This is a genomic window from Bradyrhizobium sp. MOS003, from assembly GCF_003020125.1.
Lineage (GTDB): Bacteria > Pseudomonadota > Alphaproteobacteria > Rhizobiales > Xanthobacteraceae > Bradyrhizobium.
The window spans coordinates 561,481-619,151 of the sequence record NZ_PYFW01000001.1; the positions used below are offsets into that span (position 1 = coordinate 561,481).

General features: G+C 63.8%; 44 protein-coding genes and 1 pseudogene (2 of these 45 only partly in view). 27 read left to right on the top strand and 18 right to left on the bottom strand.

Going from position 1 to position 57,671, the window contains the following annotated elements; genetic code table 11:
- Window positions 1–225, bottom strand: the 5' end (the start) of a protein-coding gene (locus C7G42_RS02700; protein ID WP_094976240.1) for an acyl-CoA dehydrogenase family protein. 993 nt of this gene lie to the left of the window's left edge; the window shows 225 of its 1,218 coding nt (coding positions 1–225); its start codon is at window positions 223–225; its stop codon lies off the left edge, out of view.
- A gap of 357 nt (window positions 226–582) precedes the next feature.
- Here C7G42_RS02700 and C7G42_RS02705 point away from each other — a divergent pair, with 357 nt between their 5' ends.
- From C7G42_RS02705 to mtnA, 3 genes are all read left to right on the top strand, one after another.
- Entirely contained in the window at window positions 583–855 is a 273-nt protein-coding gene (locus C7G42_RS02705; protein WP_106947536.1) for a phosphopantetheine-binding protein, read from the top strand.
- Between the two features lie 157 nt (window positions 856–1,012).
- On the top strand, window positions 1,013–1,891 hold the full coding sequence (locus tag C7G42_RS02710; RefSeq protein WP_106947537.1) for an S-methyl-5'-thioadenosine phosphorylase: 879 nt from the start codon (window positions 1,013–1,015) through the stop codon (window positions 1,889–1,891).
- Window positions 1,892–1,904: 13 nt separating this feature from the next.
- The gene (mtnA, locus tag C7G42_RS02715; RefSeq protein ID WP_106947538.1) at window positions 1,905–3,011 is read left to right on the top strand and encodes an S-methyl-5-thioribose-1-phosphate isomerase; all 1,107 of its coding nucleotides are present in this window, start codon (window positions 1,905–1,907) and stop codon (window positions 3,009–3,011) included.
- 148 nt (window positions 3,012–3,159) lie between these two features.
- Here the strand turns inward: mtnA and C7G42_RS02725 are convergent, their stop codons facing one another.
- The gene (locus C7G42_RS02725; RefSeq protein WP_199580611.1) at window positions 3,160–3,795 is read right to left on the bottom strand and encodes an HAD-IA family hydrolase; all 636 of its coding nucleotides are present in this window, start codon (window positions 3,793–3,795) and stop codon (window positions 3,160–3,162) included.
- Window positions 3,796–3,895: 100 nt separating this feature from the next.
- Between C7G42_RS02725 and C7G42_RS02730 the strand changes: the two genes are divergently transcribed.
- Window positions 3,896–4,642 (top strand): S1 family peptidase, encoded by a 747-nt coding sequence (locus C7G42_RS02730; RefSeq protein WP_106947540.1) that lies wholly within the window; start codon window positions 3,896–3,898, stop codon window positions 4,640–4,642.
- Window positions 4,643–4,766: 124 nt separating this feature from the next.
- A complete protein-coding gene (locus tag C7G42_RS02735; protein ID WP_106947541.1) occupies window positions 4,767–6,269 on the top strand; it encodes a flavin-containing monooxygenase in 1,503 nt (500 codons plus the stop codon).
- A 95-nt stretch (window positions 6,270–6,364) separates the two neighbouring features.
- On the opposite strand, the gene C7G42_RS02740 is transcribed toward C7G42_RS02735, so the two are convergent.
- Together C7G42_RS02740 and C7G42_RS02745 are read right to left on the bottom strand one after the other, a co-directional pair.
- Window positions 6,365–7,291, bottom strand: coding sequence for a response regulator (locus C7G42_RS02740; protein WP_199580612.1), 927 nt, complete (start codon window positions 7,289–7,291; stop codon window positions 6,365–6,367).
- Window positions 7,275–10,646 carry a hybrid sensor histidine kinase/response regulator gene (locus C7G42_RS02745; RefSeq protein ID WP_106947542.1) on the bottom strand — a complete coding sequence of 1,124 codons (3,372 nt, stop codon included), beginning with the start codon at window positions 10,644–10,646 and terminating at the stop codon, window positions 7,275–7,277. Before C7G42_RS02745 ends, C7G42_RS02740 begins: the two co-directional genes overlap by 17 nt.
- 169 nt (window positions 10,647–10,815) lie before the next feature.
- Between C7G42_RS02745 and urtA the strand changes: the two genes are divergently transcribed.
- From urtA to C7G42_RS02790, 9 genes are all read left to right on the top strand, one after another.
- Complete coding sequence (gene urtA / locus C7G42_RS02750) at window positions 10,816–12,075, top strand: urea ABC transporter substrate-binding protein (RefSeq protein WP_106947543.1); 1,260 nt, start codon at window positions 10,816–10,818, stop codon at window positions 12,073–12,075.
- Window positions 12,076–12,256: 181 nt separating this feature from the next.
- Complete coding sequence (gene urtB, locus C7G42_RS02755; protein ID WP_106947544.1) at window positions 12,257–13,183, top strand: urea ABC transporter permease subunit UrtB; 927 nt, start codon at window positions 12,257–12,259, stop codon at window positions 13,181–13,183.
- Between the two features lie 17 nt (window positions 13,184–13,200).
- The gene (gene urtC / locus C7G42_RS02760; RefSeq protein WP_106947545.1) at window positions 13,201–14,340 is read left to right on the top strand and encodes an urea ABC transporter permease subunit UrtC; all 1,140 of its coding nucleotides are present in this window, start codon (window positions 13,201–13,203) and stop codon (window positions 14,338–14,340) included.
- A 10-nt stretch (window positions 14,341–14,350) separates the two neighbouring features.
- A complete protein-coding gene (gene urtD / locus C7G42_RS02765) occupies window positions 14,351–15,106 on the top strand; it encodes an urea ABC transporter ATP-binding protein UrtD (RefSeq protein WP_106947546.1) in 756 nt (251 codons plus the stop codon).
- A 10-nt stretch (window positions 15,107–15,116) separates the two neighbouring features.
- The gene (gene urtE, locus C7G42_RS02770; RefSeq protein WP_106947547.1) at window positions 15,117–15,806 is read left to right on the top strand and encodes an urea ABC transporter ATP-binding subunit UrtE; all 690 of its coding nucleotides are present in this window, start codon (window positions 15,117–15,119) and stop codon (window positions 15,804–15,806) included.
- A gap of 27 nt (window positions 15,807–15,833) precedes the next feature.
- Window positions 15,834–17,063 (top strand): formamidase, encoded by a 1,230-nt coding sequence (gene fmdA / locus C7G42_RS02775; RefSeq protein ID WP_106947548.1) that lies wholly within the window; start codon window positions 15,834–15,836, stop codon window positions 17,061–17,063.
- A gap of 90 nt (window positions 17,064–17,153) precedes the next feature.
- A complete protein-coding gene (locus C7G42_RS02780) occupies window positions 17,154–17,531 on the top strand; it encodes an FmdB family zinc ribbon protein (RefSeq protein WP_106947549.1) in 378 nt (125 codons plus the stop codon).
- Window positions 17,532–17,575: 44 nt separating this feature from the next.
- A complete protein-coding gene (locus tag C7G42_RS02785) occupies window positions 17,576–18,616 on the top strand; it encodes an aliphatic amidase (protein WP_106947550.1) in 1,041 nt (346 codons plus the stop codon).
- 335 nt (window positions 18,617–18,951) lie between these two features.
- Complete coding sequence (locus C7G42_RS02790) at window positions 18,952–22,002, top strand: autotransporter outer membrane beta-barrel domain-containing protein (protein WP_106947551.1); 3,051 nt, start codon at window positions 18,952–18,954, stop codon at window positions 22,000–22,002.
- Window positions 22,003–22,033: 31 nt separating this feature from the next.
- On the opposite strand, the gene C7G42_RS02795 is transcribed toward C7G42_RS02790, so the two are convergent.
- The gene (locus tag C7G42_RS02795) at window positions 22,034–22,864 is read right to left on the bottom strand and encodes an MlaD family protein (RefSeq protein WP_106947552.1); all 831 of its coding nucleotides are present in this window, start codon (window positions 22,862–22,864) and stop codon (window positions 22,034–22,036) included.
- A 197-nt stretch (window positions 22,865–23,061) separates the two neighbouring features.
- A complete protein-coding gene (locus C7G42_RS02800; protein ID WP_106947553.1) occupies window positions 23,062–25,281 on the bottom strand; it encodes an acetate--CoA ligase family protein in 2,220 nt (739 codons plus the stop codon).
- A gap of 199 nt (window positions 25,282–25,480) precedes the next feature.
- Between C7G42_RS02800 and C7G42_RS02805 the strand changes: the two genes are divergently transcribed.
- Window positions 25,481–27,127, top strand: coding sequence for a glycosyltransferase family 2 protein (locus tag C7G42_RS02805; protein WP_245427498.1), 1,647 nt, complete (start codon window positions 25,481–25,483; stop codon window positions 27,125–27,127).
- A gap of 11 nt (window positions 27,128–27,138) precedes the next feature.
- Here C7G42_RS02805 and C7G42_RS02810 read toward each other — a convergent pair.
- The 3 genes and pseudogenes from C7G42_RS02810 to C7G42_RS02820 all read right to left on the bottom strand — a co-directional run bounded on the left by C7G42_RS02810 (window position 27,139) and on the right by C7G42_RS02820 (window position 31,234).
- Window positions 27,139–28,131: pseudogene (locus C7G42_RS02810) on the bottom strand (glycosyltransferase family 2 protein).
- A 162-nt stretch (window positions 28,132–28,293) separates the two neighbouring features.
- Window positions 28,294–28,863, bottom strand: a complete 570-nt coding sequence (locus C7G42_RS02815; RefSeq protein ID WP_106947555.1) for a class GN sortase — start codon at window positions 28,861–28,863, stop codon at window positions 28,294–28,296.
- Window positions 28,864–28,972: 109 nt separating this feature from the next.
- Entirely contained in the window at window positions 28,973–31,234 is a 2,262-nt protein-coding gene (locus C7G42_RS02820; RefSeq protein ID WP_106947556.1) for a marine proteobacterial sortase target protein, read from the bottom strand.
- 186 nt (window positions 31,235–31,420) lie between these two features.
- Here C7G42_RS02820 and C7G42_RS02825 point away from each other — a divergent pair, with 186 nt between their 5' ends.
- The gene (locus C7G42_RS02825) at window positions 31,421–32,191 is read left to right on the top strand and encodes a helix-turn-helix domain-containing protein (RefSeq protein ID WP_106947557.1); all 771 of its coding nucleotides are present in this window, start codon (window positions 31,421–31,423) and stop codon (window positions 32,189–32,191) included.
- A gap of 48 nt (window positions 32,192–32,239) precedes the next feature.
- Entirely contained in the window at window positions 32,240–33,724 is a 1,485-nt protein-coding gene (locus C7G42_RS02830) for a glycosyltransferase family 2 protein (RefSeq protein ID WP_106947558.1), read from the top strand.
- Window positions 33,725–33,850: 126 nt separating this feature from the next.
- Here the strand turns inward: C7G42_RS02830 and C7G42_RS02835 are convergent, their stop codons facing one another.
- Window positions 33,851–35,074 (bottom strand): ABC transporter substrate-binding protein, encoded by a 1,224-nt coding sequence (locus C7G42_RS02835; RefSeq protein WP_106947559.1) that lies wholly within the window; start codon window positions 35,072–35,074, stop codon window positions 33,851–33,853.
- A gap of 76 nt (window positions 35,075–35,150) precedes the next feature.
- Window positions 35,151–36,701 carry an acyl-CoA synthetase gene (locus tag C7G42_RS02840; RefSeq protein ID WP_106947560.1) on the bottom strand — a complete coding sequence of 517 codons (1,551 nt, stop codon included), beginning with the start codon at window positions 36,699–36,701 and terminating at the stop codon, window positions 35,151–35,153.
- A gap of 264 nt (window positions 36,702–36,965) precedes the next feature.
- On the opposite strand from C7G42_RS02840, the gene C7G42_RS02845 reads away from it, so the two are divergent.
- The 8 genes from C7G42_RS02845 to C7G42_RS02880 all read left to right on the top strand — a co-directional run bounded on the left by C7G42_RS02845 (window position 36,966) and on the right by C7G42_RS02880 (window position 46,847).
- On the top strand, window positions 36,966–38,102 hold the full coding sequence (locus C7G42_RS02845; protein WP_106947561.1) for an acyl-CoA dehydrogenase family protein: 1,137 nt from the start codon (window positions 36,966–36,968) through the stop codon (window positions 38,100–38,102).
- A gap of 156 nt (window positions 38,103–38,258) precedes the next feature.
- Window positions 38,259–39,425, top strand: a complete 1,167-nt coding sequence (locus C7G42_RS02850) for an acyl-CoA dehydrogenase family protein (protein WP_106947562.1) — start codon at window positions 38,259–38,261, stop codon at window positions 39,423–39,425.
- Window positions 39,422–40,078 carry a glutathione S-transferase family protein gene (locus tag C7G42_RS02855; RefSeq protein ID WP_106947563.1) on the top strand — a complete coding sequence of 219 codons (657 nt, stop codon included), beginning with the start codon at window positions 39,422–39,424 and terminating at the stop codon, window positions 40,076–40,078. Before C7G42_RS02850 ends, C7G42_RS02855 begins: the two co-directional genes overlap by 4 nt.
- 176 nt (window positions 40,079–40,254) lie before the next feature.
- Window positions 40,255–41,055, top strand: a complete 801-nt coding sequence (locus C7G42_RS02860; protein ID WP_106947564.1) for a helix-turn-helix domain-containing protein — start codon at window positions 40,255–40,257, stop codon at window positions 41,053–41,055.
- A 199-nt stretch (window positions 41,056–41,254) separates the two neighbouring features.
- Window positions 41,255–42,121 (top strand): beta-keto acid cleavage family enzyme, encoded by an 867-nt coding sequence (locus C7G42_RS02865; RefSeq protein ID WP_106947565.1) that lies wholly within the window; start codon window positions 41,255–41,257, stop codon window positions 42,119–42,121.
- Between the two features lie 121 nt (window positions 42,122–42,242).
- Window positions 42,243–43,859 carry an acyl-CoA carboxylase subunit beta gene (locus C7G42_RS02870; protein WP_106947566.1) on the top strand — a complete coding sequence of 539 codons (1,617 nt, stop codon included), beginning with the start codon at window positions 42,243–42,245 and terminating at the stop codon, window positions 43,857–43,859.
- Window positions 43,856–45,829 carry an acetyl-CoA carboxylase biotin carboxylase subunit gene (locus C7G42_RS02875; RefSeq protein ID WP_106947567.1) on the top strand — a complete coding sequence of 658 codons (1,974 nt, stop codon included), beginning with the start codon at window positions 43,856–43,858 and terminating at the stop codon, window positions 45,827–45,829. Before C7G42_RS02870 ends, C7G42_RS02875 begins: the two co-directional genes overlap by 4 nt.
- A 205-nt stretch (window positions 45,830–46,034) precedes the next feature.
- Window positions 46,035–46,847, top strand: coding sequence for a hypothetical protein (locus C7G42_RS02880; protein ID WP_106948824.1), 813 nt, complete (start codon window positions 46,035–46,037; stop codon window positions 46,845–46,847).
- Here C7G42_RS02880 and C7G42_RS02885 read toward each other — a convergent pair.
- The 7 genes from C7G42_RS02885 to C7G42_RS02915 all read right to left on the bottom strand — a co-directional run bounded on the left by C7G42_RS02885 (window position 46,804) and on the right by C7G42_RS02915 (window position 55,207).
- Window positions 46,804–47,805 carry an ABC transporter ATP-binding protein gene (locus C7G42_RS02885; RefSeq protein WP_106947568.1) on the bottom strand — a complete coding sequence of 334 codons (1,002 nt, stop codon included), beginning with the start codon at window positions 47,803–47,805 and terminating at the stop codon, window positions 46,804–46,806. The two genes, C7G42_RS02880 and C7G42_RS02885, sit on opposite strands and share 44 nt — an antisense overlap.
- Window positions 47,802–48,809: an ABC transporter ATP-binding protein gene (locus C7G42_RS02890; RefSeq protein WP_106947569.1), complete on the bottom strand. Its 1,008-nt coding sequence runs from the start codon at window positions 48,807–48,809 to the stop codon at window positions 47,802–47,804. The genes C7G42_RS02885 and C7G42_RS02890 overlap by 4 nt, the downstream gene beginning before the upstream one ends.
- Window positions 48,809–49,702, bottom strand: a complete 894-nt coding sequence (locus C7G42_RS02895; protein ID WP_106947570.1) for an ABC transporter permease — start codon at window positions 49,700–49,702, stop codon at window positions 48,809–48,811. The genes C7G42_RS02890 and C7G42_RS02895 overlap by 1 nt, the downstream gene beginning before the upstream one ends.
- Window positions 49,703–49,711: 9 nt before the next feature.
- The gene (locus C7G42_RS02900) at window positions 49,712–50,659 is read right to left on the bottom strand and encodes an ABC transporter permease (protein WP_106947571.1); all 948 of its coding nucleotides are present in this window, start codon (window positions 50,657–50,659) and stop codon (window positions 49,712–49,714) included.
- Window positions 50,660–50,688: 29 nt separating this feature from the next.
- The gene (locus C7G42_RS02905) at window positions 50,689–52,287 is read right to left on the bottom strand and encodes an ABC transporter substrate-binding protein (protein WP_106947572.1); all 1,599 of its coding nucleotides are present in this window, start codon (window positions 52,285–52,287) and stop codon (window positions 50,689–50,691) included.
- A 196-nt stretch (window positions 52,288–52,483) separates the two neighbouring features.
- Window positions 52,484–54,034, bottom strand: a complete 1,551-nt coding sequence (locus C7G42_RS02910) for an AMP-binding protein (RefSeq protein ID WP_106947573.1) — start codon at window positions 54,032–54,034, stop codon at window positions 52,484–52,486.
- 18 nt (window positions 54,035–54,052) lie between these two features.
- On the bottom strand, window positions 54,053–55,207 hold the full coding sequence (locus C7G42_RS02915; RefSeq protein WP_199580613.1) for an iron-containing alcohol dehydrogenase: 1,155 nt from the start codon (window positions 55,205–55,207) through the stop codon (window positions 54,053–54,055).
- A gap of 327 nt (window positions 55,208–55,534) precedes the next feature.
- On the opposite strand from C7G42_RS02915, the gene C7G42_RS02920 reads away from it, so the two are divergent.
- Both C7G42_RS02920 and C7G42_RS02925 read left to right on the top strand, forming a co-directional pair.
- Window positions 55,535–56,740 carry an efflux RND transporter periplasmic adaptor subunit gene (locus C7G42_RS02920; protein ID WP_199580614.1) on the top strand — a complete coding sequence of 402 codons (1,206 nt, stop codon included), beginning with the start codon at window positions 55,535–55,537 and terminating at the stop codon, window positions 56,738–56,740.
- Window positions 56,737–57,671: the beginning of an efflux RND transporter permease subunit gene (locus C7G42_RS02925; RefSeq protein WP_106947576.1), read on the top strand. It continues 2,233 nt past the right edge of the window; only the first 935 of its 3,168 coding nucleotides appear in the window; its start codon is at window positions 56,737–56,739; the stop codon falls past the right edge of the window. Before C7G42_RS02920 ends, C7G42_RS02925 begins: the two co-directional genes overlap by 4 nt.

A 57,671-nucleotide genomic window follows, 5' to 3' on the forward strand; every position in this document is an offset into this window, starting at 1 on the left:
GGCACCGAAGCCGCCGAACTCGACCGGGATCATGACGCCGAGCAGCTTCTGCTCGCGAGCGACCTCGAAAGCCTTGTGCGGGAAGCGGGCATCGCGATCGACCCCGTCTGCGTCGGCCGCGGCCGCTGCGGCGGTCCGGGCGGCGCGCTCGATCAGAGAGGGACCCTGCTCGAGGAAGCTTGTTTCCGCTTCGTCGACAGTGAGGACTGCTTCACGCACGTTCATACTCGTCCGCCTCCGGTTTGCCGTTCGAGATCGCCGGCATCATTCGCGATGCCGCCGGCGATCTTCCGGTCATCTTTGCTTGTGAGATGAGGCTACGGATTTAATTCAAATTCGTCGATGAAATAGAGGGTAAACAAAGCCCAATTCCGAATGAACAGTTAAGGTCCGGTTGTTTGCATCCGCCGTTTTTCCGGCATCGCGTTAGGAATCTGCAAGAGGGTCGAATTCCGGACAATCTGAGTCATCGTTTACTAAGAAACCTGAAGTATTGGTGTCGCCCATTGCGGGACCGGCAGGCCGTGCCCATCGTAAGCGGCAAGCCGGTGCGACCTTTGACAGACAGACGGGAATTTGCCGATGCAAGCCTTTGATACCGAATTGCGCAATCGCATCATCAAGCTGGTGAAGGGTATCCTCGAACAGAATTCTCTCACCGCTGACGTCACGCCGTCCGCCAAGCTCGTCGATGCCGGCCTGACTTCGATGGATATGGTCAATCTGATGCTCGGCGTCGAAGCCGAGTTCGACTTCACCATTCCACAAGCCGAGATCACGCCGGAGAATTTCCAGTCCGTCGAGACGCTCGAGCGGATGGTTGCGACGCAGTTGCAGCTGGCGAACGCTGCATAACTCTCTGCTGTTGTCCCTGCGTGCGCAGGGACGATACTGAGTGTGGGGCCTGCGCGCCCCTCACACCACCGGCATCGCCCCACAACCCCCGTTCCAAAACCGCCGCAAAACTGGCATAGCTTAACCATGTCGCAAGTTGCGAACAGGTGGAGCAGGTATGACGCAGGCGGTATTGGGCATCATCGGCGGCTCGGGCATTTACGACTTGCCAGGCCTCGAGGGTGCGCGCGAAGAGGTGATCGAGAGCCCGTGGGGCGAACCGTCGGCTCCCTTGAGGCGCGGCACGATCGCTGGTTTGCCGATCGTGTTCCTGCCGCGGCACGACAAGGGCCACCGTCTCTCGCCCTCTGACATCAACTATCGCGCCAATATCGACGTGTTGAAGAGGGCCGGCGTCACTGACCTGATCTCGCTGTCGGCCTGCGGTTCCTTCAGGGAGGAACTGCCGCCGGGCACCTTCGTTCTAGTCGATCAGTTCGTCGACCGCACCCACAAGCGCGAGAGCTCATTCTTCGGCCGGGGCTGCGTCGCGCATGTGTCGATGGCGCATCCGGTCTCCCCACGTTTGCGCATTCATCTGGCCGCGGCCGCCGAAGCTGAAAGCATCGCGATCGCGCGTGGCGGCACCTATGTCTGCATGGAGGGGCCGCAATTCTCCACCTATGCGGAGAGCATGACCTACAAGACGCTGGGCTATTCCGTGATCGGCATGACCAACATGCCCGAGGCGAAGCTCGCGCGCGAGGCGGAGCTCTGTTACGCCACGGTGGCGATGGTGACGGATTTCGACTGTTGGCACCCCGATCACGATGCCGTCACCGTGCAGGATATCATCCGCGTGTTGACGTCGAACGCCGACAAGGCCAAGGCCCTGGTGGCGCGGTTGGCAAAGGATTTCCCGCGCGAGCATGAGCTGTGCCCGATCGGCTCCGACCGTGCGCTCGACACCGCGCTGATCACGGCGCCCGAGGCGCGCGATCCCGAGCTTCTGAAGAAGCTCGACGCGGTGGCCGGGCGGATCCTGCGCGTGAACTGAAAGGCAGAATGCCATGAAGGTCGACGGCAAGCATTTCCGCAGCATCTGGCGCGAGCCTGACGGCTGGACGATCGGTGCGATCGACCAGCGCAGGCTGCCGCATGAGTTCGTCGTCGCGAAGCTGACTTCGTGCGAAGACGCAGCCGTCGCAATCCGCGACATGCTGGTGCGTGGCGCGCCGCTGATCGGTGCGACTGCCGCCTACGGCATGGCGCTCGCCATGCGCGAGGACGCCTCCGACGCCGGCCTGAAACGGGCCTACGAGACTCTCGTGGTGGCGCGGCCGACTGCGATCAATCTGAAATGGGCGCTGGACGAGATGCGCATGGCGCTCGCGCCGATCGATCCGCTGGAGCGGGCCGAGGCCGCGTATGCACGGGCCGACGAGATCGTCGAGCAGGATGTCGAGATCAACCGCGGCATCGCCGGCAACGGCCTGAAGCTGATCGAGGCGATCGCATCGAAGAAGCCGGGCGAGACCGTCAACGTGCTGACCCATTGCAATGCCGGCTGGCTCGCCACCGTCGATTGGGGCACGGCGACCGCACCGATCTATCTGGCGCATGAGCGCGGCATCAAGGTCCATGTCTGGGTCGACGAGACGCGCCCGCGCAACCAGGGCGCCTCGCTCACCGCCTGGGAGCTTGGCCATCACGGCGTGCCGCACACGGTGATCCCCGACAACACCGGCGGCCATCTGATGCAGCACGGCATGGTCGATCTCGCCATCGTCGGCACCGACCGCGTCGCCGCCAACGGCGACGTCTGCAACAAGATCGGCACCTATCTCAAGGCGCTCGCCGCCCACGACAACGGCGTGCCGTTCTATGTCGCGCTGCCGTCGCCGACGATCGATTTTGCCGTCCATGACGGCATCCGCGACATTCCGATCGAGCAGCGCAGCGGCGTTGAGGTCACCGACATGACCGGCCGCACCGCGGATGGAAGGCTGGAGACGGTGCGCATCGTGCCCGAGGGCTCGCCGGTCGCGAACTACGCGTTCGACGTGACGCCGGCACGGCTGGTGACCGGCCTCATCACCGAGCGCGGCGTGCTGAAGCCCGACCGCACCTCGCTCGCGGCTGCATTTCCGGAGCGGAGCGCTGCTGCTGCGGAGTAGGCTGTGCCTTCGCCGAGGTGTCGGCCATAACCGTCATTGCGAGCGCAGCGAAGCAATGCAGAGTCCCTCCACGGAGACGGTCTGGATTGCTTCGCTGCGCTCGCAATGACGAGTCTGTTGAAACGGCGCCTCCCTGTTGCGAAAAGGCTTAGCCCAGCTTCAGCCCCGTCGCCACCTCGAGCTCGGCGATGGCTTGCGCGCCACTGGCCACCTTGATCGTGGTCATGCCCATCTCGCGCGCGGGTTTCAGATTGACGCCGAGATCGTCGAGATAGACGCAATTGTTCGGATCGACCTTCAGCGTCTCGACCATCAGCCGGTAAATGCGCGGGTCGGGCTTGCGCAGGCCGATCTTGGCGGACTCGATAACATGATCGAAAAACACCATGACTTCGGCGATATAGAGGGAGCGCCCGGTCATGCTGCCGATGGCATTGGCAGGCAGATTGTTGGTGATGCAGCCGGTCTTGAATTGCGCCTTGATGCGCTTCAGCGCTTCGACCATTTCAGGGCGCAGATGGCCCTGCAGCAGCGGCAGCACGTCGCGGCCGCGTACCTCCGCGCCGAGTGCGAGCGATTCCGTGGCGAACAATTCGTCGAAGGTATCGATATCGATCTCGGCCCGCTCGAACTTGGCCCAGGCGTTTTCCAAATGATTGGCGGCGTTGGTCCGACGGATGATGTCGACGGGCAGCCCGCGCTCGGTCTCGAATCGCGCGAACGCCTCGAACGGCGAACTCGTCAGCACGCCGCCAAAATCAAAGATCACAGCTTCGATCGCCACTGTCCTGCCCTCGTCAATTCCTTTCCAAGTGGGCTAGCATGCGCTATCGGCAAGGACCAGTCCGAAGCGGTCTGCCGCCGCCAATCCGAAGCGTGTTCCCATGAAGAAGCTTGCCACGTTCATCACGACTGCGCTGCTGCTCGCCACGCCCGCTCATGCCATCGTCGGCGGCGGCACGCCGCAGGCCGATGGCGTGGCGCGCGCCGTCGTCACCATCGTCGGTTCGCGGGGAAATTCCTGCACCGGCACTCTGATCGCGCCGAAGATCGTATTGACCGGCGCTCACTGCGTGCCGCCGGGCGCGGACTACAAGATCGTCGATCGTAGCGGTGGCGAACCTCAATTGTTGAACGTTCGCACCATCGCCATCCATCCGGGCTACAAAGCACAGGTGCATCGCGCCGGCGCCGACGTGGCGCTGTTGCAGCTGGAAATTCCACTCAAGGGAAAATCGACAGTGCCGGTCGGTACGCCGAACATTCCGATCCGGGTCGGTAGCCGCTTCGTCATTGCCGGTACCGGGGTCACCGTACGCGGTGATGGCAGGAGCGGCGGGGCCACGCGCATCGCAGGCCTCGTCGTCACGGGCCAGCCCGGCACGCTTCAGATCCGCCTGGTCGATCCCGTAACCAACGGTGTTCGCGACGGAATTGGAGCTTGTACCGGCGATTCCGGTGGTCCCGTGTTCGAGGACAAGCCGAACGGCGCCGTGCTTGTCGGGGTCATCAGCTGGGCAACGGGACCGAGCGCCGGCGATGGCTGCGGCGGATTGACCGGCGTCACGCCGCTCACGCTCTATCGCGACTGGATCGTGCAGACCGCGCGGAGCTGGGGTGCGGCACTGTGATTTGACCGCGACTTGATCTATGTCATTTTGAAGCGGAAGCGCGGCGGGTGATCATGCCTGCCGCGGAGGAAACGCGCCGTCCGTCAAGGACGGCCATAAAAACAAGCAAGGCATAGAAGCAACAATGAATGTCGCTGTTCGCAGTCACGCCACGGCCAAACAGGCTTCTGAGCATTTCGACGTGCTAATCGTCGGCGCCGGCATCTCCGGCATCGGCAGCGCCTATCACATCGACAAGCAGCTTCCGGGGACGAGCTACGTGATCCTGGAAACGCAGGCGACGTTCGGGGGCACCTGGAGCACGCATCGCTATCCCGGCATTCGCTCGGACAGCGATCTCCATACGTTCGGCTACAGCTTCAAGCCCTGGGTGGGCCCGCCGATCGCGACCGCCGAAGAAATCCTCGCCTATATGAAGGAGGTGATCGACGACAACGATATCGCACGGCACATCCGCTACAAGCACAAGATCAATTCCGCCAGCTGGTCGAGCGAACAGAATCTCTGGACCATCGAGGCCGTGACCACAGACACCGGCGAGGCCAGGACCTTCACCGCGAACTTCCTCTGGATGTGCCAGGGCTATTACCGTCATTCGGAAGGCTACATGCCGGAATGGAAGGGCGCCGACCGCTTCAAGGGCCGCATCGTCCACCCGCAGACATGGCCCGACGATCTCGACCTCACGAATAAGAAGGTCGTCGTGATCGGCTCGGGCGCCACCGCGGCAACGCTGGTGCCGAACATCGCGGACAAATGCGCGCATGTCACCATGCTGCAGCGTTCGCCGACCTATTTCCGGCTCGGCCGCAACGCCATCGAGATCGCCGAGGAGTTGCGCCGGCTTCAGGTCGACGAGGCCTGGATCCACGAGATCGTTAGGCGCAAGATATTGTTCGAGCAGGATGCGTTCACGAAACTCTGCCTGTCCAAACCCGAGCAGGTGAAGAAGGAGCTGATCGGCCAGATCAGCGCGGTGCTCGGCCCAGACTACGATGTCGAGACGCATTTCACGCCGACCTACCGGCCGTGGCGGCAGCGCATCGCCTTCGTGCCGGATGCCGATCTGTTCAAGGGCATCGCCAGCGGCAAGGCCTCCGTGGTCACCGACGAGATCGAGTCCTTCGTCGAGAACGGCATTCAGCTCAAATCCGGCAAGCTGCTGGAGGCCGATGTCATCGTCACCGCGACCGGCTTCAATCTCGCAGCGCTGGGCGACATCGCCTTCGAGATCGACGGCAAGCCGCTGGCCTTCGGCGACACCGTCACCTATCGCGGCATGATGTTCACGGGCGTTCCGAACATGGTCTGGGTGTTCGGCTATTTCCGCGCCAGTTGGACGCTTCGCGTCGATCTGGTCGCAGATTTCGTCTGCCGGCTGCTCGGCCATATGAAGGCGAAGGGCAAGAAGAAGGTCGAGGTGAAACTGCGCGCCGAAGACCACAACATGCCGATCCTGCCCTGGATCGATCCGGAAAACTTCAACCCCGGCTACATGATGCGCAACATGGACCTGTTGCCCAAGCGCGGCGACAAGCCGGAATGGCAGCACAGCCAGGATTACTGGACCGAAAAGGACGAGATCCCGAAGACGGATCTGGATGACAAGGCGTTCGTTTACGGCTGAGGGCGCTCGTGGGTGAGGGGTCGTGTGGCGGGCGGCGCTCGCCACATACTCCGTCGTTTGCAGTGTTGGTGGCGTCCCAACTCACTCTCGGCGGCTCACGAATTCCTCCGCGTCGCGTTCGCCGCAATCGCTGCCGCGGCCGTGCGGTTCTCCACGCCGAGCTTGGCGTAGATCTGCTCGAGATGCTTGTCGACCGTGCGCGGGCTGAGGCCCAATATCTGCGCGATGTCGCGGTTGGTCTTGCCCTTGCTGAGCCAGGCCAGCACCTCGCCTTCGCGGGTGGTGAGGCCGAGCTCGCTGGTGAATTCGGGGGGAAGCGCGGTGCCAGACTCCCTGGATAGCCGCAGTAGAAACTCGTTCGGCGCGGTTTCGCCCATGTAATAGAGCCGGAGCTGCGGATTGTCCGGCAAGGAAGCCGCCTGGGATTTCGAGCTGCCCTTGGCCCTGGCCTGCTCCAGCCATTGCAGCAGCGATGGCGGCAGGACGAAGTCGTCGGCTTGCGCGCCGTGATGGTCGGACAGCAGCTTCTGCGCCTGCGGCGTTGCCCACAGCAAATTGCCCTGGCGATCGACCGCGAACAGGAAACGGCCGGAGACGTCGAGCGCGGCGCGCGCGCTCTGCGTCAGGCGGGCATTGCCGAGATGGACGCGGATGCGCGCCAGCATTTCCTCGATCACGATCGGCTTCGTCACGTAATCGACGCCGCCGGCCTCGAGCCCGCGAACGATATGCTCGGTATCGGCGAGCCCCGTCATGAAGATCACGGGGACATTGGCAAGGCCCGCATCGCGCTTGAGCCGGCGGCAGGTCTCGAAGCCGTCGATGCCGGGCATCACGGCATCGAGCAGAATGATGTCGGGCGTGATCTGGTCGATGATGCGTATCGCCGCCGCGCCGTCCAGTGCCACCATCACCGTCATGCCGGCGCCGTCGAGCGCGTCGGTGAGCAGCCGCAGCGTCTCGGGAGAGTCATCGACAACGAGCGCGACGTCGCGCTTCTTCGACTCAATGTTCATGCGCATGCAACGTCTTCAAGGTAGCCATGTACTGGTCCAGATCGAAGCGGTCGACCAGCGACCGCATCTGTGCGACGAAATCGGCATGTTCAGGGTGCTCGTTGCCGATCTCGTCGAGCTTCAACTGGATGCCCCTGACGTAGCCGATCTGGCCGAGGCCGATCAGGGCCTCGATATGCCGCGACGGGGGCCTTGATCCGCTTTCGGGGTGCCAGAACGATACCGGAAGCTCGTCCGAGCCATATTGCCATTCGATCTTGAGGAGCTGGCGGACCGTCTCCAGCAGCCGCGGGATGTCGATCGGCTTCATCAAATAGCCGTCGTGGAAGGGCTGCGCCAGCGGCGCCCCGTGAGCCTCGATCGCGCTGGCCGACACCATCAGGATACGGGCCTGGTGATGGCCGTTCGCCCGCAAGGCCTCGGCGACAGCCCAGCCGTCCATGGCGGGCATCGAGATGTCGAGCAGAAACAGGTCGGGCCGGCAATGCTGAGCCAGCGCGAGGCAGCCGGGGCCGTCGGGCGCGCTGAGCAGGATGAAGCCGAGCGGTGTCAGCACCTCGCGCAGCAGGTCGCGATGCACGGGATCGTCGTCGGTGATGAGGATGGTCTTGCGCGCGCCGTGATAACCGGAGATCGGCGCCTCCACCGGCGCGATGCGCCGCGGATTGGTGACCTCCGACAGCAGGATCTTGACTTTGAACGTCGAGCCGGTGCCGACGGTGCTCATGACCTTGATGTCGCCGCCCATCACTCCGGCGAGCAGTCGGCTGATGGTCAGGCCGAGTCCCGTTCCGGTTTGCGGCTGCGAAACACCGAGCGCACCGCGCTCGAACGGAGCGAAGATGCGTTCGAGATCGTCGCCCTGGATTCCGGGACCGGTGTCGGTCACCTCGAACTCCGCGACGGGGCTGCGATAATGCACGACGAACTGCACGCTGCCGGTCTGGGTGAACTTGATGGCGTTCGAGAGCAAATTGATCAGCACCTGGCGCAGCCGCTTCTCATCGGCGTAGACCACGAGCGGCAGATACGCCGGCCGCCTGAACACGAAGTCGATGCCCTTGGCGGCGGCCTGCAGGCGGAACATGCCGACCAGCTGGTCGAGGAACTCGCTGAGGCGCACTTCGTCGCGCGACAGATACAACCGCCCGGCCTCGATCTTGGAGATGTCCAGAATGCCGTCGATCAGGCCGGAGAGGTGATCGGCGCTACGACGGACGACGCGGACCTGGTCACGCGGCTTGGTGCTCAGCGTCGTGTCCTGCTCCAGCAGCTGGGCATAACCGCTGATCGCGTTCAGCGGCGAGCGCAGCTCGTGGCTCAGACCGACCACATAGCGGCTCTTGGCGAGGTTGGCGGATTCGGCGACCTCCTTGGCGCGCTGCAGCTCGGCGTCGGTGCGCTTGTGCGCGTCGATCTCCTGAATCAGCAGCGCCGTCTGCCTTCGGGTCTCCTCCTCGGCGGCGCGGCGGCTCTGCTGTGCCAGCACGAACAGCCAAGCCACCACGCCGATGATGATGCTGAGCGAGAAGAACACTTTCCAGAGCACGTTGGAGACGAGCGTGTTCTCGCCATGGACGCTTGCCGAGGTCTGCAGATAGATCAGGCCCAGCACCAGCGCGACGAGACCGGCGGAGACCACGAACACGCCGACATAGTGGCCGAGTTGCGAATTGATGCGCGCGTAGATCGGCTGCGGCATCAGCTTGCCCAGCGTCTCCGATATCTGCGCCTGGATCCGCGCATGCGGCTTGCAGAGATCGTGGCATCGGGCATCCAGTGAACAGCACAAGGAGCAAATCGGCCCGGCGTAAGCGGGGCAGGAGGCCATGTCCTCCGGCTCGAACGAGTGCTCGCAGATGCAGCACTGGATCGCCTCGAGGTTCTGCCAGCTTCGCTTCGGCTTTCGCGCGATGTAGTACTTGCCGTCCGTGGCCCAGGCGATCAACGGTGCGACGATGAAAGCAACCGCGAGCGCGATGAAGGCCGACAGCGCCTTCGCGGTAGGCCCGAACAGGCCGTAGAAGGCGCTGATCGAGACGATGGTCGCGATCGTCATCGCGCCCACGCCGACCGGATTGACGTCGTAGAGATGCGCGCGCTTGAACTCGATCTGCTGTGGCCGCAATCTAAGCGGCTTGTTGATGACGAGATCGGCGACCAGCGCCCCGACCCAGGCGATCGCGACGTTGGAATAGAGCGCCAAGGTTTGCTCGAGTGCCTTGTAGACGCCGATCTCCATCAACAGCAGCGCCACGATGACGTTGAAGACCAGCCAGACGACGCGGCCGGGGTGGCTGTGGGTCAGGCGGGAGAAGAAGTTCGACCAGGCGATCGAGCCGGCATATGCGTTGGTGACGTTGATCTTCACCTGGGACAGGATCACGAACGTGCCGGTCAGCGCCAGTGCGAGATCGGGCTGCGACAGCACGTAACGGAACGCTTCGAGATACATATGCGCCGGCTCGGCGGCCTCTTCGGGCGGCACCCCATGGCTGAGCGCGAAGAAGGCGAGGAACGAGCCCGCCAGGAGCTTCAGGGCGCCAAGCACGATCCAACCGGGGCCAGCGCTCATCATCGCTATCCACCAGGAGGCCCTGGACGCGCGGCGGTCGCGCGGAAGGAAGCGCAGGAAGTCGACCTGCTCGCCGATCTGCGCCACCAGCGAAAACACCACCGAGGCCGCGACCCCGAACAGCAGCAGGTCGAAATGCCCGTTGAGATCGCCGTGCTCGCCCGAGAACTTGCGCCACTCCGTAAAGGAGTGCGGATTGTGCCAGGCGATTGCCGCGAACGGAATGATGTGGAGCACGATCCACAGCGGCTGCGTCCACAATTGGAAACGGCTGATCAGCGTGATGCCATAGGCCACCAGCGGGATGATGACGACCGCGCTGATGAGATAGCCGACCGGCCGCGGAATCCCGAAGCACATCTCGAGCGCGGAGGCGAGGATCACCGCCTCGATCGCAAAGAAAATGAACGTGAAGGAGGCGTAGATCAGCGAGGTGACGGTCGAGCCGATGTAGCCGAAACCGGCGCCGCGCGTGAGCAGGTCGATGTCGATGCCGCATTTGGCGGCATAATAGGCGATCGGCATGCCGCAGCAGAAGATGATGAGGGAGACCACGAGGATGGCGGCAGTCGCGTTGGTGACGCCGTAGTTCAGGGTGATGGTGCCGCCGATCGCCTCCATCGCCAGGAACGAAATCGCGCCCAGCGCCGTGTTGGCGACCCGGGCGGCGGACCAGCGCCGCGCGCTCTTGGCGGTGAAGCGCAGCGCATAGTCTTCCAGCGTCTGGTTGGCGACCCATTGGTTGTACTGTCGCCTGACGCGGTCTATTCGCTGCCGCCCTGCCACGCTTTACCCCACTCCCGATACGGACCTGGATCCCTCGCAAATTCCGTACCAAAGCCTACGTCGGCATTTTGCGGTGCAGTATACGCGATCTTGCGTATGCTTCCGCCACCCGGATCCGAGCCATCCTCATGGCACCAATCGCGTGTCCTCGAACAAAAGTGGGGTGCTCATGTCAGACGAACCAAACAAGGGCCTTTTTTCGCCGCTCCGGCGCAAACTATTGATGGGAATGGCCGCCGTGCCCGCCATCACGATGCTGCCGCGGGCGTCATTTGCGCAGGCCCCGGCGACCTCGGCGGTCAACACCACCGGCCTTGCGGTCACCGACACCGAGGTGACGGTCGGCATCCTGCACTCGGCGACCGGCACCATGGCCATCTCCGAGACCGGCTCGATCGAGGCCGAAAAGCTCGCCATCGAGCAGATCAACGCCATGGGCGGCGTGCTCGGTCGCAAGATCAAGTTCATCCAGGAAGACGGCGCCAGCGACTGGCCGACTTTCGCGGAGAAGGCCAAGAAGCTGCTTGTCAACGACAAGGTCGCGGCGATCATGGGCTGCTGGACCTCGGCCTCGCGCAAGGCGGTGCTGCCGGTCATGGAGCAGTATAATGGCATGCTCTATTACCCGACCTTCTATGAAGGCCTCGAGCAGTCCAAGAACGTGATCTACACCGGCCAGGAGGCGACCCAGCAGATTCTCGCCGGCCTGAACTGGATCGCGAAGGAGAAGGGCGCGAAGAGCTTCTTCTTCATCGGCTCCGACTACATCTGGCCGCGCACCTCCAACAAGATCGCGCGCAAGCACGTCGAGAACGTGCTGAAGGGCAAGGTCGTCGGCGAGGAATACTATCCGCTCGGCAACACCCAGTTCAATTCGGTCATCAACAAGATCAAGCTGACCAAGCCCGACGTGATCTTCACCGACGTCGTCGGCGGCTCCAACGTCGCCTTCTACAAGCAGCTCAAGGCCGCCGGCATCGATCTCTCCAAGCAGGCGCTGCTGACGATCTCGGTGACCGAAGACGAAATCGACGGCATCGGCGGCGAGAACATCGCCGGCGCCTATGCCTGCATGAAGTACTTCCAGTCGCTCGACAATCCCAACAACAAGGCCTTCGTGCCCGCATTCAAGAAGATGTGGGGCGAAAAGACCGTCATCGGAGACGTCACCCAGGCTGCCTATCTCGGCCCGTGGCTGTGGAAATTGACGGTCGAGAAGGCCGGCTCCTTCGACGTCGACAAGATCGCGGCGGCTTCGCCCGGCGTCGAGTTCAAGGGCGCGCCGGAAGGCTATGTGCGCATCCACGAAAATCATCACCTCTGGTCGAAGACCCGGGTGGGACGCGCCAAGCTGGATGGCCAGTTCGAGCTGATTTACGAGACCGCCGATCTCGTCGAGCCCGATCCCTTCCCCAAGGGCTACCAGTAAGAAGGGCTACCAGTAAGAAGGGCTACCAGTAAGAAGGGCTACCAGTAAGAAGCGCTCTCAGTCGCGCTTTCTTTCAAGCACCAAGCCTCTCCCTGGCGTGGACAGCAAATCCACGCCCAAGACCCCCCGCGTCGCGAACCTGCTCGCGGCGCGGGGACCTTATCTCCGACGGAGGACATCGATGTTTGGCGACTATTCGCTTGGTGATCTCGGCTCCATCTTCGTCATGCAGGGCTTTGCAGGACTGATCCTGTTCTCGGTCTACGTGCTGATGGCGCTCGGGCTTGCCATCATCTTCGGCCAGATGGGCGTCATCAACATGGCCCATGGCGAGTTCATGATCCTCGGGGCCTACGTCACCTGGATGACCTCGAGCTTCTTCCAGTCTTATTTACCGAGCCTCTTCAGCGGCTACTTCTTTCTCGCGATGATCCTGGCCTTCATCGCCTCCGGTGCGTTGGGAATGCTGGTTGAATGGGTGCTGATACGGCACCTCTACAAGCGCCCACTCGATACGCTGCTGGCGACCTGGGGCCTCAGCCTGATCCTGCAGCAGGCCTATCGCTCCGTGTTCGGCGCGCGCGAGGTCGGCGTCGAATTGCCGCAATGGATGCTGGGATCGCTACATGTGACAGACAGCATCGAGGTGCCGATCAACGGCGTCTTCGTGATGTGCCTGACCGTGCTGATCACCATCAGTGTCGCCTATGTCATGTACAAATCGCGATGGGGCCGCCAGGTGCGCGCTGTGGTGCAGAACCGCATCATGGCCGGTGCAGTCGGCATCAACACCGAAAAGGTCGATCGTTACACTTTCGGTCTCGGCTGCGGCATCGCCGGAATCGCCGGCAGCGCCTTCACGATGATCGGCTCGACAGGCCCGACCTCCGGACAGCTCTACATCGTCGACACGTTCCTCGTGGTCGTTTTCGGCGGCGCGGCGAGCCTGGTCGGCACCATCGCCTCGGCATTCTCGATCTCGCAGACGCAATCCACCCTCGAGTTCTTCATGTCGGGCTCGATGGCCAAGGTGCTGACGCTGCTCGCCGTTGTCGGAATCCTGATGCTGCGGCCGCAGGGTCTCTTCGCCCTCAAGGTTCGCAAATAGCGGGAAGCAGGCAAGTCATGATCAACTCACGCTTCTTCAATCGATCCGAACTCATGGGCTTCATTGCTCTGGCCGCCGTGCTGTTCGTGATCCTGCCGCTGACGCTGGATGTATTCCGGCTCAATCTGGTCGCGAAATATTTGACCTACGCTTTTGTCGCGCTCGGCCTCGTGTTGTGTTGGGGCTATGGCGGCATCTTGAGCCTGGGGCAGGGCGTGTTCTTCGGCCTCGGGGGCTATTGCATGGCGATGTTCCTCAAGCTCGAGGCCTCGAGCGTCGAGAACACGAAGATCCAGTCGACGCCGGGCATCCCTGATTTCATGGACTGGAATCAGATCACGTCGCTGCCGCTGTTCTGGCAGCCATTCCACAGCCTCACCTTCACGATCCTCGCCATCATTCTGGTTCCCGGCGTCTTCGCCCTGATCATCGGCACCGCGATGTTCAAGCGCCGTGTCGGCGGCACCTATTTCGCGATCATCACCCAGGCTGTTGCCGCCATCCTCACCATCCTGATCGTCGGACAACAGGGCTATACCGGCGGCATCAACGGAATGACCGACCTGCGTACGCTCAAAGGCTGGGACATCCGGCCCGATCACGCGAAGGTCATCCTGTACTTCGTCGAGGTGGTGCTGCTGTTCGCCTGCATCGGCATCGCGCAATTCATCCGCTTGACCAAGCTTGGCCGCATCCTGGTGGCGATGCGCGAACAGGAAGACCGGGTCCGCTTCTCCGGCTATAGCGTCGCCAACTTCAAGATCTTCGCCTTCTGCATGGCCGCGGTCTTCGCCGCGATCGGCGGCGCCATGTTCGCGCTCAACGTCGGTTTCATGTCGCCGTCTTTTGTCGGCATCGTGCCGTCGATCGAGATGGTGATCTACACCGCGGTGGGCGGACGGATGTCGATCTTCGGCGCGATATGGGGTGCTCTCCTGGTGAATTTTGCCAAGACCAGCCTGTCGGAGTCCTTCCCGCAACTCTGGCTGTTCGGTCTCGGCGCGCTGTTCATCGCGGTCGTGCTCGCTTTCCCGAACGGGCTGTCCGGGCTCTGGGCTGATTACGTGCAGCCGCGCATCGATCGATTGTTTGCTTCGCGCAAGCCGAAGCGGGACTGGAAAGACAATTCGGTCGCCGACGGCGCGCCGGCAGAGTGAGGAGGCCATCATGCTCGTCGGTCAACAGCCCAAAGAATTCCTGCTCGCCGTCTCCGGACTGACCGTCTCTTTCGACGGATTCAAGGCGGTCAACGATCTCTCCTTTTACGTCGAGGAGAATGAGATCCGCGTCATCATCGGCCCTAACGGCGCCGGAAAGACCACGGTGCTCGACCTGATCTGCGGCAAGACAAAGGCGACGTCGGGCTCGATTCAGTTTCGTGGCAAGGAGCTCACGAAAATGAAAGAGAACCAGATCGTGCAAACCGGCGTCGGGCGCAAGTTCCAGACGCCATCGGTGTTCGAGGATCTCACCGTCTTCGAAAATCTCGAGATCTCGTTTCCGCGCGGCCGCACCGTGCTCGGCTCACTGACCTTTCAGCGCGACCAACTCGTAAAGGATCGGGTCGCGGAGGTCGCCGAGATGATTTTCCTCAAGGACAAGCTCAACACCTATGCCGACGAGCTCAGCCATGGCCAGAAGCAATGGCTCGAGATTGGCATGCTGCTGATCCAGGATCCGGAGCTCCTGATGCTCGATGAGCCTGTCGCCGGCATGAGCGTGTCCGAGCGCGCCAAGACCGCCGAGCTCCTCAACCGCATCATCAAGAATCGCTCGGTGCTGGTGATCGAGCACGACATGAAGTTCGTCGAGGACATCGCCCACAAGGTCACCGTGCTCCACCAGGGCCAGATTCTCTCGGAGGGGACCATGGAGAAGGTGCAGAACGATCCCAAGGTCATCGAAGTCTATCTCGGCCACTAAGGAGCGCGCGATGCTGGCAATTTCCGATCTCCACGTCGCCTACGGCCAGAGCGAGGTGCTGCACGGCCTCAACGTGAAGGTCGCGCCCAACGAGATCGTTGCGATCATGGGCCGCAACGGCATGGGCAAGACCACGCTGATGAAGTCGCTGATGGGCATCCTGCCGATGAAGAGCGGTTCCGTCAGCATGGACGGCGCCGAGCTCGGTGGCCTGCCGAGCTACGACCGCGTGGCCAAGGGCCTCGCCTATGTGCCGCAGGGCCGCATGATCTTCTCCACCATGACGGTGAAGGAGAACATCGAGACCGGTCTCGTCGTCTCCGGCGGGACCGAGGTCCCCGCCGATATCTACGAATTGTTCCCGGTGCTGCTGGAGATGAAGGGTCGCCGCGGCGGCAACCTCTCGGGCGGCCAGCAGCAACAGCTTGCGATCGCCCGCGCGCTCGCGACCAAGCCGAAAGTGCTGCTGCTGGATGAACCCACCGAAGGCATCCAGCCCTCGATCATCAAGGAGATGGCGCGCACGCTGAAGCGCATCCGCGATGAGAAGGGCCTGTCGATCGTCGTGTCCGAGCAGGTCCTGAGCTTCGCGCTCGACATCGCCGACCGCGTGCTGGTCATCGAGAACGGCGCGATCGTGCGTGATGACCCGCGCGACAGTGTCGATGCCGCGCAGGTCTCGAAATATCTGTCCGTCTAACCAACCGTGTAAAAGGGGAGCTTCTCGATGCCAGAGACACTGATCAAGGTCGATCTCACCAAGTCGGCCTACGAAAATGACATGGTGCACAACCGCTGGCACCCCGATATCCCGATCGTGGCTTGGGTCAACCCCGGCGACGATTTCATCATCGAGACCTATGACTGGACCGGCGGCTTCATCAAGAACAATGATTCCGCCGACGACGTGCGCGACATCGACCTCTCGATCGTGCACTTCCTCTCCGGTCCGATCGGCGTCAAGGGCGCCGAGCCCGGCGATCTTCTCGTCGTTGATCTGCTCGACGTCGGCCCGATGAAGGAGAGCCTCTGGGGCTTCAACGGCTTCTTCTCCAAGCAGAACGGCGGCGGCTTCCTGACTGATCACTTCCCGCTGGCGCAGAAGTCGATCTGGGACATCAAGGGCCTCTACACCTCGTCGCGCCACATCCCCGGCGTCAACTTCGCCGGCCTGATCCATCCCGGCCTGATCGGCTGTCTGCCCGATCCGAAGATGCTGGAGACCTGGAACAAGCGCGAGGCCGAACTGATCTCGACCAACCCGACCCGCGTGCCGGGCCTGGCCAACCCGCCCTTCGCGGCGACCGCCCATGGTGGCCGCGCCAAGGGCGACGTCAAGGACAAGATCGGCTCCGAAGGTGCGCGCACCGTGCCGCCGCGCGAGCATGGCGGCAATTGCGACATCAAGGATCTCTCACGCGGCTCCAAGATCTACTTCCCGGTCTACGTGCCCGGCGCCGGTCTTTCGATGGGCGATCTGCACTTCAGCCAGGGCGACGGCGAGATCACCTTCTGCGGTGCGATCGAAATGGCCGGCTGGCTGCATCTCAAGGTCGAGGTGATCAAGGACGGCATGGCGAAGTACGGCGTCAAGAATCCGATCTTCAAGCCGTCGCCTATCACGCCGAACTACAAGGACTATCTGATCTTCGAAGGCATCTCGGTCGACGAAGCCGGCAAGCAGCACTATCTCGACGTCACCATCGCCTATCGCCAGGCCTGCTTGAACGCGATCGAATATCTGAAGAAGTTCGGCTACTCCGGCGCCCAGGCCTATTCGATCCTCGGCACCGCACCGGTTCAGGGCCACATCTCCGGCGTGGTCGACGTGCCCAACGCCTGCGCCACGCTGTGGCTGCCGACGGAAATCTTCGACTTCGACGTCATGCCGTCGGCGGCAGGTCCCATCAAGCACATCAAGGGCGATATCCAGATGCCGATTTCGCCGGACAAATGATCCCTGCGCGACGGATGCGGGGCGGGGAGTAATTGCCGCCCGCATCCGTCGCGAGGAGTGTTGAACAGGCGACAGCGTGGGGATGATGCGATGCCGGTCTACGAATATCTCTGTGACGATTGCGGTCCGTTCAAGGATCTGCGCCCGATGGCGGAATGCGACGATCCGCAGAGCTGCCCGCACTGCGAGACGATGGCGCCTCGGGTGATCCTGACCGCACCGAATTTCTTCTGCATGCCGTCGGAGACGCGCAAGGCGCACGCCGTCAACGAGCGCAGCTCGCATGCGCCGCAGACACTTGCGCAATACAAGGCCTCGCACGGCCCGGGTTGCGGCTGCTGCTCGTCGGGCAAGACGGTGAAGGACAGGGGCTCGCCGGACAAGAAGAAGCCGGCGCGGCTGGTGACGAAAACCAAGAGCGGCGCCAAGGGATTTCCAACGGCGCGTCCCTGGATGATCAGCCACTAACGCAGGCGATGACCTCAAACGAATGAACGACAGGAGCGGTCAACATGCTTCACGGTGACATTTCCAGCAGCAACGACACGGTCGGCGTCGCCGTCGTCAATTACAAGATGCCGCGCCTGCACACCAAGGCCGAGGTGCTCGACAACGCCCGCAAGATCGCCGACATGGTGGTGGGCATGAAGGTCGGCCTGCCCGGCATGGACCTCGTGATCTTCCCCGAATACTCGACGCAAGGGATCATGTACGATTCCAAGGAGATGTACGAGACGGCATGCGCAGTGCCCGGTGAGGAGACCGCGATCTTCGCGGAAGCCTGCCGCAAGGCAAAGGTGTGGGGCGTGTTCTCGCTGACCGGCGAGCGCCACGAGGAGCATCCGAACAAGGCGCCCTACAACACCCTGATCCTGATGAACGACAAGGGCGAGATCGTCCAGAAATACCGCAAGATCATGCCATGGGTGCCGATCGAGGGCTGGTATCCCGGCAATTGCACCTATGTCTCCGAAGGCCCGAAGGGCATGAAGGTCAGCCTGATCATCTGCGACGACGGCAATTTTCCGGAGATCTGGCGCGACTGCGCCATGAAGGGCGCCGAGCTGATCGTGCGTTGCCAGGGCTACATGTATCCGGCCAAGGAGCAGCAGGTCCTGATCTCGAAGGCGATGGCGTGGGCCAACAACGTCTATGTCGCGGTCGCCAATGCCGCCGGCTTCGACGGCGTCTATTCCTATTTCGGCCATTCCGCGATCATCGGCTTCGACGGCCGCACACTCGGCGAGTGCGGCGAGGAGGATTACGGCATCCAATACGCGCAGCTGTCGAAACATATGATCCGCGATGCGCGCCGCAACGGCCAGTCGCAAAACCATCTCTACAAGCTGGTCCACCGCGGCTATACCGGCATGATCAATTCCGGCGAAAGCCCGCGCGGCGTCGCGGCCTGTCCCTACGATTTCTACAAGAACTGGATCGCCGATCCCGAGGGCACGCGGGACATGGTCGAAGCGATGACCCGCTCGACCCCCGGCACGGACGAATGTCCGATCGACGGCATCCCGAACGGATCGTCTCCGAGCAACTATTAGGTCATGGCGGGCTGCGGGATGGGCGGCAGGCGTGAGCGGCCCCCATCATGTGAATGGCCGTACATAGGTCCGGACAGTCTGACGCCCCTCCTCATGCGCGGATTGGGAGTTGGACGTGGCGCGGTTGCAACATCATGAGTCCAATCTGCTCAAGTTACGGCAGCATAGCCGGATTCTGACCCGACCGTAGTTCTACTGGCCTGCATCATGGCCTAGGTTCCCCGGCGGCGCCGCAGGGAGCGCCATGGGCAAGGGGTTGGGCCGTGGGGGTTGGGTCGCCATCGAGCGGGCGGAATAGGCTGCGTCCTGGCGCGGCCGCGTCGGCTGTCGTGGCGATGCTTGCCCTTTGCCTGTTTGCGACATCGGCTCAGGCGGACTGTCAGCCCGACGCAGCGGTAAGCGGACAGACGGTCACCTGTAGCGGCAACGATGCCAACGGCTTCGCTGCCGGCGGCGGCGTCACCAATCTGACCGTGAACGTGCTGACAGGCGCGACCGTCAACGACAACGGCACCGCTGCGATCAACGTCAACGACACCAACGTCGTCATCAACAACGGGACGGTGACGGCAGGCTCGGGCCTCACCGGCATCAACGGCGGCAATTTCAACACCGTCACCACCAACAACAGCATCACGGTGATCGATAACGGCCTCGGCATTTCGATGCTGAACAACAACACCATCGCCAACAACGGCACGATCACCACGGGTGATGGCGGCTCCGCGGTTTCCGTTCAGGACAACAACGTCATCACCAACGCCGGCGCCCTGTCGGTCGGCGCCAACGGCTCGGGCATCTTCGCCGGCCTCGGCAACACCATCACGAATTCGGCCGGCGGTACCATCACAGGCCTCAACGGCGCGATCGGCATTTATGTTTTCGGCAACACGACCGTCACCAATGCCGGCGCGGTCACGGTCGGCGCCTCGGCGGGATTATCCGGCGGAATTCTTGCGATCAACGACGGCAACACGGTCACCAACACGGCGACCGGCACGATCTCCGTCGGTCAAAGCGCCGTGGGTATCTTTGCGCAAGGCAATACCGAGACCGTCAACAACGCCGGTGTCATCAATGCTGCGCAGTTTGGCATGGGCATCGCTGTGATCGGCAGCAACGCGAATGTGACCAACACCGGATCGATCACGACCATCGGCTCCTCCGCCGGCATGCAGGTACAAGGCAACAACGCAACCATCACCCAGAGTGGAACGGTCACTGTCGGTATTGGGGCTCTGGGCGTCGGTTTGTCGGGCTCGTCCGGCACGATCACCAACAATGGCACGATTATCGGCGGGGATTCCGCGCAGGGCGTTGCCCTCCTGGGCGACGACAACGCCGTTACCAATCGCGGCACCATCACCGTCGGAGACGCGGGCACCGGAATTTCGGTAACGTCACTGTCGACCAGCAATGCGGTGGTCAATACCGGTGTCATCAATGTCGGCGCCAATGGTGTCGGCATCAGCACCACCAATGGTGGCACTGTCTTCAACTCCGGCACGATCAATGCCGCGACCGGTTTTGCGGCGATCGATCTTTGTGGCTGCGGCGGCAACACGCTGACACTTGGTCCGGGGAGTGTGATCAACGGCCAGGTGCTCGCCTCCGGCACCGACACGTTCCAGCTTGGCGGCACCGGCAAGGACACGTTCAACCTCGGTCTGATCGGCGTCGGTCTCCAGTATGATGGCTTCTCCACCTTCAACAAGATCGACAGCTCGACCTGGACCGTGACCGGCACCGGCAACCAGGACTGGAACGTGTTGGGCGGCGCGCTCATTCTCGCCGGCACCATCAACGGCAATGTGGGCGTCGCCACCGGCGGCACTTTTGGTGGCGTCGGCAACGTCAACACCATCAACGTCAATGGCGGCACGGTGGCGCCGGGTCTTCCGACCGGCACGCTCAACGTGAACGTCGATCTCACCTTCACCAGCGCATCGACCTATCTGGTTCAGATCTCCGGTGCGAGCAACGGCATCGCGGTCGTGACCGGGACCTCCACGCTCAATGGCGCAACCGTCGCGGTCGTTCCGATCGGCACCATCGCAAAGCACTACACGATCCTGACCGCGAACAGTTTGCCCGACACGTTCAATCCGGTTGTCGCGGGTCTGTCGCCGAACCTGCATGCGAAGCTGAGCTACGATCCCAACAACGTCTTCCTCGATCTCGCATTGGGTTATGGCGGCGGCCTCAATATCAATCAGCAGAACGTCGCCAACGCCCTGACGCGCATCTTCAACACCACCGGCAGCCTGCCCGTCGCACTCGCGAGTCTCACCCCGCAGGGCTTGACGCAGGCCTCGGGCGAGCCTGCAACGGGATCGCAGCAGACGACGTTCAATGCGATGAACCTGTTCATGAGCCTGTTGACAGACGTCGTCGGTGCGGGGCGCGGCGGTGCATCGGGTACGACGCCCTATGCCGACGAGACGAACGTGAATGCCTATGCCGCGACCGGCAAAGGCGCGCATGACAAGAGCGCGCGCGACGCCTTCGCCGCGATTGACCGCAAGGCGCCGGCGACGACGTTCGAGCAGCGCTGGGATGTGTGGGCGGCCGGCTATGGCGGCTCGCAGACCACCGACGGCAATTCCGGCCTCGGCTCGAACAACACGAGCAGCAGCGTCTACGGCACGGCCGTGGGCCTCGATTACCGCTTCTCGCCGTCGACGATTGCGGGCTTTGCGCTTGCCGGCGGTGGCACCGGCTTCAACGTCAACGGGCTCGGTTGGGGGCGCTCCGACCTGTTCCAGGCCGGCGCCTTCGTGCGTCATTCGGCGGGACCTGCCTACATCACGGCGGCGCTGGCCTATGGTTGGCAGGACGTCACGACCAACCGCATCGTGACGGCTGCCGGTTACGACCAGTTGCGGGCGAAGTTCGACGCCAACGCCTTCTCGGGCCGCATCGAGGGCGGCTATCGCTATGCCATGCAATGGGCCGGCGTCACGCCCTATGCCGCGCTCCAGGCCACCTTGTTCAGCCTTCCGAGCTATGCAGAGTCAGCCGTGGTCGGCAGCAACGTCTTCGCGCTCAACTATGCCGCCAAGGACGTGACCAGCACCCGCACCGAACTCGGCCTGCGCGCGGACCGGTCGTTTGCCGCGGCCGGCGGCCTCGTGACCCTGCGCGGCCGGCTCGCCTGGGCGCATGATTACAACCCGGACCGCACCGTCGGCGCGGTGTTCCAGACGCTGCCGGGATCGGCCTTCGTCGTGAACGGTGCCGCGCAGGCGCGCGATTCCGCTCTGACCTCGGCATCGGCTCAGATGAACTGGATGAACGGCTGGTCCGCGTCGGCGACCTTCGAGGGGGAGTTCTCGAACCTTACCCGCTCCTACGCCGGCAAGGGCCTCGTGCGTTACGCCTGGTGAGGCGTGGTCGCTGGATCAGGCGGCAACGGCGTCACTGCTTCTTCTGTGGCGGCTTGCGCGGTGGGCGCGGTGCGGCGGCAGGCGTGGGCGTCCCGCTCATCTTGTTGGCGGCCTCGCTGACGTCGAGCAGCGAGCGACGGATGTCCTCGAGGTAGCCGGCCGATTTCTTCCTCATGGTGTCGGCAAGCTCGTGCAGCCCCTTTATCTTTTCGAACAGCTCGTCGGCCTTGCCGTCGACGAAGCCGGGCACCGCGCCTTCGATCTTCGTGACCGCCTTGTCGAAGCCCGCGAAGGCGCTGTCGACCTTGGCCATGACGGAGTCGATTTCGCCGCCCTTGCTCCGGAGGTCGGCGGTGTAGTCCTCGAACGTGCGCAGGCCTTCCTTGATCGCGGGGGAGTTGCTGACGATCGTGCGGTCGACGCTGTGCAGGGTGTCGACGATGGACTCGGCGTCGCTGAGGTCGGCGGTCAGCACGGGGACGCCGTCCGCGTCCAGCGGCACCGGCGGCGCGGAGGGCGCGCCCCCGATCAGCGAGATCGCGGCAACGCCGGTGAGGCCCTGGAACTCGATGCCCGCCACGGTGTCCTTGCGGATCGGCGCGGTGTTGTCGAGCATCACCAGCGCCACGATCCTGCGCGGACTGTCCAGCTTGATCGACAGGATCTGGCCCGCGGGCACGCCGTCGAAATTGACCGGTCCGCCGCGCCGCAGCCCGGAGGCCGAGCCGCCCTCGAACACCACGCGCAACTGGCTGCGGCTTTGGATGGTGCGCCATTTCTGGACGCCGAGCACGCCGCCGAACGCCACGGCGATCACCGCCAGCGTCGCCGTTCCAATCACCAGATGACTCGCGCGTGCCATGCGGGAGGTTTTACGGCCAAAGCAGGGAAGTTGGAAGGAGCCCGGATGGGGCTTGGACCGCAATATTAGGACGGGCGGGTTAACGACTTGTCCGACTTCGCTCGAAAAGCGAAGGCGGCAGCGTAACCCGCCACTTCTTTCCTCCACTCAATCGGCGGATGACGCTGCGTCGATCCGCCCCGCGGCCCCTCGCGACATCAGTGCCCTGACGCGCGCCTTGCCGCGGCATTGTTCAACACGATCAGGGCGTCGACGGCGACGCCCGTCCTGGTATTGATCAGGAACGGATTGATGTCGATCGATGCGATCCGGTCGCCGGCATCCGCGATCAGATTGGACAGGCCGACCAGCGCCTTCACCGCGGAGGCTTCGTGCAGGGCCGGCTTGCCGCGATAGCCGCGTAGCTTGATGCCGGCCTTGGTGCGGCCGATCAGGAGCCGCGCCTCGGCCTCGTCCAGCGGCGCACCGGCGAGCGCGACGTCTTTCATCAGCTCGATGTCGATGCCGCCGGTGCCGAACAGCACGACCGGCCCCATCTCGGCATCGAGCGAGGCACCGACCACGAGTTCCAGCTCCGCCCTGACCTGCTGTGCGATCAGGATGCCGTCGAGCTTCGGCTTGCCTTTCAGCTTCGCGACCCGTGCGGTGATGTCGGCAAACGCCTTCTTCACCTCGGCGGTGCTGTGCAGGTTCAACACCACGCCGCCGATGTCGGACTTGTGCAGGATCTCGGCGCTGACCAATTTTGCCACGACCGGAAAGCCGATCCGCCTGGCGATCTTCACCGCCTCGGCCGCCGTCTGTGCGATCGCTTCCTTCGAGATCGGAATGCCGTAGGCCTTCAGCAGCTTCTTCGAAGCGACCTCGTCGAGCGCGGCACCGTTCGCTGACTTCAGCGCCTTTTCCAGCACGGCGCGCGCGGCAGGCTTCGAGCTCGAGCCGATATCGGGCACTTCCTTGCGCAGCTTGGCGTAGTCGAGCAGCGACTTGATTGCGGTCACCGCGCGGTCCATGCCCTGCATGACCGCGAGATGCGGCAGCGATTTGCGCAACGTCTTGGTGAACTCGGTGAAGCCGATCGACATCGCGCTGATATAGATCACGGGCTTACCGCCCTCGCGCGCCATCTCGTCGACGATGCGCAAATTGCGTTCGCGCAGCTCGTGCGGAGCCTTCGGCAGTTCGGCATCGACGATGACGATGTCGATATCGGGGTCGTCGATCATCAGCTTGATCGACTTCATATAGACCGAGGGATCGACCACCGCGGCAAAGCCGGCGTCGAGCGGGTTGCCGACAATCGAGCCCGGTCCGAGCATCTTCGCCAGTTCGAAGCCGACATGCGGGCTCAGCGGCGCAAAGTTCAGGCCCTCGGCATAGAAGGCATCCAGCAGCATGCCGCGCTTGCCGCCCGACAGCGTGACGGCGGCGAGTCGGTCGCCCTTGGGCACGGCGGAATGAACGAAGCACTCGGTGGTCTCGATCAGCTCGTCGAGGCCGCCGACCCGGATCACCCCTTCGCGCGTTGCTACGGCGTCGAACGTCTCGATCGAGCCCGCGAGCGCGCCGGTGTGGGCCATCGCCGCGGCGCGGCCGCCTTCGGAGGCGCCGAGCTTAAGCGCGATCACGGGCTTGCTCGCGGCGCGCGCCGCCTTGCAGGCGTCACGAAACGCCTTGGTGTTGCGCACGCCCTCGAGATAGACGACGATCACCTTGATACTCGGATCCTCGGCGAAATAGCGCATCAGGTCCGGCGTCTCGAGTCCGGCCTCATTGCCTGATGTCACCATGTAGCCGACACCGACGCCGCGATCCTCCAGCGCCTGGCGGATCGCCATGACGATGGCGCCGGACTGCCCGGCGATCGCCACCGCACCTTGCTCCATGGTGACGATGCGGTCGTCGATGTTGGTGAAGAGCTTTTCGCCGGCACTCAGATTGCCGAGGCAGTTCGGGCCGGTGACGGCAAGTCCGGTCTCGCGTATCGCCGCTTGCAACTCGGCCGCGAGCTTCTGGCTTTCCTCGTCCTGCAACTCGCTGAAGCCAGAGGTGACGATGGTGGCCGACCGTGCGCCGGCTGCCGCGGCGTCGCGGATCACCTGCACCGCAAAACGCGCCGGCACCAGCACCAGAACGTGGTCCGGCTTCTCCGGCAGGCTCGCGAAGTCCTTGTAGCAGGGCACGCCCCAGATGGCTTCCCGCTTGGCGTTGACCGGATAGAGGCCGCCCTCGTACCCGTACTTGATCAGATTATTCCAGATGCGTTCGGCATAATTGCCGGGCTTGTCGGTCGCGCCCACCAGCACGATGTTGTGCGGGTGCAGCATGGCGTGGATGCCCTTGACGATGTCTCCGGCGTCGGGCGCTGGAGACCATGGGCGCGGAGAAGCCGATGCGGCGGACACTTGAGCTTCCATGCGCTTCCTTCACTTCTTGTTCTTGTTGCAACGCGCCGTCGCGCGCCGGCTTCGGGGGCTGATCGTGGCCGCTCCATGCCGCGAGACGGAATGGGCAGGATGTGACGACAAGGCTAGCATCACGAGACTTTTGGCGAAAGTGCGAACGGTTCGGCAAGATGCTAGGAAACCGTGACCCTCATTCTCTCAAATGGTCATCATGCCGCTGCTGTCCATCGTGGTGCCGACCCTCGATCGTCCCGACACGCTTCGCCACGCGCTCGCGACCATGGCGTGCCAGCCTGCGCATGCAGATTGCGAGTTCATCGTTCAAAACAATGGTGGCAATCCCGAGATCGCGAAGATGGTCGCAGATCTCCAGGACCAGCGCTTCAGGCACTTTGCCAGCGAGACTGTCCTGACCATGACCGACAATTGGGAGTCTGCGCTCGGCCACGCCTCAGGCGAGTACATCGCCTTTCTCGGCGACGACGACGGGTTGATGCCATATGCATGTGCCACGGCATCGGGGATGCTCGCCGGCCGAAACATCGATCTCCTGAGCTGGAGCGCCTACACCTATCACTGGCCGGGCTACTACCATCCGGCCTTCCGCAACCGGCTGCTTGCCGAGATCGACCTGACCTCGTCGGCGCAGCGAGTGTCGTCGCGGGGCGAACTGGCGCGCGTCTTCGGGTTCCAGGCGCATTATTCGCATCTGCCGATGATCTACAATTCGTTCGTCCGCCGTAGCGTCATCGATCGAATGCGTGCGATCGGTGGCCGCTATTTCATCGGCCTGTCGCCAGACGTGGCATCCGGCATCGCCAATGCTGCGCTCACCGACAGTTTCGTCCGACTGTCGCGGCCTCTGAGCATGGCCGGATTCTCGCAGCATAGCACCGGTCACGCGCTGTTCTTCGAGACCACTGACCTGCTCGAGACGCCGCGCGGGTCGCGCGATTTCGGGCCCATCGACGACGAGCCCCAACTCCCCGATCTCAACGCTCTCCAGCTCTTCGTTGCGAAGGACATGCTTGTCCTCAAACGCCTGTTGCTGGCGAATGACGATGATGTGCGGCTCGACTTCAAGGCGCTGGCACAGGCGCTCGCGACCGACATCAACCATCGGCCGCCGCTGTATCATCGAACCGTGCAGACCATCGGCGAACTCGCTCGCACGCATGGGTTCGACGTCGCCGACATCATCATTCCTGCCTGCCTTGCGGATCGGCCGCCGCCCGGGAAGGGTGTTTCCGTCATCGGGCAGAACCGCGTGCTTTACGAGCTGGATGGTTCGGCGCTCGGGCTCAATTCGATCGCGGATGCAGTGCGTGTGATCGCGCAGTTCGTTCCGGATCAAGGACCGCTCGATCCGACGGCGCTGGACGCTCCCGTGTCCGCGCCGGTTCTCGGCGCAAAGGAACTCGAATTCGTACATGGCGGAACTGGCGTCGCGGCGCTGGTCGAGGGGTGGAGCGAGCCGGAGCAATGGGGTACCTGGTCCATCGCCAGGAAATGCGTGCTCCGCTTCGAAGTCCACCCGATTCCGTCACGACCGGTCGAACTCGTGCTGGCGTGCCGGGCCTTCGTGTCCGACAGCAATCCGCAATTGCGAGCGGCGTGCCGTGTCGGCAACGGAGCGCCGCAGCAATTGGCATTTTCGAGAGGGGCGTTCGCGGGTTTGCGCAGGTTGCTGCTCGACCCGGCCGCGATTGCCGCCGACGGGACTTTGACGATCAGCCTCTCGCTATCCGATCCGCGCTCGCCCGCGGATCTCGGACTGAGCTCCGACGCGCGCCCCCTCGGCATCGGTCTCGAACGGATCTGGCTCGATCACGATGTCAGCGCGACACGAGGCCGGTGATCGCCGCCTGCTCAGTACCGGAGCAGGCTCAGCTTGTGGGCGTAGTGAAAGACGACTTGTCTCGCGAGATAGGGGGCGATGGCGCGGCGGATCTGCATTTGCGTCGGGTTGAAGCCGAGCGCGCGGCGACGCAAGATGCCCATCTCCCGGACGCCAATCGCGTAGGTCGATGCCGTCTTCTGAGCATCATGGATTCGAAAGCAGGCGAGGAATCGCGGCAAGCGCACGAATTTGAAACCCGCTTCTTGCGCCCGCAGGATGAAGTCCCAGTCCATCGCGTAGTGGAAGCTCTCGTCGATTGGACCGATCCTGTCCCACACGCGCTTGCGCCAGAACATCGTCTCCTGAGGAATATAATCGGCATATTGCAGCGCGCGTCCGTCATGGGGCGGCAGCACGGCGCGGCCGACCTCGAGCCCTTCGCGATCGATGAAGACGCGGTGGCCATAGACGATGTCGACATGCGGATGCGACGTGAAGTAGTCGGCGACGTAGGCCAGCGTCCCCGGCAGCAGCATGTCGTCGCTGTTGAGATAGGCCATGATGTCGCTGTCGATGCCGGCGAAGCCCAGATTGATGGCGTGTGACTGCCCATGGTCAGGCTCGCTCGTCCAGCTGATGCTCTCGCCGCAGTTCTTCAGGAGATCGGCCGTGCCGTCGATCGAGGCGCCGTCCTGCACGTGGTAATACAGGTTCGGATAGTTCTGGCTCACGATGCTGTCGATCGTGACGCCGAGATATTGCGACTGGTTGTAGCTCGGCGTGACCATCGCGATCCGCGGTGCGTTCTCTTAGATCGAGGGTACCGGCGGGAAAGCCGTCAGGTTGAGCAGGCGCGGTGGGTATTGCTCGAAGGTCCACATCGGCGGACGGCGCCAGAGGCTCCGGAGCGAAGATCGCCGTTGCCCGGCCGCAACGAGATACTGATTCCTTTCCAGGAGCGCGACGCGATTTTCGAGCTGCTCCAACCGCTGTTCGAGGCGCTGCCTGAACTCGTCGTCCATTTAACGGTCTTTCACAAAATCACAACGTATAAATCAATGGGCCATTCTTACAGGTCTCCGGCCGGCAGCGCCAGTTCAAGCGCCCGTTGACGCGATGCTCCCAGCAGGTCCGGCGTGATTTGGGAATGCTCGATCGATCCGTAACAGGCGGATTGCGAACGGCTATTCACGCGTCTCGATCGAGGTGGCATGCAGGACGTAACGCTCCGGACCGGGCGTGACGGCGTCGAATGGCCAGCACGTCGCGAGCACGAGCTCCACGCCCTGCGCCGCGGGATCGATGCCCGAGGCGTCGTCACGGACGACGGCCGAATAGTCCGCCCGGTAGCGGAAATGTTTGCCGTCGCGGCGTGTGATCTCAATGACGTCTCCGACGGATACACTCTGCAAGAAGCGGAAATGTGTGTCACGGTGCGCCGCATATACGGCAACCCCGCGCTCGCCTGCGTCAACCGTTTGGGGGATATGGCCGGGCCCGAAGGCGAGCGCCTGTCCGCTCGTGCCTTCCAGAACGATGGCGCTGGCGCCGATCCGCTTCACCTCGATCCGCGCAACCGGCCAGGTGTCGACCCATGACCACGGCTTGATCACTTCGCCCGTCGCGACGCTTCTGTCGAAGGCGCGCTCCAGCAGCATCTGCGCCAGCCACGCCTTGGCATGGATGCAGGCGCCGTCGCCAAACAGGATGAGGCCCATCAAGGCGAGAGTCAGGGGCAATAAGAGGCGGGGCATGGCATGGACTTCGGCTCGCTCGCCGCGGGTACGAAAAAGGCGCGCGCGGCCGTTGGTATGGGACGGGCAGCCGCGCGCGCTAACAGAGGAGCTCGGGGAGGCTCCTCTCTCAAGCGGCGTCGGTGAGCAAGAGCCGACGCCGGTTGAACACGAAAAGCGTTGAGGCGAGCACGAGCAGGATCAGGCCTGCGATCATCTTCAACTCGGCTGAGGTTGCCGTCTTGGGCAGACGGATCGCATCAGGCGCTGCGGGTGCCGGACGCCGCGCCGCCGGTGAGCTGCCCGCATCAGCATGGCGTTCACGCGACTGCGCCGGGATCTGCGGCCGTTCGCCGAACACTTTCTCGAAGTCCCAGCCGGCGGGCAGGTTGATCGGCAATTCGCTGAGCTTGAGCGGCGCGCCTTCGGGCCGGCTCGGCGCCTTGTCGACGGCGACAAGGCTGGTCAGGCGCGTGACGATCTGATGGTCGAGCGCCAGCGCCAGGATCGCCTTGTCGGCCTCCTCGGGCGCGAGCTCCCGCATCGCGCGCGCCACTTCGGCGTCACCGATCTTGCGCTTGGCCCAGAGTTTCGACAGGCCGTTGCCTTCGGCGGCATTTTGCAGCGGCAGCGTCACCGACCATGGACGATCACCGACGCGCCCTTTAATTTCGAGCGAGCCTGCGAGCTTGTCGAGCCTTGCCGCCAGCACCAGCGGCTCGTCGCGATAGACGTCGGGGATGATCGCCGGGGTGACGTCGGCCTTGGCTTCGGAGAATTTCGCGGTGAGGCCGGTCACGGCCGGATTTTCGAGCTTGGCGAACAAGCCGCGCATGCGCTCCTCCACCTGCTCGACGGATCCGATATGGGTGAAGGCGCCCCGGCCGAGCTCGGCGGCGCGAGTCATCAGATAGGTGTTGGGCGCCGACCCGATGCCGACCATGAAGACACGCGAGCGGCCGCGCATCGCCGCGATGGCTTCGAACAATTGCTGCTCGTTGCCGATTGCGCCGTCGGTCAGGAAGACGACCTGGCGAACCATGCCGGTGTCGCCGAGCTTGTCGGCCAGCGCGGCGCGCATGGCCGGCACCATCTCGGTGCCGCCGCGTGCCTGCAACGCGCTCACGAACGAGGTCGCCTCGCCGACATGGGCAGCGTCTGCCGGGACTGAGGTGGGAAACAGCAGGTCCATGGTATCGTCGAAACGGATGACGTTGAAGCGGTCGGTCGGCTGAAGTCGAGACAGAGCGTAAGCGAGGCTCGCCTTGGCCTGGACGATCGACGTGCCGCCCATCGAGCCCGAATTGTCGATCACGAACACGACCTCACGCGGCAGCGGCTTTTGGGCCGTCTGCTCGGCGCTGGGCGGAGTAACGAAGGCGAGCAGATAGTCGGCATCGCCGATATGTTCGCGGAACAGGCCGACCGACGGCGCCTTCTCGGCGGCGGGCTTCCAGGTCAGCTCGAAGTCGCGGTCCGCCGGCACGGCGCCATCGGCGAGCGTGACGACACGCGCCATGTTGTCCGGGCTCTCGATCTTGACGTTATGGTGGTGACTCCTGACCTCGCCGAGCGCGAAGCCGGCCTTCAGGCGCACCGTGATGCTGGTCGGATTGACCGGTGCATTCCTGGCGGGATCCAGCACAGGCGGCGAGATGCGGTCACGGTCCGGCACGGGATCCGAGGTCGCCGCGCCCCAGCCCGATCCGTCCTTGCGGAAGTCGACGCTCTGGACGATCGGCGCCGGATTGTAGCGCGGTGCGACCACCAGCGGCAGGCGCAGTGAATATTCGTTGCCGGATTGATGCACTGGCTCCTGATATTCGATCTGCACCAGCACGGTCTCGCCGGGGCCGATATTGGCGACCGAATTGGTGAAGATGTTCGGCCGTTCCTGCTCGGTGAGTGCCGCCTTCTGGCCGGCGCGGCGTGCCTCTTCGTAGATCACGCGGGCCTGCTGCCGTTCCTTGATATCACCGACGATGGCGCGACCGCCGACCACCATCTTCAGCGTGTCGACGGCGCCGCCGGTTGCGAGCGGATAGACATAGGTTGCCTCGACCCAATCCTTGGTCGGGTTACGGAAGATCTGGGTGACGCGCGCGCGCAGCGTCGGGCCGGAGACCGTGACGTCGATGTCAGTGCCGAGGCGGATCGCCTCTGTAGTAGCGCCATCCTCCTTCAGAAGCAGGGAGCCGGACTTGGCGTCGCCGGGCTGAAGCAGGCTCGCCTGCTCGATCGTTGCCGACCAACTGGTGCCGAAACTGACGAGCAGGGCCACGAAGGCCATCAGCATCACCGCGACGCCTTGCGCCAGAAGAAACAACCCGAGCTTGATCAGCGCCTTCAACATGGGGTGCTCTTCGTTGTCGGCCGTGTCGTAGGTGTCCATTGGTCTGCTCCCGGAGGGACGTTTGCTGGCTTTGAGCATTCGCCGGGAGGGCCCGATTTCGCGAGCAGAATGATCGGTCATGTTCCGCCGCGGCCGGCCCGGGCCGGCCGCCGTGGGACGCTCATGTGCGGTTTTGTGCTGCTTTGTCCGCCCTGCTACAGTGGCCGTGCTGGAGCAGGGCTAGCGATGCAGATGCAGGACAAGATCACCGACAAGCAGCTTTCGGACGAGCAAAGCCGCGAGATCGCCGAGACCATTCGCGAGGAGCTCGCCAGGCGCCGGATCTCCCGGCAGACGCTGGCCGAGCAGGCCAAGCTGAGCCTGTCGACGCTGGAGAAGGTGCTGGGCGGCCGACGACCGTTCACGCTGGCGACGACGGTCCGGTTGGAGCAGGCGCTGGGCGTCTCCTTGCGCAACAGCCCGGTCGTGGCGGCGCCTCAGGCTGCCAATGATGTCGCTCCCGACAGTCTCGGCTCCTATGCGCATCGCGCCGTGACCTGGCTCGAGGACGTCTACGTTACGTTGCGGCCGTCCTTCGGCGACAAGGACGCGATCTTCGCGTACCGCACCGAAATCGTCTGGGAGTCGAAAGTCTCTTCGCTGGTCTTCCGGGAGGGCGATCGGACCGATGCCGCCTATGAGCATACCGGCGAGGTTGCCGTCCCGCATCAGTCAGGCTTCATCTACCTCGTCATCATCAAGCACGGCCAGCATCGCGTGATCACGGTGTCGCGGCCGACGGTCGCCGGCGAGATGTACGGAATCATCTCGACGCTCCGCGCCGGCCCTGGCTCGCAGTTGACGCCGATCGCAGCGCCGATCGCCTATGTGCCGCTCCGAAACGTCCCGAAGCCGTCTTTGGGGCGGGTCGGGCCCGAGGATGCCAACCACGCATTGTATCGAACGCACCTGCGTCGCACGGTAGAGGAATCGTTCGCGCTGTTTTTGACGCTATAGTCCGCGAGAATTCGTCCGGAATGGCGTCGTATGCGTTTATAAGAGGGCATGCAAGACGCGTCCGCGCGATACGGCGGCAAAGCTCCGCTGTTCTCCATCATCATCCCGCTCGAATATCATCGCGGGCAATGGGAGCAGTCCTGGGTCGCTTGGACATCGCAGACCGTCGACAAATCGCTCTACGAGATCATCCTGGTGGTGCCGCCGGATTTCGTCGCGCGCGACGAGCTGAAGGTGCTGGCCGGCGAACAGGCGCGCCTGGAATTCACCGCTTCGGATCACGACGTCGGACTCTGCGCATTTGGCGCCACCAAGGCCCGTGGCAGCTATCTGTTCTTCACGGAATCGCATTGCCGGCCCGAGCCCGACGTGATCGAGCTGTGCATCGGCGCGATCGACGCGAATCCCGATTGGGCCGCCTTCTCCTGCCGGTCGGTGCCGATCTGCCATAACAGGCTCTCGGAAGCCGAAGCCGCGATGTACCAGGCCGACATTGAATTCGGCATGAGGCAGCATCCCTGGCGCAAGGTGCTCGATCAGTGCTTCGTGACGCGGCGCGACGTCTATTGGGAGTGCGGAGGCCTGCGCGAGGAACTCGGCCATTTCGCCGAATGGGTGCTGGCCGCAGCCTATCATGCCAGAGGCTATGCCATCGGCTATCTGGAGGAGGCGCGCTTCCATCATTACTACATCGGCGAGATCGGCGAGCTCAAGACGTTCACGCTCGATTTCGTCGAGGGCGAGATCCGCTATCTCGGCGAGGCGCGCCGCGATCCCGGCGGCAAGTTGCTCGAAGTCCCGATCGAATGGGTCGAGTGGGCCGGGTTCGACGTATCGCTCGCCCGCGCGGCATTGAATGCGCTCGTGCATTACAGTCTCAAAGGCTGCGGCTGGAAGCGGCCCGATGAAAAGCTGCGCGCCTTCTGGCATTGGGGCGCATTGGCTTTGCACGGCGATCGTCTCGTTCGCGCCGCCGCGCGGCTGGCCGTGATACAGGCGTATCTCGGCCTGAGCGCGCTGACGGTGATCGGATCGAGTGAGGCGATCGCGCGATGGATGAGGCGCTATATCGCCGCGCTGATCCATCTGCAGCGGCTTGAATGCATTCATCGCGTGCGTGGTCAGGCGGGGCCGGCGGCGAAATTCCTGGGAGATCACGTTCTCGGCCAAGCCGGATTCCATGGCCTCGAATCGTCAGCGGGGCACGTCTTCCGCTGGAGCGAGCCGCAGGCCGCCATGCGCATCCAGGGCCGCGCGGGCCGCAACACCGTTCGGATCCGGAGTCCCGCCTTTCGCGCGCCGCTGCGCGAGATCGGTGCGCATTTCTATCTCGACGGCGTGCGCGTGGACGCCTCTGCAATCGCAATCGGCGCCGATGCCTATTCGATGGACCTCGATCTGCCGCCCTCGGGCATCGCCATCCTGTCATGGTCGTGCCCCGTGTTGACGGGCATTGGCGATTCCCGCCGTCTTGGCCTTTCCGTGTCGGCCATCGAGGTGAGCCAGGATGCCGAAATGTCGGTCCAGCCCTAGAGCACGATCTGGAAAAGTGCCTTGCGACTTTTCGAGAAGATCATGCCTTCGGCCGCTATTCCACCTCGGTGGAGAGCCGCCCCTGATGGGACGGCTCCCGATTGTCGAACAGGGCGTGCGCGAAAACTAGCCTCCGGTCTCGGCGCTGATGATATCACCGAACAGCTCCCACTGACCCTTCTTGAAGCGCCACATCTTGAGCTGCTCGATCGGCGCGAAGTCCGTAGCGGAGGTGTTGACCTTGATCCCCGGGATCAGCGTGTCGGGGGCGAAGTCCTTAAGACTCGCAGCCTGCTTCATGACGTTCTCGCGGGTGAGATTGTCGCCGGCCTGCTTCAGCACCTGCACCATGGTCTGGGATGCCGCGTAGCCATAGGCCAGATTTGCGTCCGAGATGTTGGCACCCGGCATGTACTTGTCGATGAACGTCATGAACTTCTTCATGCCCTCGTCATCCTTCCACTGCGGATCGGAGGGGTCCTTGAGATAGCCGGCCGAAAGCACGCCTTCGGAGGCCTCGAGACCGGCGGGCTTCATCACCGCGCCGATCGACACCGAGACGTCGGTCATCAGGTGCATCGGCTTCCATTCCAGCTCGGCGATCTTCTTGATGGCCTGCGCCGCGAATTTCGGGGTCGCGATGTTGACGAAGACGTCGGCGCCGGTGCCCTTGAGCTTGACGATATGGGCGTCGATCGACGGCTCCGACGTCTCGTAGCTCTCCTCCGCCACGATCATCTTGGAGGCCTTGTTACCGAACACGTCCTTGATGCCGGCGAGGTAGTCCTTGCCGAAATCGTCGTTGGCATAGAAGATCGCGACCTTGCCGTCCGGCTTCTCCTTCAGGATGTACTTGGCGAAAATCTGGGCCTCGACCCGGTAGCTGGGCTGGAAGCCCATGGTCCAGGGGAAGTTCTTGGGGTCGTTCCACTTGCTGGCGCCGGTGGCGAGGAACAGCTGCGGCACCTTCTTGGCATTGTGATATTTCTGCACGGCGGTCTGGGTCGGCGTGCCCAGCGCATTGAAGATCAAAAATACCTCGTCGCTCTCGATCAGCTTGCGGACCTGCTCCACGGTCTTGGGCGGCGAATAGCCGTCGTCATAGGAGATCCAGTTGATCTTGCGGCCGTTGATGCCGCCCTGGTCGTTGATCATCTTGAAATAGGCTTCCTCGGTCTTGCCGATGATGCCGTAGGCCGAAGCGGGGCCGGAATAGGCTTCGACATTGCCGATCTTGATCTCGGTGTCGCTGGCGCCGGTGTCGTATTTCTTCTGCGCGAAAGCGCCCTGGGTGGAGAGCACTGTCAGGGCAGTCGCCGCGGCGAGCAGGACGAGTTTCTTGTTCTTCATGGAAATTCCTTGGGGTTTCTTGTTGGATGGAGCAGGCACGTCAAAAAGAAAAAGCGCCCGCGAGGGGCGCTTGGGGTCAGGCGTTGGCGACTTTCTTGTCGACTTCGGAGGCGACTGAGAAGTCCTTGCGCAGTGTCGGCTTGTGGATCTTGCCCGTCGCGTTGCGCGGCAGCGCATCGACGAAGCGGACCTGGCGCGGACATTTGAACCGCGCGAGATTGGCCGCGCAGTGCGCGAAGACATCGGCCTCGGTCAGCTTTTGTCCTGGCTTGACCGCAACAATGGCAAGGCCCACTTCACCCCATTGCGGATCGGGAAGGCCGATCACTGCGGCTTCCGCGATCGCGCTGAGCTGGTGCAGGACGTTCTCGACCTCGGCCGGATAGACATTCTCGCCGCCGGAGATGTACATGTCCTTCCAGCGGTCGACGATGTAGTAGAAGCCCTCTTCGTCGACGCGCGTCGCATCACCGGTGTGCAGCCAGCCGTCGGTGAAGGAGGTCTTGTTAGCCTCGGGCCTGTTCCAGTAGCCCGGCGTGATGTTCGGCCCCTTGACCCAGAGCTCACCGAGTTCGCCGACATCGGCATCGGTGCCGTCGGGCCGCACGATCCGCACCTCGGTGTGCAGCACCGGTTTGCCGGCGGAGCCGGCCTTGCGCGCCGCATCTTCGCGGTCGAGCACCAGCACCGCCGGCGAGGTCTCGGTCATGCCATAACCCTGCTGGAGCGCGACGCCTCGCGTCTCCCAGACCTTCAGGAGCGGCACCGGCATCGGCGCGCCGCCGACACCGCCGACGATCAGCCGGCCGAGGTCGGTCGTCGCGAAGGCGGGGTGTTGCGCCATGAACTGGTAGATCGCCGGCACCCCGAAGAACACGTTGATGCCCTGTGCGGGATCGTTGATCAGGCCGAGCGCTGCGCCGGGATCGAACGCGCGCATGATCATCACGGTGCCGCCGGCATGCAGCACGGGGTTGGTGTAGCAATTGAGCCCGCCGGTGTGGAACAGCGGCAGCACGGTGAGCAGCACCGAGGCCGGTCCGATGCAGGCGGGGCCGCCGAGATTGACGCAATTCCAGAAGGTCATGCCATGGGTGATGGTCGCGCCCTTGGGATGTCCCGTCGTGCCGGACGTGTACATGATGGTCGAGACGTCATCGAGCGTGACCTGCTCGATTGTCTCCAGCGGCTTGGCGGCCGCGATACCGGCCTCATAGGACCCACCGGGGCCGAGCAGCAGGCTGGTTGCGATGCCGCACAGCCTTGCGACGGCAAGCGCGGTCTCGGCGAGATCAGTGTCGTGGATCATCACCTTCGGTGCGCAATCAGCGGTGATGAACTGAAGCTCGGGGACGGTGAGGCGGGTGTTCAGCGGCACGAAGATCGCACCGAGGCGGCCGCAGGCGAATTGCACCTCCAGCGTATCGGTCGTGTTCAGCGCCAGCACCGCGACGCGGTCGCCGCGAGAGACGTTCAGCGTGTGGCGCAGGAACGAGGCGAGGCGGGAGACGCGGCCGTCCAGCTGCGCATAGGTGAAGCGGCGCTCGCTCGCGAGGTCGATCACCGCGACCTTGTCAGGCGTGCGGCGGCCATGATGAACGATCCAGTCGTAATAACGAACGGCCAAGCATTCCTCCCTCGGCGGCTTGTGCCGCCTGCGTCCCATTTGCCGTGCAGCATGCCCGGCGTGGCCTTGGGGCCAGCCGGAGTTGGTGCATCGACGTCTTTTTTGATTTGGAGTTGGCGCGCGAGGGGTCAAAATCGTCTTGCGTTGAGTTGCTAGCCGAAGCATGCGCCGAAGTGGTTCCCCGGTCAGCCACTCTGCGCAAGTGAGCCGCCGATGTTCCGGCCATGGTGAGCGAGACGAATCCGTCCGCGAGGCGAGAGTGCGATGAAGAGCCCGTTCTATACCGCCGAGCACGACGCCTTCCGCGACATGATGCGCCGCTTCGTCGAGAAAGAGATCACCCCGTTTGCCCATGAATGGGACGAGGCCGGCGAATTCCCGCGCGCGTTGTACCGCAAGGCGGCCGAGATCGGCCTGTTGGGGCTGGGATTCCCCGAGGAATATGGCGGGATCGCCGCCGACCAGTTCATGAAGATCGTGGCCAGCCAGGAGTTGGCGCGGGCGGGCGCCGGAGGCGTCAGCGCCAGCCTGATGAGTCACACCATCGGCTCGCCGCCGATCGCGCGGGCTGCGCGGCCCGAGGTGAGGGCACGCGTGCTGCCGCAGGTGCTGTCAGGCGACAAGATCTCGGCGCTTGCGATCACCGAGCCCGGCGGCGGCTCCGATGTCGCGAACCTCGCGACAAAAGCGCGGCGCGACGGAGATCACTACGTCGTGAGCGGCGAGAAGACCTTCATCACCTCAGGCATGCGGGCCGATTATCTAACCGTTGCAGTGCGCACGGGCGGCGAAGGTGCCGGCGGCGTCAGCCTGCTGCTGATCGAGGGTGACACGCCCGGCCTGTCCAGGACGAAACTGAAGAAGATGGGGTGGTGGGCCTCCGATACCGCGACGCTGCATTTCGACGCATGCCGTGTGCCGGCCGAAAATCTGATCGGCGAGGAAGGCCAGGGCTTCAAGATCATCATGCAGAACTTCAACAGCGAGCGCATGGGCATGGCGGCAGGCTGCACCGCCTTCGCGCGGGTCTGCCTGGATGAGGCGATCGCCTATGCGAAGGAACGCAAGACGTTCGGGAAGCCGTTGGCGCAACACCAGGTCATCCGCCACAAGATTGTCGACATGGCGCAGAAGGTCGCCGCAAGTCAGGCGATGCTGGAAATGCTGGCGTGGCGGCTCGAGCAGGGCGAGAGCCCGGTTGCGGAAATCTGCATGATGAAGAACCAGGCGACGCAGACCATGGCCTTCTGTGCCTCGGAGGCCGTGCAGATTTTCGGCGGCGCCGGCTTCATGCGCGGTATCAAGGCCGAGCGCATCTACCGCGAGGTCAAGGTCAACGCCATCGGCGGCGGCACCGAGGAGATCATGAAGGATCTGGCAAGTCGGCAGATGGGATTATAACGTTTTCTCCGTCATGCCCTGGCAGAAGCGCGAAGCGTGTCTTCGCGCTAGATGTCCCGGGCATCCACGTTCTTGTTGCAGCAAGAACGTCGTGGATGGCCGGGACAAGCCCGGCCATGACGAGCACATCAGAGATACCGGAGCCGAGCTGACAAAATGCTGTTCACCGCCGACCACGACGACATCCGCCGAAGCCTGCAGAAGTTCATCGCGAACGAGATCAATCCTCATGTCGATGACTGGGAGAAAGCCGACATCTTTCCGGCGCACGAGCTGTTCAAGAAGATGGGCAGCCTCGGCTTCCTCGGTCTGAACAAGCCCGTGGAGTTCGGCGGCTCGGGGCTCGATTATTCCTATGCGTTGATGATGGCTGAGGAGCTCGGCGCCGTCACCTGCGGCGGCGTGCCGATGGCGATCGGGGTGCAGACCGACATGGCGACGCCCGCACTGGCGCGGTTCGGCTCGGACGAGGTGCGGCGCGAGTTTCTGGCACCCTCGATCTCAGGCGATTTCGTCGCCTGCATCGGCGTCTCCGAGCCCGGCGCGGGCTCCGACGTCGCCTCGATCAAGACCCAGGCGCGCTCCGATGGCGACGATTACGTCATCACCGGCGGCAAGATGTGGATCACCAACGGCACCCAGGCCGACTGGATCTGCCTGCTCGCCAACACCGGCGACGGGCCGGTTCACCGCAACAAATCGCTGATCTGCGTGCCCATGAAGAGCAAGGGCGTTACCATCGCCCGCAAGCTGGACAAGATGGGCATGCGCTCGTCGGACACCGCGCAGATCTTCTTCGACGGAGTCCGTGTGCCCAAGCGCAACCGGATTGGCGAGGAAGGCAAAGGCTTCACCTACCAGATGATTCAGTTCCAGGAAGAGCGGCTGTGGGGCGCGGCGGCCTGCCTGAAGTCGCATGAGTACATCATCAACGAGACCATCGAATACACCCGCAACCGCAAAGCTTTCGGCCAGAGCATCCTCGACAACCAGGTCGTGCACTTCAAGCTGGCGGAGATGCAGACCGAGGTCGAGCTGTTGCGTGCGCTGATCTATCGCGCCGCCGAGCAGCTGGTCGCCGGCGAGGATGTGACCAAGCTTGCGACCATGGCCAAGCTGAAGGCCGGCCGGCTCGGGCGCGAGCTCACCGACGCCTGCTTGCAATATTGGGGCGGAATGGGCTTTACCAACGAGACGCCGGTCAGCCGCGCCTATCGCGACAGCCGCCTGACCTCCATCGGAGGCGGTGCCGACGAGGTCATGCTGATGGTCCTGTGCAAGATGATGGGCACGCTGCCCGGCAGCAAAGGAAGTTCCTCATGATCACGCTCTATCATTGCGACGCCGCGCGCTCGTTCCGTCCGCTCTGGATGCTGGAGGAGATGGGGCTGCCCTATGAGCTGAAGATGCTGCCGTTCCCGCCGCGGGTCTTCGCCAAGGAATATCTCGCGCTCAATCCGCTCGGCACGATTCCCTTCATGGTCGACGGCGAGACGAAGATGACCGAATCATCCGGCATTTGCCACTATCTCGGGATCAAGCATGGGTCAACGCCGCTGATGGTCGGTCCCGAGGATCCCGCCTATGGCGCGTTCCTGAACTGGATGTATTTCAGCGACGCCACGTTAACCTTCCCGCAGACGCTGGTGCTCCGCTACACCCAGCTCGAGCCGGAAGAGCGCCGCAACCCGCAGGTCGCCGGCGACTATGCCAAATGGTTCCTGGGCCGGCTGCGCGCTGTCGAGGCAGCGGCCGCCAATGCTGAAACATTGTGCGCCGGCCGCTTCACAGCCGCAGACATCGTCATCGGCTATGCGCTTCGGCTCGCCGACAATATCGGGCTCGCCAAGGATTTCGGGCCAAATGTCGCGGCCTATTGGGCGCGATTGCAGCAGCGCGATGGCTTCAAGCGCGCTGTTGCTGCGGAGCAAAAGGCCGGCGCCGAGCAGAATGTTGCACCGCGTGTGAGGGCTTGAGCCCTCGCGCGGGCCGGGATTGTGGTCTCATGACGGTTCGGGGCGGCCTCATCGCAGTCCTGAACTGACAATGTTTTGCGCTCCATGATAGCGCTATCCCGTCGTGACAGCGCCCAGATTTCCGCTAAGGTGATTTCCGTCCGCAGCGGCCACAGAGCCGCGCGAGGAGGATCCCAATGGAAGATATCGGTCGCGAATCCGACCATCTGATGCTGATCACACCCGAGCGCGTCTTCTATGCCGGCCTGCTCGGCCGTCCCCGCAAGAGGACCCCCGGCTGCTGTCATGTCTATGTGGCCGTGAAGGGCAACCTGCATTTGACGATCGACGACGCTCTCGCCACTGGTGAGCTGTTCGTCACCCTGCCGAACCAGCGGCATTCCATCGCTAGCGACTACCGCACTGCAATCAGCGTGACGCTCGAGCCGGAGAGCATGCCGGATGGCGTGATCGAGGCCTTGGCCCAGCGGCTGACGGGACCCGACAGGGCGGTCTACGCGCGCAAGATCCTCGCCGCCTACACGCTGCTGCGCCAGCGCCGCTATGGCGACATCACCACCGCCGAATTCGACGAGATGTGCTTTGGCGAGGCACTGCCGCGCCGTGTGCTCGATCCCCGCGTGATGCGCGCTGTTGCCCGCATCGGCCGCTTCACGGGCGAGCCCGTGACCGCGGATACATGTGCCGCGGAAGCAGGGCTCTCGGCCTCGCGATTCCTGCATCTGTTCAAGGAAGAGACCGGCATCTCGTTCCGCTCCTTCCGCGCCTGGAAGCGCGCGCGGCATCTGCTGCACTTCGCCAACCAGGACCTCAACCTCGCCCATCTCGCGCAGGACATCGGCTATCCCGACTCCACGCATTTCAGCCATTCCATCCGCCGCTTCTACGGATTGAAGCCCCGCGCGATCTTTGTCGGCTCGCGCGATCTTGCGATCTATCGGAGCACCGAGACGGTGCGGCTCGCAGAGGCGAGTTGATGCCGCTGCCGTAGGGTGGGCAAAGGCGCTCTTGCGCCGTGCCCACCACCTCTCGGCGATTCGCAAAGATGGTGGGCACGCTTCGCTTTGCCTACCCTACGAAAGCTCGTTCTTTTCCAGCTTCTCCGCGCAAGAAGCCGCATGCCACCCATCCCATGATCGCAAGCGTTGAATTCTCAACGTGCGAGACATTTTTGGCATGAGCGACAAGGCCGTCATCACCTGCGCGCTGAACGGCGTGCTCACCGACCCCAAGCAGCACAACGTGCCGGTCACGCCCGAGCAGATGGCGCGCGAAGCCAAGGCTGCGTTCGATGCCGGCGCATCCGTCATGCACATCCATCTGCGCCAGCAGGCGCCTGGAAAGGGCCACCTGCCGTCATGGGAGGTCGCCGTCAGCAAGGAGATCCAGCAGGCGATCCGCGAAGCCTGTCCCGGCGTGATCATCAACCACACCTCGGGCGTGTCAGGGCCGAACTACTCCGGCGCGCTCGACTGCATCCGCGAGACCAGGCCGGAGATCGCCGCCTGCAACGCCGGTTCGCTGAATTATCTGAAGGTGAAGGCCGACAACAGCTGGGCCTGGCCGCCGATGATGTTCGACAATGCGGTCGAGAAGGTGAAGGACTATCTCGACGTCATGAACGCGGTCGGCACCATCCCCGAGTTCGAGTGTTTCGACGTCGGCATCGTTCGCTGCGTCGGCATGTACACCCAGGTCGGCATGTACAAGGGGCCGCTCGAGTATAATTTTGTCATGGGTGTTGCTTCGGGAATGCCTTCGGACCCGGAGCTGCTGCCGATCCTGATCAAGCTGAAGCGTCCCGAGGCGCACTTTCAGGTCACCGCGATCGGCCGCGAGGAAATCTGGCCGCTGCACCAGCGCTGCGCCGAGCTCGGCGGCCACCTGCGCACCGGTCTCGAAGACACCTTCTATCTCGCCGACGGCAGGAAAGTGACCTCGAACGGCCAGTTGATCGAGGCCGTCGCCGCCTGCGCTAGGCGTGCGGGCCGCGAGATCGCAAGCCCCGCCGAGGCGCGGAAGATCTTTGGGACGAATCGGTAGTCACACACTCCGTCATTCCGGGATGGCCCGAAGGGCCAGGCCCGGAATCCATAACCACGATCGGGAGTATGGATTCCGGGCTCGCGCTGCGCGCGCCCCGGAATGACGGGCAGGAGCTTTGATGTCCATTCTCGAAAACACCATTTCCGCCGGTAGCGCTGCCTACCATGCCAACCGCGACGGCATGCTCGACCTGATTGACCGCATGCGCGCGCTGGAAGAGCGCACGCGTACGGCGTCGGCGGCGGCAAAGGATCGCTTCCACAAACGCGGGCAACTGCTACCGCGCGAGCGCGTTGCGCTGGTGCTCGATCCCGGTGCGCCCTTCATCGAGCTGTCGACGCTCGCCGGCTACATGTTCGATGTGCCTGATGCGACCAGGAGCGTGCCGGGCGGCGGCGTCATCGCCGGCATCGGCTTCGTCTCGGGCATCCGCTGCATGGTCAGCGCCAATGACGCCGGCATCGACGCCGGCGCTCTGCAGCCTTACGGCCTCGACAAGACGATCCGCGTGCAGGAACTCGCGCTGGAGAACAAGCTGCCTTATGTCCAGCTGGTCGAAAGCGCCGGTGCCAATTTGTTGCGCTACCGCGTCGAGGATTTCGTCCGCGGCGGCAACATTTTTCGCAATCTGGCGCGGCTCTCGGCCGCGGGCTTGCCCGTCGTGACCGTGACGCACGGTTCCTCGACTGCGGGCGGCGCGTACCAGACCGGCCTGTCCGACTACATCGTCATGGTACGCGGCCGCACCCGTGCTTTCCTCGCGGGCCCGCCGCTGCTCAAGGCCGCGACCGGCGAGATCGCGACCGAGGAAGAGCTCGGCGGCGCCGAGATGCACACGCAAGTGTCCGGCCTTGGCGACTACCTTGCCGAGGACGACCGCGATGCGTTGCGCATCGCCCGCGAGATCATGGCGGCGCTGGAATGGGAACGGCCTGGCAAGGCGGCCCGCGAGTTCAAGCCACCGCGCTACGACCAGGATGAGCTGCTCGGCATCATGCCGATGGACCACAAGCGCTCTGTCGACATGAAGCAGGTGATCGCGCGCATCGTCGACGACTCCGACTTCACCGAGATGTCGCCGAATTACGGCCCCGCCACGGTCTGCGGCCATGCCCGCGTCGAAGGCCAGGCGATCGGCATCATCACCAACAACGGGCCGCTCGATCCCGCCGGCGCCAACAAGGCGACGCATTTCATCCAGGCGTGCTGCCAGACCCGCACGCCGATCCTCTACCTCAACAACACCACGGGATACATGGTCGGCAAGGCTTATGAAGAAGCTGGCATGATCAAGCACGGCTCCAAGATGATCCAGGCGGTGACGTCGGCAACGGTGCCACAGATCACGATCTATTGCGGCGCCTCGTTCGGTGCCGGCAATTACGGCATGTGCGGCCGCGGCTTCCATCCACGCTTCTGCTTCTCCTGGCCCAACGCCAAGACAGCCGTGATGGGCGGCGAGCAGGCCGCCGAGACCATGGCGATCGTGACCGAAGCCGCCGCGGCGCGCCGTGGCAAGCCGGTCGAGAAAGACAAGCTAGAGGCCATGAAGGCGCAGATCGTCGGCGTGTTCGACGGGCAGATGGACGTGTTCTCGACCAGCGCCCGCGTGCTCGACGACGGCGTGATCGATCCGCGCGACACCCGCGCGGTGCTGTCGGAAGTTCTGGCCATCTGCCGCGAAGGCGACGCACGCACGCCCCAGCGCATGCAGTTTTCGGTGGCACGCCCATGAGGAACGGATCAGTGCAGCACCGGCCGTTCTTCAAGGTCCTGGTCGCCAATCGCGGCGAGATCGCGCTGCGCGTGATGCGCAGTGCGCGGCAGCTCGGGCTTGGTGTCGTTGCGGTATATTCGGATGCGGATCGGGATGCGCTTCACGTGAAGCAGGCCGATCAGGCCGTGCGCATCGGCGAAGCCTTGCCGGCGCAATCCTATCTCGACATCCCCGCCATCATTGCCGCGGCGCAAGCGAGCGGCGCAGACGCGGTTCATCCCGGCTACGGCTTTCTCGCCGAAAACGAGGACTTCGCGCAAGCCTGCAAGGATGCCGGGCTCGTCTTCATCGGGCCCTCGCCGCAGGCGATCGAGGCGATGGGCAACAAGGCCGGTGCCAAGGAGATCATGAAGAAGGCCGGCGTTCCCTGCGTGCCCGGCTATCAGGGGGCCGAGCAGGGCGACGAGGTCATGCTCGCGGAAGCCAGGAAGATCGGCTTTCCCGTGATGATCAAGGCCGTCGCCGGCGGCGGCGGCCGCGGCATGCGTTTGGTCGCAGACGCCGCTTCGTTTCCGGATGCGCTGCGCAGTGCGCGGTCGGAAGCCAAGGCGGCGTTCGGCGACGCCACCGTGATCCTCGAGCGCGCCATCCAGAACCCGCGCCACATCGAGATCCAGGTGTTCGGCGACAGCCACGGCAACGCCGTCCATCTCGGCGAGCGCGACTGCTCGGTGCAACGGCGGCACCAGAAGCTGATCGAGGAGGCACCGTCACCGGCGGTCACGCCGGAACTGCGCGCGAAGATGGGTGACGTTGCGGTCGCCGCGGTCAAGGCGCTGCGTTATGAGGGAGCCGGCACGCTGGAATTCCTGCTCGATGCCAGCGGCGCGTTCTACTTCATGGAGATGAACACCCGCCTCCAGGTCGAGCATCCCGTGACCGAAGCCATCACCGGGCTTGATCTCGTCGAACTCCAGCTGCGCGTCGCCCGCGGCGAGGCGCTGCCGGTGAAGCAGCAGGACATCAAGTTTTCCGGCCATGCCATCGAGGTGCGGCTCTGCTCGGAAGATGCCGGGCACGATTTCATGCCGCAGTCGGGTCGCATGGCGCTTTGGCAAGTGCCTGAACGCATCCGCGTCGAGCACGCGCTGCAATCGGGCTCGGAGATCCCGCCGTTCTACGATTCCATGATCGCCAAGGTGATCAGCCATGGCGCCACGCGCGAGGAGGCGAGAGGACGGCTGATCGTCGGCCTGGAGCAGCTCACCGCCTTCGGCGTGACCACCAACCAGGCGTTCCTGATGTCCTGCCTGCGTCATACCGGGTTTGCCAAGGGCGAGGCGACGACAGCCTTCATCGACGCGCATCGCGACGAGCTCCTGGCACCACGCCCGTCCGCGACATTCGACATGGCGCTGGCGGGTCTGCTGCTCTACGTCACCAACCCGCGCGCGCTATCATGGCAGGCTGGTCGGAGCTTGGCCGCCACCTTTCCGTTGCCGGTGAAGATCGAGATCTCAGGTCAGACATACGAACTCGAAGTCACGCGAGAGCGCGATGGTGGCTACATTGTCGCCAGCGACGGTCGCCAAGAAAAATTCGAAATTGATCAACTCGATTCCGACGCCATCCGATTTCGCCATGACGGCGTGATGGACAGCGCCAAATTCCTGCGCGACGGCGATCGGCTTTACGTCCAGCACCGCGGCATCCCGCTCGCGGTCACCGATCTTACGCTCGCCGCGCCCAAGGCCGCGGCCGCCAATGGCGGTGACGGCAAGGTGCGCGCCGCCTTGAACGGGCGCGTCGTCGCCGTACTGGTCAAGCCGGGCGACTCTGTCAAAGCGGGCCAACCGGTGCTGACGCTGGAGGCAATGAAGATGGAACACGTCCACAAAGCCGGCATCGACGGCGTGGTCGCCACGATTGACGTCGCTGAAGGCGAGCAGGTCACCACGGGCAGGATCGTCGCCGAGATCGGAGCATAGTCGGCACCACGAGCTCCGAAATCGTAGGGGGAAGGCGCATAGCGCCGGGCGCACCCATATACTAGGCCCTCCGACGCGTGATGGACATATAAATCATATTTATATCAATGGGTTGTCTGGATTTCAGAACGATATCCAAGATTAATTTGAACCTAGTTCATATTTCGGCTACAGATATTGAACATTGTTCAATGTCGGAGCCGACATGTTGCGCGCCAATGATCCCTCCCAAGCGACCAATCCCTCGCTCCCGGCGGGATCCCGCCGTCTCCCGTTCGCCGCGCCACAACGCCGCGAGAGCTACCTGATCAGCGCGCTCTGCGTTCTGACGCTGACGGCGCTCCTCGCCCCCGCGCTGCCCGCCTCCGCCTGGCACGTCCCGCACTTCGTCGATGATCGCACCTGGCTCGGTGTGCCCAACGCCGGCGACGTGCTGAGCAATCTCGCTTTCCTCGCGATGGGCGTTTGGGGTTCGGAGCGGCTGCGCGCCCGCAATGAGGCGCCCGTGGGTGCAAGCTGGTTTTTCGTGGGACTGATCCTCACCTGCCTGGGTTCCGGCTTCTATCACCTGGAACCCGACCTGCCGCAGCGGCTCGTGGCCGATCGTCTCGGCATGGCGGTCGCGTTCGCGGGCTTTCTGGGTATCGCAGCCAGCGAGCGCGTCAGCGTGCGCAGCGGAGAGGCGGTGCTCGTGCTGATGATCATCGCGGGCCTGTTGGCTGCCTGGGTGGCACGCGAGAATCTCACGCCATGGATTGTCGTGCAGTTCGGCGGCATGGCACTCGCCGTGGCCCTGGCGTTGACGCGCCCTCGACCTGGTGCGCTTGGCGTGCCGCTTGGCGGCGTGATCTTCTTTTATGTGCTGGCCAAGCTTTTCGAGCTCGGTGACGCGCTCATTTTCGAAGCGACAGGACACATCGTCTCGGGGCACACGCTCAAGCATCTGGCTGCCGCGCTGGCGGCCTGGCCGGTGATCAGGTCGTTGGCGCCAACTGGCTCCGTCCCGTCCCGTCATTGAGCAGGCACGCCACCTGATGCCCGTCGCCGGCTTCCAGCAGAGCCGGCCGCTCGGTCTTGCACCGGTCCATCGCAAACCGGCACCGGGTGTGAAACGCGCAGCCCGAGGGCGGATTGACCGGGCTCGGCACGTCACCGTCGACCAGCGGCGCGAGCTTCTTCGCGAGCGGATTGGCGACCGGCACCGAGGCCAGCAGCGCTTGCGTGTAGGGATGCCTGGGATTGCGAAACAGCTCGTCCTTGCCCGCGATCTCGACGATCCGGCCGAGATACATCACGGCGACGCGGTGGCTGATATGGGCGACCACGGCCAGATCATGCGCGATGAAGAGGTAGGAGAAGCCGTGCTGGCGCTGCAGGTCGATCAAGAGGTTGATCACCTGCGCCTGGATCGAGACGTCGAGCGCGGACACCGGCTCGTCGCAAACGATCAGGCGAGGCCCCAGCGCCAGTGCGCGCGCGATGCAGATGCGCTGGCGCTGACCGCCGGAGAATTGATGCGGGAAGTTGCGCATCTGGTCGGGACGCAGGCCCACCTGCTCGAACAGCTTCGCGACCCGCGCCTCGAGCGCCTTGCCGCTGGCGAGACCGTGCACCGCGAGCGGTTCGCCGACGATGTCGCCGGCGGTCATGCGCGGGTTGAGCGAGGCAAACGGGTCCTGGAACACGATCTGCATCGAGCGTCGGTGCGGGCGCAGTGCCGCTTTGGACAGATGGGTGATGTCCTCGCCGTCGAGCCGGATCCGGCCCGAGGTCGGCTCGACCAGTCGCAGCACGCTCCGTGCCACCGTCGACTTGCCGCAACCAGATTCGCCGACGAGCCCGAGGGTCTCGCCGGCACCAAGGGAGAACGAGACGCCGTCGACCGAATGCACGGTGCCGACCTGCCGGCGCAGCACGCCGGCGCGCACCGGATAATGCTTCTTGAGGTCGGTGACCTCGAGCAGAATTTCGGTCATGCCACCTCCGCGACGTCTTCCGCGCGCCAGCAGGCGGCAAGATGGCCGCTCCCCCAATCCGCCAGCGGCGGATATTCGGCCTCGCAGCGCTTGATCGCGAGCTTGCAGCGCGGCGCGAAGGCGCAACCCTTCGGCAGCCGCACCAGCGACGGCACGGTGCCGGGGATTTCGTTCAGCCGCGCCGGCGCGGCGATTCCGGGTGCGGGCACAGCCGGGATCGACGCCATCAGCCCGCGCGTATAGGGATGCTTTGGCGCGGCGAACAGCGCTTCGACGCTGGCTTCCTCGACCTTCCGCCCCGCATACATCACGATCACGCGCTGTGCGGTCTGCGCGACCACGCCGAGATCGTGCGTGATTAGCACGAGCCCGGTGCCGAGTTCCTTCTGCAGGTCGAGGATCAGCGCCAGGATCTGCGCCTGAATGGTGACGTCGAGCGCGGTGGTCGGCTCGTCCGCAATCAGTAGCGCCGGCCGGCAAGCCAGCGCCATCGCGATCATCGCGCGCTGGCGCATGCCGCCGGAGAGTTGATGCGGATATTCTTTCGCGCGTCGCGCCGGTTCGGGAATGCGGACCAAACGCAGCATCTCGACCGCGATAGCCCGGGCCTCCTTGGCCGGAATGCTCCGATGCAGCCGGACCGCCTCGACGATCTGGTCGCCGACCCGCATCACCGGGTTGAGCGAGGTCATCGGCTCCTGGAAGATCATGGAGATGCGGTTGCCCCTGACGGCGCGCATCTCCGCCTCATCCAGTGCCAGCAGATCGGTGCCTTCGAGCGAGATCGAGCCGCCGACGAGGCGGCCGGGAGGATCGGGCACGAGCCGCATCAGCGACAGCGCGGTAACGCTCTTGCCGCAGCCGGATTCGCCGACGATCGCCAGCGTCTCGCCGCGCTTCACGGTAAAGGAGAGGTCGTCGACAGCCCTGAACAGGCCGGAATTGGTGAAGAACACCGTCTTCAGGTTCTTCACCTCGAGCACGAGATCGGATTTGTCAGTCATCAGCCGCGCTGCCGGGGATCGAGAATGTCGCGCAGGGCGTCGCCGAACAGATTGGCGCCGAACACGGCGAGGCTGATCGCAATGCCCGGGAAGATCACCAGCCACGGCGCGGTGCGGACATATTCGGCGGCTGACTCGGAGAGCATGCGGCCCCATGACGGATAAGGCTCGGGAATGCCGAGGCCGAGGAACGACAGCGAGGCTTCGGTCAGGATGGTCGAGCCGAGCTGGGCGGTGGCGAGCACGATCAGCGGCGCCAGCGTGTTCGGCAGCACATGGCGGAGCGCGATGCGCACCTCGCTCATGCCGATCGACTTGGCGGCCTCGATGAAGGGCAATTCCCGCAGCGCCAGCGTGTTGGCACGGATGACGCGCGCGACCGTCGGGATCAGCGGGATGGCAATCGCAATGATCACGTTCGGCAGCGACGGGCCGAGTGCCGCCGTCATCACCAGCGCCAGCACCAGCAGCGGCAGCGCCTGGAGGATGTCGGAGACGCGCTGGAATACCAGATCGACCCAGCCGGAGAGATAGCCGGAGGTCAGGCCGACGATGACGCCGATCGTGCCGCCGAGCGCGGTCGAGCCGATCCCGACGGCAAGCGAGATCCGCGCGCCGTGGATGATGCGGCTGAACACGTCGCGGCCGAACGAGTCCGTTCCCATCCAGTGCGCCATGCTCGGGCGGGCCAGCGCGCGGGCCGAATCGATCGAGAGGGGATCGTAACGCGCGATGAAGTCGGCGAAGATCGCCGTGAACACGAACACGGCCATGATGACAAGGCCCGCCGCGCCCAGCACATGCCGCTGTGCCAGAAACAGCACGCGCCGCCAGCCGCCGGTCGCATGCGCGCCGGCCCGCCTCAGTTCAACGTCGAAGTCGATCGCAGCCAAATTGATCTCCTAATCCGTGTATCTGATGCGCGGATCGAACACGGCGTAGAGCATGTCGACGATGAAATTCGCGCTCACCACCACGACGGCCATCAGCATCACGAGGTTCTGCACGATCGGATAGTCGCGCCAGCGGATCGCCTCGACCAGGAAGCGGGCGACGCCGGGGATGTTGAACACCGTCTCGGTGACGATCAGGCCGCCGATCAGGAATGCCGCTTCGATGCCGATCACGGTGATGACGGGCAGGATCGCGTTCTTGAGCGCATGCCGATAGTTGACGGCGGCTTCGGATGCGCCCTTGGCGCGCGCGGTGCGGATATAATCCTGCCGCAGCACCTCCAGCATCGAGGACCGCGTGATGCGCATGGTCAGAGCCGCGCTGCGGAAGCCGACGGCGGCGGCGGGTACGGCATAGGTCGCGAACGCCTCGAGCCAGGTCGCCGGATTTGGATTGAAAATCGGCATCTGATTGAACATCGCCACCGACGCGGTGAGGATGAGCAGGCCAAGCCAGAACGAAGGCAGCGACAATCCGCTCAAGCTTACGACGCGGAGCGCGTAGTCCAGCCGCGTGCCTTGCTTCACCGCGCTGATGACGCCGAGCGGGATGCCGATCGAGGCCGAGAACAGCAGCGCGAGGCCGGCAAGCCGCGCCGTGATCGGGATCCGCGGCAATATCTCCTGCAGCGCCGGCTTCTCGGAGACGTAGGAGTAACCGAAGTCCCCGCGCAGAAAACCGGAGATCCAGTGCCAATATTGCACGACCAGCGGCTGGTCGATACCGAGCTCCTTCTCCAGATTGGCCTTGTCGGCGGGATCGACATAGCCGGCCGCGGCGAACAGGATGTCGACGATGTTGCCGGGGACGATGCGCAGCAGCAGGAAGATGACGATCGAGATCCCGAACAGGGTCACGAGCATCAGGAACAGGCGCCGCACCAGATAGGCAAACATGTCGCGCCTCCCGTCGAGCTGCCAGCGCGCTACTTGTCCATCCAGACGTCTTCGTAACGGTAGCCGTTATAGGAGCTGTTCGACATCACGGTCACGCCCTTGACATAGGGCTGCCAGCACGTGCCCGTGCGCGCGTGGAAGATGATCGGGCGCGCCACGTCCTCCTGCAGCTTCTTGTCGATGTCCCAGACCAGCTTCTTGCGTCTCTCGACATCGGTCTCCTGCGACTGCACGTCGAATAGCTTCTCGATCTCCTTGTTGCAGTAATTGGTGTAGTTGCGCTCCGAGCCGCAGGAATAGTTCTCATAGAAGGATTGGTCGGGATCGTCGACGGCATTACCGGTGAGGTTGAGGCCGAGCATGTAATCCTTGCGGGCGACCTTCGGGAACCAGTTTGCGGTTTCGACCACGTCCAGCTCGCCGTCGATGTAGATGCTCTTGAGCTGGTCGATCAGGATCACCGCGGGATCGCGATAGACCGGGATGTTGCGGGTCGAGACCTTGACGGAGAGGTGCTTGTCGGGCCCGTAGCCGGCCTTCTGCATCAGCTTCTTGGCTTCCTCGCGGTTGGCGTTGATGTCGGGGCCGTAGCCCGGAATGCTCTCGAGCATCTCCTTCGGCATGCCCCAGAGCCCTTGCGGCGGCGGCAGCATGGTGCCGCCGACGTCGCCCTGGCCCTCGAACATGATCGAGATGAAGGACTTGCGGTCGAGCGCCATCGCCATGGCGCGGCGGATGTCGACATTGTCGAACGGCGGCGCGGACGAATTGACGATGATGTTGGTCGCGACGTTGTTCGGCTCGACCACGCAGACGGCGTTCGGCGCCTGCGTCTTCACGTCCTTGAGCAGCGGAATGCTCACCTCAGTCGGGAACGTCATGTCGAACTTGCCGGCGACGAAGGCGAGGATGGCCGTCGAGCGGTTCGGGATGATGGTGAACTCGATGCCGTCGAGATAAGGACGGCCCTTGCGCCAATAATCCGTGTTTCGCGTCAGCTTGATCGATTCATTGGCCTTGAACCCGACGAACTTGAACGGGCCTGTGCCGATCGGATGGGTGCGCATGTCGCCGGGCGAGACATGACAGGGATAGACCGGTGTGTAGCCCGAGGCGAGCAAGGCCAGCAGCGAGGGCTGCGGTCGCTTCATGTTGAAGGAGACCTCGAGATCGCCATTGGTCGAGATCTCGTTGACCTCGTTGTACCAGCTCTTGCGCGGATTCTGCCGGAACTTCTGCTGCGATTTCCCCATCAGCAGGTCGAAGGTGCATTTGACGTCGGCCGAGGTGAACGGCTTTCCGTCGTGCCATTTCACGCCCTGGCGCAGCTTGAAGGTCAGGGTCTTGTTGTCATTGACCCAGGCCCAGCTTTCCGCGAGCTCGGGGATGATATTGTCCATCCTGTTCTGGGCCTCGTCCTGCTTGTAGATGACGAGGTTGTTGAAAATGGGCATGAAGGGAACATTGAGCGAATAGGTCGCGCCCTCATGGATCGAGGCGTTGCCGGGACTGTCGCGATGATACATGCGCAGGACGCCGCCCTGCTTGGGCTCACCGGCGAGCGTGATGGTCGAGGCCGTCAGCACAGATAGCGCCGCCATTGCGGCGAGCGCCCATACGCTCCGCATGCTCATCCTCCCTGGAGATCGGCCTTTTGCGGCCTGTTTGTGCTAACGATAGCGAGGCGCGCCCAGCGAGGCAACCCGCAACGACGTCCGACCTCTCGACAATTGGGATGACGGAACGCTTCGGAGTTTCGCCTTCTCACAATGTGAGAGTGCAAGTGCGAACAAGCGGCTGTTGTGCCGAAGTCGCGGGGTAGCCTCACACGATCCGTGACGCCTTGTTGCCCCAATATCGGTCCCGCAGCAGGCGCTTGTACAGCTTCCCCGTCGGCAGCCGCGGCAATTCCTTTTCGAAATCTACCGAGCGCGGCACCTTCTGCCGCGACAGCGATTTTGCGCAGAACGCGATCAGCTCGTCGGCGAGCGCCGTGTCCGGCGCGATTCCGGGCATCGGCTGTACAACCGCCTTCACCTCTTCGCCGAGATCTGGATTGGGCACGCCGAACACGGCGGCATCGGCGACCTTGGGATGGGTGATCAGCAGATTCTCGCATTCCTGCGGATAGATGTTCACGCCGCCGGAGATGATCATGAAGGTCGCGCGGTCGGTCAGGTAGAGGAAGCGGTCGGCATCGACATAGCCGACATCGCCGACCGTGCTCATGCTGCCATCGGCCGAGCGCGCCTCCTTGGTCTTCTCCGGATCGTTGAAATACTCGAACGGCGTCGCCGTCTTGAACCAGACCTGGCCGGGGGTGCCGGTCGGGCAATCCCGCATGTTCTCGTCGAGGATGTGGAGGTCGCCGAGCAGCACCTTGCCGACGGTGCCGCGGTGGCCCAGCCATTCCTCGCTGTTGCAGGCGGTGAAGCCGAGGCCTTCGGTGGCGCCGTAATATTCGTGGATGATAGGGCCCCACCATTTGATCATGTCGTCCTTGACCAGCGCCGGGCAGGGCGCCGCTGCATGGATCGCGATCTCCAGCGACGACAGGTCGTAGCGGCCGCGCACCTCTTCCGGCAGCTTCAGCATGCGCGAGAACATCGTCGGCACCAGCTGGGTGTGCGTGATGCCCCAGCGCTGGACCAGCTCGAGGTAGCGCTCGGGATCGAAGCTCTCCATGATGATCACGGTGCCGCCCATGCGGATCGTGAGATTCACGGCCGCCTGCGGCGCGGAATGATAGAGCGGCGCCGGCGAGAGATAGACCATGCCCTCGCGGTAGTGCCAGAGCTTGGTCAGGAAATCGAACAGCGGCAGATTGTGCTTCGGCGGCTCCTCGGGCAGCGGTCGCAAAATGCCTTTCGGTCGTCCGGTCGTGCCGGACGAATAGAGCATGGCGGTGCCGAGCCACTCATCCGCGATCGGTGTTGTCGGCATATCCGCGGTCACGTCCGCAAGACCGACGATGCGCTCGCTCTCGCCGGGGCCGTCGGCGACGATGCAGAGCTTGATATCGGGACAAGCCTGGATCGCCTCGCGGGCGATGTCGAGCTTCGCCACCGACGTGATCAGGATCTTCGATTGGCTGTTGACGAGCAGATAGGCGAGCTCGCCCGGCGTCAGGAAGGAGTTGATGCAGGTGTAATACAGCCCGGAGCGCTCGCCTGCGCCGCAGGCCTCGAGATAGCGGGAATTGTTCTCCATGAAGATCGAATAATGATCGAGCCGCTTCAGGCCGTGCTTGCGGAACAGATGGGCCAGCCGGTTGCTGCGCGCATCGAGCTCGCGATAGGTGACGGCTTCGCCTGTTGCCGCCATGATGAAGGCGGGCTGCAGCGGGCGTAGGCGGGCATGCTGACCTGGGTACATCTATCCTCCGGCTCTGGACTATGCGGCGAGAAGCAGGATTTCGCGCACCTGCGCCGGGTCTTCGATCTTGCGCGGATTGCGCGGAATCCAGTTGGTGCGCATCGCCTGCTCGGCGATATCATCGAAATGCTCGGGCGAGACGCGCACCTCCGCGAGGCTGCGCGGCATGCCGAGCGAGCGGATGAAGGCATCGAGCACGTCGGCCGCGGCGTGGCCGGGATAGCCCATGGCGGCAGCAACGATCATCTGCCGCTCGGCATTGTCGCGCGCATTCCAGCGCATCACCGCCGGCAGCATGATGCAGGAGGTGTAGCCGTGCGGCACGTCGAAGGCCGCGCCCAGCACGTAGCCGATGCCGTGGCTCGCGCCCATGGGAACGCCGGCCGCGAGCGCGCCCATCGACAGCCAGGTGCCGATCTGCGCATCCATCCGCGCGTCGAGATCGGCGGGATCGGCTTTCACCCGCGGCAGCGCGTCGGCGAGCATGGCGAGGCCCTTCACCGATTGCGCGTCGGCGTAAGGATGCGTCTCACGCGAACAGATCGCCTCGACGCAATGGTCGATGGCGCGGACCCCGGTCGACAGGAACAGCCATTCCGGCGTGTGCACGGTGATGGCGGGATCGAGGATGGTCGCGCGCGGTACGGCGAGCGGGTGCCGCAGCATCTGCTTGACGTTGGTGCGGCGGTCGGTGACGCCCGCGATCGCGCTGAACTCGCCGCCGGCGATCGTGGTCGGCACGCTCACCTGCCGCACCGTCGGGGCGTTCATCTCGGGCGTTATGCCTTTGTGTACGCGGATGCGCTCGATGCCGTCGACATCGTCGATGCCGTTGGCGAGGCAAAGCTGCATCGCCTTGGCGCCGTCGGTGATCGAGCCGCCCCCCACGGTGACGATCAAATCGGCACCCGCTTCGCGCGCGGCATTTGTGGCCGCGATCACCGCCTCGCGCGGCGTATGCGCCGGCATCGCATCGAACAGGCCGGCGCAGCGGGAGCCCAGGGCCTGCTTGATTTTCTCGATTGCGTCGGTCTGCCGGCTGAGCGTGCCCGACACCATCAGGAAAGCACGATGTGCTCCCAACCGGTCCATCTGTGCGACGATGGCCTCAGTCGCAGGATGTCCGAACACGACCTCCTCGATCGCGCCGAAAACGACACGTCCTTGATGCACGCCTGTCCTCCCGGACAATTCGTCTTGTTCTTGTGGAAGTAATCTAGCCGAGCCGCCGGCTCCCGTCATGTGCGAAGGCGCTGGCTTGTTTCCTTACTATTCCCCTAGGGCCCTCCAGGAGCGGGTGGCAGCGTGCCTTCTCGCATCGCGTGAGAGAGCTCCGCTCGGGTCCGTCAACCCGCCATCCGGTCAGGGTGTGCTTGAAAGCCCTGCCCGAGCTTTGGTCTTGAAGTGTTCATCAACTCCACCCATCTTGGGTCGCCCGCGGGTAAATGCCTACCCTGCTTTTTCCGCGGCTTTTGACAAAGGACGATGCGAGGACCTGGGATGGCTGGACCGGATGGAAGCAAGCGACTTGTCAAAAAGCACGATTTCATCCAGCCGCGGCATTACACGCTAGCGGGTCTGCTCGTCGCTTCGTTCGCGCTCACTGGTTGCGGGCAGCCGACCTCGCAAGCAGCCGCTCCTCCGCCGCCGCCGGTGACGGTCGCCCAGCCGGTCAAGCGCACCGTCACCGATTGGGACGAGTTCACCGGCCGCTTCGAGGCGGTCGAGGAGGTGCAGGTGCGCCCGCGCGTCGGCGGCTTCGTCAACTCGGTCGAATTCCAGGACGGCGCCATCGTGCATCAGGGCGATCTGCTCTACGTGATCGACCCGCGTCCGTTCGAGGCAGTCGCCACGCAGGCGGAGGGACAGCTGTCGGATGCCCGCGCCAAGGTGGAACTGGCCAAGCGCGAGCTCGACCGCGGCCTCAGCCTGGTGCAGACCAGCGCGGTCTCCGAGCAGGTCGTCGACCAGCGCCGTCAGGCCCTGCAGGCTGCGCATGCCGCGGAGGTGCAGGCGGAAGGCGCGCTGAAAGCCGCCAGATTGAACATCGAATTCACCCATGTAACGGCGCCGTTGACCGGCCGCGTCGGTCGGCATCTCGTCAGCCCCGGCAATCTCGTGCAGGGCAGCGACAATGGCTCTTCGACCCTCCTGACCTCGATCGTCACGCTCGACCCGATCTACGTCTATTTCGACATGGATGAGGCGACCTTCATCAAATACAGCAAGCTGTGGTTCGAAGGCCGGCGCCCGAGCTCGCGTGACACGGCCAATCCGGTGCAGGTGACGCTGGCCGGCGAAACCAAGCCGTCGCATGAAGGCACCATCAACTTCCTCGACAACCGCCTCGACGTTTCGACCGGCACCTTGCGCAGCCGCGCCGTGGTCAAGAATATGGACCTGTCGATCCTGCCCGGCCAGTTCGGCCGCGTCCGGCTGATCGGCAGCGCGCCCTATGAGGCGCTGCTGATTCCGGACGTCGCCGTTGCGACCGACCAGTCCCGCAAGATCGTGTTCGTGGTGAAACCCGACGACACGGTGGAGGCGCGCCCTGTGCTGCTCGGGCCGCTCGACGAAGGCCTGCGCGTGATCCGCGAGGGATTGAAGGCCGATGACCGCGTCATCGTCAACGGCATCCAGCGCGCCCGTGTCGGCGCCAAGGTCACGCCGCAGACGGCGCAAGCCCCAGCCGGTGGCAAGTCATGAATCTCGGCCGTCTCTCCATCAACCAGCCCATCCTGGCGATGGTGCTGTCGATCGTGCTGCTGATCGTCGGTGCGCTCGCCTACACCACGCTGCCGGTGTCCGAATATCCGCAAGTGGTGCCGCCGACCGTCGTCGTCACCACGCAATATCCCGGCGCCTCCGCGCAGACCGTGTCGGACACGGTGGCCGCTCCCATCGAGCAGGAGATCAACGGCGTCGAGGACATGCTGTACCTCTACAGCCAGGCCACCTCGAACGGCCAGCTCACCATCACCGTCACCTTCAAGCTCGGCACCGATCTCGACAAGGCCCAGGTGCTGGTGCAGAACCGCGTCGCGATCGCGCAGCCGCGCCTGCCCGAGGAAGTCCAGCGCAACGGCGTTACCACCCGCAAGAACTCGCCCGACATCCTGATGGTCGTGTTCATGCTGTCGCCGGACGACACTTTCGACCAGCTCTACATCTCCAACTACGCGCTGCTCCAGGTCCGCGACCAGCTGCTGCGTCTCGACGGCGTCGGCGACATCCAGATGTTCGGCGCGCGCGACTATTCGATGCGGCTGTGGCTCGACCCCGATCGAATTGCCAATCTCGGCCTGACCTCGGCCGAGGTGCTGGCCGCGATCCGCGCCCAGAACGTGCAGATCGCCGGCGGCCAGATCGCCGAGCCGCCGATCGCCGATCGCGCCTTCCAGCCCAACCTCACCTTCACCGGCCGCCTGAAGGACCAGAAGCAGTTCGAGGACATCCTGATCAAGGCCGGCTCGGACGGCCGTATCGTGCGATTGCGCGACGTCGCCCGCATCGAGCTCGGCGCGCTCTCCTACACCACCAACAGCTTCCTGCTGCGCAAATCCGCGGTCGCGATGCTGGTGACGCAGCGGCCCGGCTCGAACGCGCTCGCCACCGCGAAGAACATCACCGATACCAT

What these genes read in the sequence shown, in the direction of transcription:
- C7G42_RS02705 (WP_106947536.1), top strand. Translation starts at nt 583, where the DNA reads ATGCAAGCCTTTGATACCGAATTGCGCAATCGCATCATCAAGCTGGTG.
- C7G42_RS02710 (WP_106947537.1), top strand. Translation starts at nt 1,013, where the DNA reads ATGACGCAGGCGGTATTGGGCATCATCGGCGGCTCGGGCATTTACGAC.
- mtnA (WP_106947538.1), top strand. Translation starts at nt 1,905, where the DNA reads ATGAAGGTCGACGGCAAGCATTTCCGCAGCATCTGGCGCGAGCCTGAC.
- C7G42_RS02730 (WP_106947540.1), top strand. Translation starts at nt 3,896, where the DNA reads ATGAAGAAGCTTGCCACGTTCATCACGACTGCGCTGCTGCTCGCCACG.
- C7G42_RS02735 (WP_106947541.1), top strand. Translation starts at nt 4,767, where the DNA reads ATGAATGTCGCTGTTCGCAGTCACGCCACGGCCAAACAGGCTTCTGAG.
- C7G42_RS02740 (WP_199580612.1), bottom strand. Translation starts at nt 7,291, where the DNA reads ATGCGCATGAACATTGAGTCGAAGAAGCGCGACGTCGCGCTCGTTGTC.
- urtA (WP_106947543.1), top strand. Translation starts at nt 10,816, where the DNA reads ATGTCAGACGAACCAAACAAGGGCCTTTTTTCGCCGCTCCGGCGCAAA.
- urtB (WP_106947544.1), top strand. Translation starts at nt 12,257, where the DNA reads ATGTTTGGCGACTATTCGCTTGGTGATCTCGGCTCCATCTTCGTCATG.
- urtC (WP_106947545.1), top strand. Translation starts at nt 13,201, where the DNA reads ATGATCAACTCACGCTTCTTCAATCGATCCGAACTCATGGGCTTCATT.
- urtD (WP_106947546.1), top strand. Translation starts at nt 14,351, where the DNA reads ATGCTCGTCGGTCAACAGCCCAAAGAATTCCTGCTCGCCGTCTCCGGA.
- urtE (WP_106947547.1), top strand. Translation starts at nt 15,117, where the DNA reads ATGCTGGCAATTTCCGATCTCCACGTCGCCTACGGCCAGAGCGAGGTG.
- fmdA (WP_106947548.1), top strand. Translation starts at nt 15,834, where the DNA reads ATGCCAGAGACACTGATCAAGGTCGATCTCACCAAGTCGGCCTACGAA.
- C7G42_RS02780 (WP_106947549.1), top strand. Translation starts at nt 17,154, where the DNA reads ATGCCGGTCTACGAATATCTCTGTGACGATTGCGGTCCGTTCAAGGAT.
- C7G42_RS02785 (WP_106947550.1), top strand. Translation starts at nt 17,576, where the DNA reads ATGCTTCACGGTGACATTTCCAGCAGCAACGACACGGTCGGCGTCGCC.
- C7G42_RS02790 (WP_106947551.1), top strand. Translation starts at nt 18,952, where the DNA reads ATGCTTGCCCTTTGCCTGTTTGCGACATCGGCTCAGGCGGACTGTCAG.
- C7G42_RS02795 (WP_106947552.1), bottom strand. Translation starts at nt 22,864, where the DNA reads ATGGCACGCGCGAGTCATCTGGTGATTGGAACGGCGACGCTGGCGGTG.
- C7G42_RS02800 (WP_106947553.1), bottom strand. Translation starts at nt 25,281, where the DNA reads ATGGAAGCTCAAGTGTCCGCCGCATCGGCTTCTCCGCGCCCATGGTCT.
- C7G42_RS02805 (WP_245427498.1), top strand. Translation starts at nt 25,481, where the DNA reads ATGCCGCTGCTGTCCATCGTGGTGCCGACCCTCGATCGTCCCGACACG.
- C7G42_RS02815 (WP_106947555.1), bottom strand. Translation starts at nt 28,863, where the DNA reads ATGCCCCGCCTCTTATTGCCCCTGACTCTCGCCTTGATGGGCCTCATC.
- C7G42_RS02820 (WP_106947556.1), bottom strand. Translation starts at nt 31,234, where the DNA reads ATGGACACCTACGACACGGCCGACAACGAAGAGCACCCCATGTTGAAG.
- C7G42_RS02825 (WP_106947557.1), top strand. Translation starts at nt 31,421, where the DNA reads ATGCAGATGCAGGACAAGATCACCGACAAGCAGCTTTCGGACGAGCAA.
- C7G42_RS02830 (WP_106947558.1), top strand. Translation starts at nt 32,240, where the DNA reads ATGCAAGACGCGTCCGCGCGATACGGCGGCAAAGCTCCGCTGTTCTCC.
- C7G42_RS02835 (WP_106947559.1), bottom strand. Translation starts at nt 35,074, where the DNA reads ATGAAGAACAAGAAACTCGTCCTGCTCGCCGCGGCGACTGCCCTGACA.
- C7G42_RS02845 (WP_106947561.1), top strand. Translation starts at nt 36,966, where the DNA reads ATGAAGAGCCCGTTCTATACCGCCGAGCACGACGCCTTCCGCGACATG.
- C7G42_RS02850 (WP_106947562.1), top strand. Translation starts at nt 38,259, where the DNA reads ATGCTGTTCACCGCCGACCACGACGACATCCGCCGAAGCCTGCAGAAG.
- C7G42_RS02855 (WP_106947563.1), top strand. Translation starts at nt 39,422, where the DNA reads ATGATCACGCTCTATCATTGCGACGCCGCGCGCTCGTTCCGTCCGCTC.
- C7G42_RS02860 (WP_106947564.1), top strand. Translation starts at nt 40,255, where the DNA reads ATGGAAGATATCGGTCGCGAATCCGACCATCTGATGCTGATCACACCC.
- C7G42_RS02865 (WP_106947565.1), top strand. Translation starts at nt 41,255, where the DNA reads ATGAGCGACAAGGCCGTCATCACCTGCGCGCTGAACGGCGTGCTCACC.
- C7G42_RS02870 (WP_106947566.1), top strand. Translation starts at nt 42,243, where the DNA reads ATGTCCATTCTCGAAAACACCATTTCCGCCGGTAGCGCTGCCTACCAT.
- C7G42_RS02875 (WP_106947567.1), top strand. Translation starts at nt 43,856, where the DNA reads ATGAGGAACGGATCAGTGCAGCACCGGCCGTTCTTCAAGGTCCTGGTC.
- C7G42_RS02880 (WP_106948824.1), top strand. Translation starts at nt 46,035, where the DNA reads ATGTTGCGCGCCAATGATCCCTCCCAAGCGACCAATCCCTCGCTCCCG.
- C7G42_RS02885 (WP_106947568.1), bottom strand. Translation starts at nt 47,805, where the DNA reads ATGACCGAAATTCTGCTCGAGGTCACCGACCTCAAGAAGCATTATCCG.
- C7G42_RS02890 (WP_106947569.1), bottom strand. Translation starts at nt 48,809, where the DNA reads ATGACTGACAAATCCGATCTCGTGCTCGAGGTGAAGAACCTGAAGACG.
- C7G42_RS02900 (WP_106947571.1), bottom strand. Translation starts at nt 50,659, where the DNA reads ATGTTTGCCTATCTGGTGCGGCGCCTGTTCCTGATGCTCGTGACCCTG.
- C7G42_RS02905 (WP_106947572.1), bottom strand. Translation starts at nt 52,287, where the DNA reads ATGCGGAGCGTATGGGCGCTCGCCGCAATGGCGGCGCTATCTGTGCTG.
- C7G42_RS02910 (WP_106947573.1), bottom strand. Translation starts at nt 54,034, where the DNA reads ATGTACCCAGGTCAGCATGCCCGCCTACGCCCGCTGCAGCCCGCCTTC.
- C7G42_RS02920 (WP_199580614.1), top strand. Translation starts at nt 55,535, where the DNA reads ATGGCTGGACCGGATGGAAGCAAGCGACTTGTCAAAAAGCACGATTTC.